52 protein-coding genes and 4 pseudogenes (1 of these 56 cut by a window edge) are annotated in these 56,068 nt (G+C 68.0%); 27 read left to right on the plus strand and 29 right to left on the minus strand.

Annotation, left to right across the window (positions count from 1 at the left end):
- Positions 1–494 precede the first annotated feature (494 nt).
- Positions 495–983, minus strand: coding sequence for a GNAT family N-acetyltransferase (locus ACFU6I_RS14135; RefSeq protein ID WP_384365300.1), 489 nt, complete (start codon positions 981–983; stop codon positions 495–497).
- Between the two features lie 377 nt (positions 984–1,360).
- Here ACFU6I_RS14135 and ACFU6I_RS14140 point away from each other — a divergent pair, with 377 nt between their 5' ends.
- A complete protein-coding gene (locus tag ACFU6I_RS14140) occupies positions 1,361–1,987 on the plus strand; it encodes an LAETG motif-containing sortase-dependent surface protein (protein WP_384365303.1) in 627 nt (208 codons plus the stop codon).
- A gap of 105 nt (positions 1,988–2,092) precedes the next feature.
- Here the strand turns inward: ACFU6I_RS14140 and ACFU6I_RS14145 are convergent, their stop codons facing one another.
- Positions 2,093–4,285, minus strand: a complete 2,193-nt coding sequence (locus ACFU6I_RS14145) for a SpoIIE family protein phosphatase (protein ID WP_384365306.1) — start codon at positions 4,283–4,285, stop codon at positions 2,093–2,095.
- 258 nt (positions 4,286–4,543) lie between these two features.
- Between ACFU6I_RS14145 and ACFU6I_RS14150 the strand changes: the two genes are divergently transcribed.
- A complete protein-coding gene (locus ACFU6I_RS14150) occupies positions 4,544–5,617 on the plus strand; it encodes an enoyl-CoA hydratase/isomerase family protein (RefSeq protein WP_384365309.1) in 1,074 nt (357 codons plus the stop codon).
- 198 nt (positions 5,618–5,815) lie between these two features.
- On the opposite strand, the gene ACFU6I_RS14155 is transcribed toward ACFU6I_RS14150, so the two are convergent.
- From ACFU6I_RS14155 to ACFU6I_RS14170, 4 genes are all read right to left on the minus strand, one after another.
- Entirely contained in the window at positions 5,816–6,220 is a 405-nt protein-coding gene (locus ACFU6I_RS14155) for a hypothetical protein (protein ID WP_384365312.1), read from the minus strand.
- Positions 6,221–6,843: 623 nt separating this feature from the next.
- On the minus strand, positions 6,844–7,071 hold the full coding sequence (locus ACFU6I_RS14160) for a hypothetical protein (RefSeq protein ID WP_384365315.1): 228 nt from the start codon (positions 7,069–7,071) through the stop codon (positions 6,844–6,846).
- 382 nt (positions 7,072–7,453) lie between these two features.
- Entirely contained in the window at positions 7,454–8,962 is a 1,509-nt protein-coding gene (locus ACFU6I_RS14165) for an MFS transporter (protein WP_384365318.1), read from the minus strand.
- A 91-nt stretch (positions 8,963–9,053) separates the two neighbouring features.
- On the minus strand, positions 9,054–9,539 hold the full coding sequence (locus tag ACFU6I_RS14170) for a MarR family winged helix-turn-helix transcriptional regulator (protein ID WP_384365321.1): 486 nt from the start codon (positions 9,537–9,539) through the stop codon (positions 9,054–9,056).
- A 132-nt stretch (positions 9,540–9,671) separates the two neighbouring features.
- On the opposite strand from ACFU6I_RS14170, the gene ACFU6I_RS14175 reads away from it, so the two are divergent.
- Positions 9,672–10,532: an ATP-grasp domain-containing protein gene (locus ACFU6I_RS14175; protein ID WP_384365324.1), complete on the plus strand. Its 861-nt coding sequence runs from the start codon at positions 9,672–9,674 to the stop codon at positions 10,530–10,532.
- Between the two features lie 419 nt (positions 10,533–10,951).
- On the opposite strand, the gene ACFU6I_RS14180 is transcribed toward ACFU6I_RS14175, so the two are convergent.
- The 4 genes and pseudogenes from ACFU6I_RS14180 to ACFU6I_RS14195 all read right to left on the minus strand — a co-directional run.
- Complete coding sequence (locus ACFU6I_RS14180; protein WP_384365327.1) at positions 10,952–12,340, minus strand: ricin-type beta-trefoil lectin domain protein; 1,389 nt, start codon at positions 12,338–12,340, stop codon at positions 10,952–10,954.
- Positions 12,337–13,617, minus strand: coding sequence for a ricin-type beta-trefoil lectin domain protein (locus ACFU6I_RS14185; protein WP_384365330.1), 1,281 nt, complete (start codon positions 13,615–13,617; stop codon positions 12,337–12,339). Before ACFU6I_RS14185 ends, ACFU6I_RS14180 begins: the two co-directional genes overlap by 4 nt.
- A 193-nt stretch (positions 13,618–13,810) precedes the next feature.
- Positions 13,811–14,272 carry a hypothetical protein gene (locus tag ACFU6I_RS14190; protein ID WP_384365333.1) on the minus strand — a complete coding sequence of 154 codons (462 nt, stop codon included), beginning with the start codon at positions 14,270–14,272 and terminating at the stop codon, positions 13,811–13,813.
- Between the two features lie 99 nt (positions 14,273–14,371).
- Positions 14,372–14,929 (minus strand): annotated as a pseudogene (locus tag ACFU6I_RS14195) (FAD-linked oxidase C-terminal domain-containing protein); the annotation flags it as partial.
- A gap of 227 nt (positions 14,930–15,156) precedes the next feature.
- On the opposite strand from ACFU6I_RS14195, the gene ACFU6I_RS14200 reads away from it, so the two are divergent.
- Entirely contained in the window at positions 15,157–16,521 is a 1,365-nt protein-coding gene (locus ACFU6I_RS14200) for a radical SAM protein (protein ID WP_384365336.1), read from the plus strand.
- Here ACFU6I_RS14200 and ACFU6I_RS14205 read toward each other — a convergent pair whose 3' ends face one another.
- Positions 16,522–16,806: a hypothetical protein gene (locus tag ACFU6I_RS14205; protein WP_384365339.1), complete on the minus strand. Its 285-nt coding sequence runs from the start codon at positions 16,804–16,806 to the stop codon at positions 16,522–16,524.
- Positions 16,807–16,917: 111 nt separating this feature from the next.
- Positions 16,918–17,613: an NADPH-dependent F420 reductase gene (locus ACFU6I_RS14210; RefSeq protein WP_384365527.1), complete on the minus strand. Its 696-nt coding sequence runs from the start codon at positions 17,611–17,613 to the stop codon at positions 16,918–16,920.
- A gap of 154 nt (positions 17,614–17,767) precedes the next feature.
- Between ACFU6I_RS14210 and ACFU6I_RS14215 the strand changes: the two genes are divergently transcribed.
- Both ACFU6I_RS14215 and adhP read left to right on the plus strand, forming a co-directional pair.
- Positions 17,768–18,319 carry a glycoside hydrolase family 25 protein gene (locus ACFU6I_RS14215; RefSeq protein ID WP_384365342.1) on the plus strand — a complete coding sequence of 184 codons (552 nt, stop codon included), beginning with the start codon at positions 17,768–17,770 and terminating at the stop codon, positions 18,317–18,319.
- A 181-nt stretch (positions 18,320–18,500) separates the two neighbouring features.
- Positions 18,501–19,514 (plus strand): alcohol dehydrogenase AdhP, encoded by a 1,014-nt coding sequence (gene adhP, locus ACFU6I_RS14220; RefSeq protein ID WP_384365344.1) that lies wholly within the window; start codon positions 18,501–18,503, stop codon positions 19,512–19,514.
- 64 nt (positions 19,515–19,578) lie between these two features.
- Here adhP and ACFU6I_RS14225 read toward each other — a convergent pair whose 3' ends face one another.
- Positions 19,579–19,986: a glyoxalase/bleomycin resistance/extradiol dioxygenase family protein gene (locus ACFU6I_RS14225; protein ID WP_384365347.1), complete on the minus strand. Its 408-nt coding sequence runs from the start codon at positions 19,984–19,986 to the stop codon at positions 19,579–19,581.
- A gap of 63 nt (positions 19,987–20,049) precedes the next feature.
- On the opposite strand from ACFU6I_RS14225, the gene ACFU6I_RS14230 reads away from it, so the two are divergent.
- The 7 genes from ACFU6I_RS14230 to ACFU6I_RS14260 all read left to right on the plus strand — a co-directional run bounded on the left by ACFU6I_RS14230 (position 20,050) and on the right by ACFU6I_RS14260 (position 27,046).
- The gene (locus ACFU6I_RS14230) at positions 20,050–20,454 is read left to right on the plus strand and encodes a MarR family winged helix-turn-helix transcriptional regulator (protein ID WP_384365350.1); all 405 of its coding nucleotides are present in this window, start codon (positions 20,050–20,052) and stop codon (positions 20,452–20,454) included.
- 101 nt (positions 20,455–20,555) lie between these two features.
- Positions 20,556–20,822 carry a hypothetical protein gene (locus ACFU6I_RS14235; RefSeq protein ID WP_384365353.1) on the plus strand — a complete coding sequence of 89 codons (267 nt, stop codon included), beginning with the start codon at positions 20,556–20,558 and terminating at the stop codon, positions 20,820–20,822.
- 486 nt (positions 20,823–21,308) lie between these two features.
- The gene (locus tag ACFU6I_RS14240) at positions 21,309–21,680 is read left to right on the plus strand and encodes a hypothetical protein (RefSeq protein WP_384365356.1); all 372 of its coding nucleotides are present in this window, start codon (positions 21,309–21,311) and stop codon (positions 21,678–21,680) included.
- Between the two features lie 10 nt (positions 21,681–21,690).
- Positions 21,691–22,176, plus strand: a complete 486-nt coding sequence (locus ACFU6I_RS14245; protein ID WP_384365359.1) for a hypothetical protein — start codon at positions 21,691–21,693, stop codon at positions 22,174–22,176.
- Between the two features lie 116 nt (positions 22,177–22,292).
- A complete protein-coding gene (locus tag ACFU6I_RS14250) occupies positions 22,293–23,462 on the plus strand; it encodes a S1 family peptidase (RefSeq protein ID WP_384365362.1) in 1,170 nt (389 codons plus the stop codon).
- Positions 23,463–24,102: 640 nt separating this feature from the next.
- A complete protein-coding gene (locus ACFU6I_RS14255; protein WP_384365365.1) occupies positions 24,103–25,887 on the plus strand; it encodes an MOSC domain-containing protein in 1,785 nt (594 codons plus the stop codon).
- Between the two features lie 193 nt (positions 25,888–26,080).
- The gene (locus ACFU6I_RS14260; RefSeq protein ID WP_384365368.1) at positions 26,081–27,046 is read left to right on the plus strand and encodes an NADP-dependent oxidoreductase; all 966 of its coding nucleotides are present in this window, start codon (positions 26,081–26,083) and stop codon (positions 27,044–27,046) included.
- A gap of 156 nt (positions 27,047–27,202) precedes the next feature.
- Here the strand turns inward: ACFU6I_RS14260 and ACFU6I_RS14265 are convergent, their stop codons facing one another.
- From ACFU6I_RS14265 to ACFU6I_RS14285, 5 genes are all read right to left on the minus strand, one after another.
- Positions 27,203–27,631: a VOC family protein gene (locus tag ACFU6I_RS14265; RefSeq protein WP_384365371.1), complete on the minus strand. Its 429-nt coding sequence runs from the start codon at positions 27,629–27,631 to the stop codon at positions 27,203–27,205.
- Between the two features lie 493 nt (positions 27,632–28,124).
- Positions 28,125–28,604: an SgcJ/EcaC family oxidoreductase gene (locus ACFU6I_RS14270; RefSeq protein ID WP_384365374.1), complete on the minus strand. Its 480-nt coding sequence runs from the start codon at positions 28,602–28,604 to the stop codon at positions 28,125–28,127.
- Between the two features lie 424 nt (positions 28,605–29,028).
- A complete protein-coding gene (locus tag ACFU6I_RS14275; RefSeq protein ID WP_384365377.1) occupies positions 29,029–29,217 on the minus strand; it encodes a ferredoxin in 189 nt (62 codons plus the stop codon).
- 31 nt (positions 29,218–29,248) lie between these two features.
- Complete coding sequence (locus tag ACFU6I_RS14280) at positions 29,249–30,445, minus strand: cytochrome P450 (protein ID WP_384365380.1); 1,197 nt, start codon at positions 30,443–30,445, stop codon at positions 29,249–29,251.
- Between the two features lie 222 nt (positions 30,446–30,667).
- Entirely contained in the window at positions 30,668–30,913 is a 246-nt protein-coding gene (locus tag ACFU6I_RS14285) for a hypothetical protein (protein ID WP_384365383.1), read from the minus strand.
- Between the two features lie 169 nt (positions 30,914–31,082).
- Between ACFU6I_RS14285 and ACFU6I_RS14290 the strand changes: the two genes are divergently transcribed.
- The 9 genes and pseudogenes from ACFU6I_RS14290 to ACFU6I_RS14330 all read left to right on the plus strand — a co-directional run bounded on the left by ACFU6I_RS14290 (position 31,083) and on the right by ACFU6I_RS14330 (position 37,421).
- Positions 31,083–31,328: a WhiB family transcriptional regulator gene (locus ACFU6I_RS14290; protein WP_384365386.1), complete on the plus strand. Its 246-nt coding sequence runs from the start codon at positions 31,083–31,085 to the stop codon at positions 31,326–31,328.
- Positions 31,329–31,353: 25 nt separating this feature from the next.
- The gene (locus ACFU6I_RS14295; RefSeq protein ID WP_384365389.1) at positions 31,354–31,686 is read left to right on the plus strand and encodes a YkvA family protein; all 333 of its coding nucleotides are present in this window, start codon (positions 31,354–31,356) and stop codon (positions 31,684–31,686) included.
- Between the two features lie 304 nt (positions 31,687–31,990).
- The gene (locus tag ACFU6I_RS14300) at positions 31,991–32,923 is read left to right on the plus strand and encodes a MerR family transcriptional regulator (RefSeq protein WP_384365392.1); all 933 of its coding nucleotides are present in this window, start codon (positions 31,991–31,993) and stop codon (positions 32,921–32,923) included.
- Between the two features lie 396 nt (positions 32,924–33,319).
- Positions 33,320–33,787, plus strand: coding sequence for a DUF1348 family protein (locus ACFU6I_RS14305; RefSeq protein WP_384365395.1), 468 nt, complete (start codon positions 33,320–33,322; stop codon positions 33,785–33,787).
- A gap of 587 nt (positions 33,788–34,374) precedes the next feature.
- The gene (locus ACFU6I_RS14310) at positions 34,375–34,602 is read left to right on the plus strand and encodes a hypothetical protein (protein WP_384365397.1); all 228 of its coding nucleotides are present in this window, start codon (positions 34,375–34,377) and stop codon (positions 34,600–34,602) included.
- The gene (locus ACFU6I_RS14315) at positions 34,592–34,849 is read left to right on the plus strand and encodes a hypothetical protein (RefSeq protein ID WP_384365400.1); all 258 of its coding nucleotides are present in this window, start codon (positions 34,592–34,594) and stop codon (positions 34,847–34,849) included. Before ACFU6I_RS14310 ends, ACFU6I_RS14315 begins: the two co-directional genes overlap by 11 nt.
- A gap of 536 nt (positions 34,850–35,385) precedes the next feature.
- Positions 35,386–36,300, plus strand: a complete 915-nt coding sequence (locus tag ACFU6I_RS14320) for an SDR family oxidoreductase (RefSeq protein WP_384365404.1) — start codon at positions 35,386–35,388, stop codon at positions 36,298–36,300.
- A pseudogene (locus tag ACFU6I_RS14325) lies at positions 36,301–36,607 on the plus strand (transposase family protein); the annotation flags it as partial.
- A gap of 553 nt (positions 36,608–37,160) precedes the next feature.
- Positions 37,161–37,421 carry a hypothetical protein gene (locus ACFU6I_RS14330; RefSeq protein ID WP_384365407.1) on the plus strand — a complete coding sequence of 87 codons (261 nt, stop codon included), beginning with the start codon at positions 37,161–37,163 and terminating at the stop codon, positions 37,419–37,421.
- Between the two features lie 214 nt (positions 37,422–37,635).
- Here ACFU6I_RS14330 and ACFU6I_RS14335 read toward each other — a convergent pair whose 3' ends face one another.
- Positions 37,636–38,178 carry a DoxX family protein gene (locus ACFU6I_RS14335; RefSeq protein WP_384365530.1) on the minus strand — a complete coding sequence of 181 codons (543 nt, stop codon included), beginning with the start codon at positions 38,176–38,178 and terminating at the stop codon, positions 37,636–37,638.
- 1,102 nt (positions 38,179–39,280) lie between these two features.
- Between ACFU6I_RS14335 and ACFU6I_RS14340 the strand changes: the two genes are divergently transcribed.
- The 4 genes from ACFU6I_RS14340 (at position 39,281) to ACFU6I_RS14355 (ending at position 42,516) form a co-directional block, all read left to right on the plus strand.
- Entirely contained in the window at positions 39,281–39,457 is a 177-nt protein-coding gene (locus ACFU6I_RS14340; RefSeq protein WP_384365410.1) for a hypothetical protein, read from the plus strand.
- A complete protein-coding gene (gene fabV, locus ACFU6I_RS14345; RefSeq protein ID WP_384365413.1) occupies positions 39,454–40,674 on the plus strand; it encodes an enoyl-[acyl-carrier-protein] reductase FabV in 1,221 nt (406 codons plus the stop codon). The genes ACFU6I_RS14340 and fabV overlap by 4 nt, the downstream gene beginning before the upstream one ends.
- 550 nt (positions 40,675–41,224) lie before the next feature.
- On the plus strand, positions 41,225–41,425 hold the full coding sequence (locus ACFU6I_RS14350; RefSeq protein WP_384365416.1) for a hypothetical protein: 201 nt from the start codon (positions 41,225–41,227) through the stop codon (positions 41,423–41,425).
- Between the two features lie 401 nt (positions 41,426–41,826).
- Positions 41,827–42,516: a peptidoglycan recognition protein gene (locus ACFU6I_RS14355; RefSeq protein WP_384365419.1), complete on the plus strand. Its 690-nt coding sequence runs from the start codon at positions 41,827–41,829 to the stop codon at positions 42,514–42,516.
- 767 nt (positions 42,517–43,283) lie between these two features.
- On the opposite strand, the gene ACFU6I_RS14360 is transcribed toward ACFU6I_RS14355, so the two are convergent.
- The 6 genes and pseudogenes from ACFU6I_RS14360 to ACFU6I_RS14385 form a co-directional block, all read right to left on the minus strand.
- Positions 43,284–44,210, minus strand: a complete 927-nt coding sequence (locus ACFU6I_RS14360) for an SRPBCC family protein (protein WP_384365422.1) — start codon at positions 44,208–44,210, stop codon at positions 43,284–43,286.
- Entirely contained in the window at positions 44,210–45,031 is an 822-nt protein-coding gene (locus ACFU6I_RS14365) for a histone protein (protein WP_384365425.1), read from the minus strand. Before ACFU6I_RS14365 ends, ACFU6I_RS14360 begins: the two co-directional genes overlap by 1 nt.
- Positions 45,028–45,294, minus strand: a complete 267-nt coding sequence (locus ACFU6I_RS14370) for a gas vesicle protein GvpG (protein ID WP_384365428.1) — start codon at positions 45,292–45,294, stop codon at positions 45,028–45,030. Before ACFU6I_RS14370 ends, ACFU6I_RS14365 begins: the two co-directional genes overlap by 4 nt.
- Position 45,295: 1 nt before the next feature.
- A complete protein-coding gene (locus tag ACFU6I_RS14375) occupies positions 45,296–45,895 on the minus strand; it encodes a GvpL/GvpF family gas vesicle protein (RefSeq protein WP_384365430.1) in 600 nt (199 codons plus the stop codon).
- A 193-nt stretch (positions 45,896–46,088) separates the two neighbouring features.
- Positions 46,089–46,355, minus strand: a pseudogene (gvpO, locus tag ACFU6I_RS14380) (gas vesicle protein GvpO); the annotation flags it as partial.
- A 510-nt stretch (positions 46,356–46,865) separates the two neighbouring features.
- Positions 46,866–47,066, minus strand: a complete 201-nt coding sequence (locus ACFU6I_RS14385) for a CsbD family protein (RefSeq protein ID WP_384365433.1) — start codon at positions 47,064–47,066, stop codon at positions 46,866–46,868.
- A gap of 912 nt (positions 47,067–47,978) precedes the next feature.
- Here ACFU6I_RS14385 and ACFU6I_RS14390 point away from each other — a divergent pair.
- Positions 47,979–48,410, plus strand: a pseudogene (locus ACFU6I_RS14390) (PP2C family protein-serine/threonine phosphatase); the annotation flags it as partial.
- 247 nt (positions 48,411–48,657) lie between these two features.
- On the opposite strand, the gene ACFU6I_RS14395 reads toward ACFU6I_RS14390, so the two are convergent.
- The 4 genes from ACFU6I_RS14395 to ACFU6I_RS14410 form a co-directional block, all read right to left on the minus strand.
- A complete protein-coding gene (locus ACFU6I_RS14395) occupies positions 48,658–50,091 on the minus strand; it encodes an ATP-binding protein (protein ID WP_384365436.1) in 1,434 nt (477 codons plus the stop codon).
- Positions 50,088–51,746 carry an FAD-dependent oxidoreductase gene (locus ACFU6I_RS14400; RefSeq protein ID WP_384365439.1) on the minus strand — a complete coding sequence of 553 codons (1,659 nt, stop codon included), beginning with the start codon at positions 51,744–51,746 and terminating at the stop codon, positions 50,088–50,090. Before ACFU6I_RS14400 ends, ACFU6I_RS14395 begins: the two co-directional genes overlap by 4 nt.
- 268 nt (positions 51,747–52,014) lie before the next feature.
- The gene (locus tag ACFU6I_RS14405) at positions 52,015–54,864 is read right to left on the minus strand and encodes a SpoIIE family protein phosphatase (RefSeq protein WP_384365442.1); all 2,850 of its coding nucleotides are present in this window, start codon (positions 54,862–54,864) and stop codon (positions 52,015–52,017) included.
- 468 nt (positions 54,865–55,332) lie between these two features.
- Positions 55,333–56,068: the final stretch of a SpoIIE family protein phosphatase gene (locus ACFU6I_RS14410; RefSeq protein ID WP_384365445.1), read on the minus strand. Its footprint extends 1,172 nt past the window's final position; 736 of the gene's 1,908 nt are visible here — the last part of the coding sequence; its start codon lies beyond the right edge, outside the window; it ends in the stop codon at positions 55,333–55,335.

The following is a 56,068-nucleotide window of genomic DNA, read 5'->3' on the forward strand; positions in this document are numbered from 1 at the left end:
GCCCTCCACAGCGCGATCACGCAGTGAGCTGGTCGCACTGGAGACGCCGCCACCAAGCACGCGCCCGACACTGTCACTACATGCGGCGCGGCCACACGTTCGCGGGACGGTCCGCCAAGACCGCCCCGCACCCAAACCCACCCCGCTACAATCCCCACACCCAAGCCGTTGACCAGCAGTAATGGAAAAGTACGGCTGGAGTACTAGTCGCACGGCGCCTACGCCGAGCCTCGGCCCGGAACGCGTCCTTGTGTCGAGAACCGAGGAGGCCACTGGTCGAGTCCGGGTGATGGTTGCTTGCACGGATTCACCTCGGCGAAGCGTGCTGAGGTGGCGCTTCGGTTCATCCGGCATGACGGCATCATCGCCCCCTGTGACCAGCAGGGGGTCGGAGGGGCACAGCCGGCCCAGGACATGCCGAACTCCTATCGGAACTCGGCCGAAGGCGGCAACGCCCCGGAATCGGCGGACACCTGGCCGGTCCCCGGCGCTTCTCACAGAGCGCGGTGCATGATGTGCAGCCCGACGTAGCCCTTCTTCGGGTGGCGGAAACCCTCCGGCAGCGTGCCCAGTACCTCGAAGCCGAGTGCCCGGTACAGGTTCACCGCGTGGACGTTGGTCTCCACAACCGCGTTGAACTGCATCGCCCGGTAGCCCGCCGCACGTGCCCACTGGATCGTGTATTCGCATAGCGCGCGCCCCACGCCCTGCCCTGAGTGCGCCGGAGCGACCATGTAGCTGGCGCTCGCGATGTGCGATCCGTTGCCCATGTGGTTGCGGTTCATCTTTGCCGTGCCCAGGACCGTACCCGAGTCGTCCACCGCGACGACGGTCCGGTCGGGGGATGGCAGGATCCACCAGTCACGGCCTTGGTCCCGACCGAGATCCGTCGGATAGGTGAACGTCTCACCTGCGGCGACGATGGTGTGGAAGAAGGGCCAGATGGCGGCCCAGTCCTCCAGGTTGGCTTCCCTGATCAACATGTGGTCAGGATGCCGGAACGGGAACGCGACCTCCAGCACTTTTCCCGCCCGGAACGTCGTCGGATTCCGCGGGTGACTCCAGCGGGCGGGGCTCGGGTGCAGGCGCTGGGGTGCGCGCAGGGATGGTCCGTATGCGGCGGGAGGCGCGCTTCAGGCGGCCGCGAGCCCTTCGATACGGTCCGATGGCGGACGCTTACGTCATGCCACTGTCCACATGCCGCACGTCGAACGAAATGCCCGTCATGTGCCAACCCGGGCCGATGCGGAGACAGTTGTGAACCTGCCCGGTCCATGGGGCGGCTGCGCGAACCTGTGAGGGGCGCAGTACTGTGCGCCCCACCGCCATCCAGGCGATGAAACATGTGGAGGAACAATCCATGACCATACCCAGGAGACCGTTGCGTGCCGCGGGGACATTCGCGGCCGCTGCGGTTGTCGGCCTGACCGGCGCGGTCCTTTCCGCCGGTCCGGCCGCAGCTCACACCCCCACCTGGGCCGTGACCTGTAATGAAGTGACGCTTGACCTGACCGCCTACAACAGCGACGTCGCCAACACGGTGACCGTCACGGTTGACGGCAAGGACCTCCTGCCCACCGAGACCTTCGGCAAGGAGTTCCACAAGAAGCTCGAACTGCCTGAGCACGACAAGGAACTGACAGTCCACCTGGTCGTGAAGGCCGGCGACGGCGACCGGTTCTCGAAGGACGACACCAAGCAGGCACCGGTGTGTGAGGACAACACCCCGACGCCCACGCCGACGGCATCCGAGTCGAAGCCGGCCGAGAAGCCCACGACGGAGGCGCCCGCGCCGAGCGCCACGCCGAGCCAGAGCTCGCCCGAGACCGCGCCCGCCGCGGCCTCGCCGAGCCCCGGCTCGCCCGACCTGGCCGAGACGGGTTCGTCGTCCGCCACGCCCGTCATCGGTGGTGCGGCTGTCGCCGTGCTGCTGGCCGGTGGCGGCATCATGTGGTCCGTGCGCAAGCGTCGCACCGCGCAGGGCTGACGTAGCCCAGTAGTCCACCGGTTCGAGCGCAGGACCGCGCGGGACCGTCGGACGAGGGGCGTGCAGCATCACGCAGTGCGTGACGGCACGCCCCTCACTGCACCCTCAACGTCGTTCCTCCGCCGGCTCGGACGGATTCGGGGTGTTCGCAGGCGATGCGGACCCATGGGTCTCCGTGGCAGCGACCGGGGGGCCGGAGCAGGGTGGTGTGGCAGGTCCGATCTCGCACCACACGGCCTTCCCCTCGCCGCGCGGCTCGATGCCCCAGCGGACGGCGATGGCGTCGAGGAGCAGCAGACCGCGTCCCGATGTCGCGGTCTCACCGGGAGTCCGGCGCCTCGGCCAGACACTGGAGCGGTCCTGTACCGAAAGCCGCACCCGGCGGACAGGCTCCGGAAGGACCTCCAGCGTGAGCACCGCCCCGCCCTCGGTGTGCAGAAGCACATTCACCAGCAGCTCACCGGTGACCAGTTCGGCATCGTCGGCGAGATCGGGCATGTTCCAGTCCTGCAGAGCCTGACGCACGATGGAGCGGGCATCGGAGAGCCCTTCGGGATCCGCCTGGTGGATGTACTGGTGCAAGCGGGGCGCTCGCGGCGAACCCGGGTCCGGACTGCGCCGGAGTACCAGCAGCGCCACATCGTCCCCCGCGCCCCAGCGCTCCCAGAGTCGGTCGGACAAATGGTCGGCCAGTGCCTGCGCACTCGCGGGCCCCGTGCTCACCTCGCGGATCAGCGCACGGATACCCGATTCGATATCGGCGCCCGGTTTTTCCACCAGCCCATCGGTGTACAGGACAAGGGTTTCGCCGGGCACCAGGTCGAGACGCGTCTCCGGGTACTCCTCGTTCTCGAAGTCGGTGGAGAGCCCCAGGGGCAGGCCGCCCCGTATCTGCGGAGTGCCGACCCGGCCGTCCATGTGCCGGATCAGTGGTCCGAAGTGCCCGGCGCGGACCGCGCGCACGGTGCTCGAGGGGAGGTCGACCTGGGCGTATGTACAGGTGGCGAAGCGATCCGTGTCCAGTTCGGCGAGAAAGCGTGAGGCCCGGGCCAGCACTGTCGCCGGCGGGTGCCCCTCGCCCGCGTACGCGCGCAGGGCGATGCGCAGCTGGCCCATGATGGCGGCCGCATGCGTGTCATGGCCTTCCACGTCGCCCACGACGATGCCGAAGCGGTTCTTGGGCAGGGCGATCACGTCGTACCAGTCGCCGCCGACCTGGCGCCCGCTCCGTGCTGCGTGGTAGCGCACCGCGATCTCGCCGCCCTCGATCTCCTGGATCCGCCTGGGAAGCATCGCCGACTGCAGTCCGGTGGCGAACTCCCGTTCCTCGTCGAAGAGGGTTGCCCGCTGCAGTGACTGGGCCACGATCGCCGAGAGTCCCAGACACAGATTGCGTTCGTCGGCGTTGAAGTCCGTCCGCTCGCAGTAGAAGAGCGCGAGACCGCCCAGTGATCGCGCCTGCGCGATCAGTGGAAGATAGGCGGCGGCGCGGAACTTCAGCTCGTCCGTGAACGGCTCCAGGGCCGGATACCGCCGTAGGAGGCCGGCGATCGAGGTCACGAACCGGGGCCGACCACTGAGGACCGTATCGGCCAGCGGGAACCGCGGATCGAGGTTCCCGGACCCGAACTTGATGATGCTCTCCGGCGCGATGCCGCTCGCCGCGATGACATTGAGGGAGGCGTTGTCCACCAGACCCAGGGCGACCCCGTCCGCGCCGAGCATGGCCAGGCTGCTCGGACCGGTGAGTGTGGCAGTCACGTCGTTCACGCTCACCGCGCGCGACATCGCACTTGTTGTACGTTCAACGATGCTCGTCTGTCGTTGGCGGCGTTTCTCCAGGTCCAGCACGAAGGCCGAATGGGTGACCTCCGCCGTCGCATCGCGCACGACCCCGATGACCCGGTGCGCCCGCCCGTCGTCCCTGCGCAGAATCCGTGCCTGGACATGTGTCCACTGGTGGGTGCCGTTCGCACGCGGAACCTGGAAATGGACGCTGTACGAACTGTGGCCACCCGCGATGGCCTCGTCGATCGCCAGTTCCAGCCGGTCCCGTTCCGCCGGTTCGAGCCGCGAAACCAGAATTCCCGGGTCAGGGGTGAACTCCTCCGGGTCCAGTCCGAAGACGAGCAGACCTGCCGCGTCGATGTCCAGTGACCGCGTATCCAGGTCCCACTCGAAGCTGCCCGTGCGATTCAGGGCGAGCCGCTCCTCCGTCCCGGTCTCGCCGCTGTACGGCCGGTCGATCTGCAGGCGGGGCGTATCGTCGGAGTCTGGGGCCCGGTCGTGGTCGGTCATTCCTGCTCCGGAGATCGTCCGGCGGGATCGGCGGACAGTACGGCCTGTATGTGCTTCTCGTACTGTGTCTTATTGTCGAACCCGTTCCCCAGTACTGCCACAGCGGATCCGGCGCTCCCATCGGCCCACCGAACACGTCCCAGCGGGTCCTCGGCACCCCTGCTGCCCCGGCCTGCGGACCGCCACCGCAGAATGAGCACCGGAAGATCGTCCGTGACCGGCGGACGGTACAACCCAGGGGCTGACCGGAGCGCACTGATGAACAACGAAGACCCCGTCCTGCTGCACACCGAGGGCCGCACCCGGCACATCACACTCAACCGCCCACGCGCCCTGAACGCGCTGACCCACACCATGGTGCTCCGCGTCGACGAAGCCCTCACCGCGGCCGAACAGGACGACTCGGTCACCGCGGTGCTGATCAGCGGGGCGGGGGAGCGCGGCCTCTGCGCAGGCGGTGACATCCGCGCGGTATACGAGGACGCCCGCGCGGGCGGCTCCGCATCGTTGGACTTCTGGCGCGACGAGTACCGGCTCAATGCCCGTATCGCCCGCTTCCCCAAGCCGTACATTGCGCTCATGGACGGCATCGTGATGGGCGGCGGGGTGGGCATCTCGGCCCACGGAAGTGTCCGTGTCGTCACGGAACGCTCCCGCGTCGCCATGCCGGAGACCGGGATCGGCTTCGTACCCGATGTGGGCGGGACTCGTCTCCTCGCCTCCGCGCCCGGAGAACTCGGCACCCACCTGGCGCTCACCGGGGACGCCGTCGGAGCGGCCGACGCCCTGCTGTGCGGGCTCGCGGACCATTTCGTGCCGTCGCGGCACCTCGCGGAACTGACCCGGGAGCTGGCCGGGGCCACCACGGCCGCCGGCGTCACGGAGGTGGCGCAGCAGTACGTCACCGAGGCGCCACTCGCCGAACTGGCCGCGCATCGCGACTGGATCGACGCCTGCTATGCGGCCGACTCGGTCGAGGAGATCGTCGACCGGCTCCAGAACTGCGGCGAACCCGCCGCGAAGGAGACCGCCCAGACGATTCTGGCCAAGTCGCCCACCGCACTCAAGGCGACCCTTGCCTCGGTGCGCAGCGCCCGGCTCCTCAACAGCTTGGAGGAGGTCCTCGACCAGGAGTTCCGCGTCTCCTGCGCCGCCTTCACCCGGCCCGATCTGGTGGAAGGTGTACGCGCCCAGATCATCGACAAGGACCGCAACCCGCGCTGGAGCCCGGCCCGGCTGGACCAGGTCACGGCTGATGACGTGGCAGCGTTCTTCGCACCCTTGGGCGGCCTCGAACTCGGACTCGCCCGCGAGGCGTCGGCCGCCGGCTGAGGCACGCGGCGAGCCAGGCGCGATTCCCGGACGCGGCGGCGCCCCGACACGAGCGCGCGAGCCGGCAGCGCCCCGGGGCGCTGCCGGCTCCCTTCGCTCCGGAACTCGTGGGCCCCACCCGCCCTACGGAACCCGCAAGCGGAGTCGTCCAGCAGCCGGTGGTCCTTGAGACGGTATAAAACGTTTCATCACAATTCATCACGAGAGAGGGAGCTCGGGCGGCCCCGCGCCCCGGCGAGTGGCCACCGCATCGAAGAGATCCCAGCCGTCGAGCTGCTCGGTCGAGGGGGTGTCCGGGTGCCACCCGCCGGACACCGCCTCGTCGAGCAGGGCCCTGACGGTTCCGGGCTTGTGCAGGTTCAACCAGCCGCCCTGTGCGGTGCCGACGGCTCCCGAAGGGAGAAAGCCGTCGGGGACCAGTCGACCGGTGCCCTCCTGGAACACGATCAGAAGCCGCCCGCGTGCGCGGTGGCGCCGGATCGTGAGGATCTCGCGGCAGTTGCGATATGTGCCCTCCTCGACATCGTGGTCATGGCCGACCGACCAGAGGAACGTCTCGTCGTTCACCACGAGACGCCGGGCGCTCCTGCTGCTTCGAACCATCGGCGGACCGCCGTCCTTGTCGTCGTGTCTGCGGTCAGAAGAACAGTCTGACCCTTTTCTCGATCAGCAGGCGCTCACGGTCCTGGGCCACGCGGCGCAGCGCCGCCCGCATCGTGAGGGCGCCCGTATCCGTTCAGTGCCACGAGAGGGCGCGCACCACGACCCGGGCATACGCGTCGTACGGGTCTCCGGGGCAGGACCTTCTCGGCGGCAGGCTCCCGTATCACGCCCCGGACGAGAGCCTCTTCGTGCTCCGTCGCCGGTTCCGGCTCTGCTGCGCGGGCGAGCTCGCAGAACGGGACCGATCCCTCCGGCAGCGGCTCGAAGTCCGGCTCCACCCCTTCGAACGTCGCCACCCAGGCGCCCGTCGTCGGGCGTGAATACACCTTTACGGTCCGAACCGGGCGGGCGAGTGCGAACCTCCGTGGAGCTGCAGTCATGGCAGCCACCGTAGGGGCGGCACCACCACCGTGTCACCGGCAATCCGCCGCGCTGCCCCAACCTGCCCGCGGGCACCGACCGAGGCGGCCGCCCGTTCCCTCCCCTGGGGAACGAACCGGCCGCCGCCACGGGCACCGCGGCCCGGGCCCCGACGCTGCACGGTCTGCAATGCTCCGTGCTGCTCAGCGACCGCTGGTGGACATGGTCGGCTGCAGGGTCCCCACGAGGTCGAAGAATCGGGCCTCATTGCCGCAGAGCCCTGCACGTTGCAGCGCGCCGTCGGCCTCCGCTATGGGCGAGGCGAGCAGGGGCAGGTACAACGGCGCCTCGTCCGGGTCCGCGAGGGCGGCCCGTGTGGCCTCCAGCAGCCGGACGTACGCCTGGGCCGCGGCGAGTTCGTCATTGCGCATCTCAGCATCTCCTGGTCAGAGGTGTCGGACCATCAAGCATGTCTCATGGGTCTGACAACGCTGTTCAGGAATCCGTGACGGGGATGTCCGGGGCCGTTCCGCAGAGACGCGACACGCGGGTCCGGGTTCGGATCACCGCGTGCCGGTCCGCCCCGATCTGTTCGAGGAATGCAGTCCCCTCAACGGAATCCTCGAACCCGGGTGTCATGACGAGTCCGCGACCGGCGCGCGCCCGAGTACCACCGTCACCTCCGAGATCCCCGCATCGCCCTCGGCGACGGCGAACGTGGAGCTGTCCGGCCGCTGGGCCTGCAGGGCGGCCTGCGGTGTGTTCCGCGGCCGGCGCACCGTGAGGCGATGGGCGGGAATGACGGTGGGACGTTCAGAGGTTTCGAGCGCTGCTCCGTGACGACGCGGGGTGGGAGTTCGGCCGCACCGGGCGCAGCACCGTGCAGGCGACGACGAACGCGGCGACGAGGAAGCCCGCGCCCACGGTGAAGGCCAGGTGGTAGCCGCCCGTCAGCGACGTGGCCCGGCTCGCTCCGTTCGTGAGCAGTGCCTCGGTGCGGGAGGCCGCCAGTGTGGACAGCAGGGCGACGCCCACCGCCATGCCGATCTGCTGGGTGGTGTTGAACAGCCCGGACGCGAGCCCGGCGTCGTCGGCCTTCGCATCGGACATGCCGAGCGTGGTCAGCGCGGGGAGGGCGAGGCCGAAACCGGCCCCGAGCAGCATCACCGGGAGCAGATCGGTGAGGTAGTGCGCGTGTACGGGCACGCGGGCGAGCAGTCCGAGGACCCCGATCAGCATGACGAGCCCGGTCAGCAGGACCCGGCGTTCACCGAAGCGCGCATTGAGGCGGGCCGAGACCCCCAGGGACACCGCGCCGATCGCCACGGCTGCCGGAAGCATGGCGAGTCCCGTCCGAGCGGATCCGTAACCGAGGACCTTCTGCAGGTACAAAGCGACCAGGATCTGGAACGAGAACAGCGCCGCGACCATGAGCAGTTGGACCAGATTGGCCCCCGCGACCGTACGCGACCGCAGGATGCGCAGGGGCATGAGAGGGGTTCCGGCAGTGGCCTGGCGAGCGACGAATGCGCCGAGCAGGACGGCGGCGAGGGCGCCCAGCCCCAGCGTGTGCGCCGAGGTCCAGCCGTACTCCTCGACCTGGACGACGGTGTAGATGCCGACCATCAGCCCTGCGGTGACCAGGAGCGCGCCGGTGACGTCCGCGCCGGCCCGGAGGCCGAGACCGCGGTCGGCGGGCAGGACGGGCATGGCGATGACGAGCGTCGCGAGGCCGATCGGCAGATTGATGAAGAAGATCCAGTGCCAGCTGAGCGCATCGGTGAGGACGCCGCCGAGCACCTGGCCGATCGACGCCCCTGCCGCACCGGTGAAGCTGAACACGGCTATCGCACGGGCGCGTTCGCGGGCCTCTGTGAAGAGCGTCACGAGGATGCCCAGGCCGACGGCGGACGTCATCGCGCTGCCGACGCCCTGCAGGAACCGGGAGGCGATCAGCATCGCGGGCGTGGTGGCCACGCCGGCGAGCAGAGAGGCGGCGGTGAACACCGCGGTGCCGACGAGGAACATGCGCTTGCGGCCGAGCAGATCGCCGAGCCTGCCTGCGAGAAGCAGCAGGCTGCCGAATGCGATCAGGTAGGCGTTGACGACCCAGCTCAATCCGGCAGGCGTGAACCCCAGGTCGTTCTGGATGGTCGGCATGGCCACGGTCACGATGGATCCGTCGAGGACGATCATCAGCATCCCCGTGGCGATCACCCCGAGTGCCAGCCGACGCGAGCGGGCTGAGGGATGGGGGACCGCGGAGGGTGCCGGACCATCAACAGGTGCGGAAGAAGCGGAAGGAGCAGAAGGAGCGGACATGCGGTCTCTCCTGTCGAATGAGGTGACAGGAGAGACGTTAGCAGATGGTTTTGTTGTAGATGATTTCTTTCGGGTCTACCTCTGTGACCCGTCACCCTCGCTGGCGTGCCCGCCGGACCGTCTGCGGACTCTCGGACGGAGTGGCCAGGTGCCTGTCGACCAGGTGTTCCAGTGCGCGCAGCAGCATGTCGCGTTCGTCCTGGGGGAGGGCGGTGAGCGCCCGCTCGTGCACACCGTCGACGATCTGCTGGCTCTGCTCGGCGACCTTGGCGCCCTTCTCGGTCACAGCGATGATCCGGGCGCGACGGTCCTTGCTGGAGGGGCGGCGCTCGGCGAGACCGGCCTGCTCCAGGGCGTCGACCGTCACGACCATCGTGGTCTTGTCCATGTCGCCGATCTCGGCGAGCTGGATCTGGGTCCGCTCCTCCTCCAGCGCGTGGACCAGGACGCAGTGCATGCGCGCCGTGAGTCCGATCTCGGCGAGTGCCGCCGACATCTGGGTCCGCAGGACGTGACTGGTGTGGTCCAGCAGGAAGGAGAGGTCCGGTTCGGTGCGGGTGGGTGACATGGCGGTCATGTCTGCCAGGGTAACCGCGATTCGGTCCGTGGCGGATTATCCGGAAGCCGGCCTATGCGGCATCGCCCGGGCGACGGCGAGCCGAGGAAAACCGGTACCCGACAACCGTCGGCGAGGGCACCATGGGACGCCATGACCATCGACCGTGTCGTACTCCTTGCGCCGCGCACCAGCGGGACCGGACGCCGCCTTGCCGAGACCGCTGCCGGCCGGGGACTGCGCGTACTGACCGCGGACGGCTGGGCGCTGCCGGCCGAGGCGCAGGGCGCCGAGCGGGCGCACCTGTACGGCGGGCCGCTGCTTGCCGACAGGGTGGCTGGTGAGCTGGACATCGTCCCGCTGGAGCCTCCGGCGGACTGGCTGGCCCGGCTGCCGACGGGACTGACCGGCCGCCGGGTCGAGGCGGTCACCCTGGAGGAGGCGCGGGAACTGCGCCGACCGGCCTTCGTCAAGCCGCCGACCGACAAGTTCTTTCCGGCCCGCATCTATCCCGACGGCTCCAGGCTGCCCGGCCCTGACGCGTTCGACGACGACCTGCCGGTGCTCGTGAGCGACATCGTCTGCTTCGCCCGTGAGTACCGCCTCTTCGTGCTGGACGGTGCCGTACACACCGGCAGCCGCTACTCCGTGGGCGCCACGCTCGATCCGGCGCCCCTGGTGGAGGACCGGTTCGACACCGAGGTCCGTGCGTTCGCCGCCGAGCTGCTCACGGAGGCCGCGGGCTCGCTGCCTTCGGCCGCGGTGGTGGACGTCGGGCTGCTCGACGGCGGTGGTTGGGCAGCGGTGGAGGCGAACCCGGCCTGGGCGAGCGGAGGTTACGCCTGCGATCCGGAACGGGTGCTCGACGTGGTGCTCCGTGCGGCCGGACCGGCCGCCGAAGCGGCCCCGCCGGACCTGCGCTTCGCCCGGTCCCTGCCGGAGGTCCCGGCAGGTCGGGGCAGCTCCGGGCGGACCGGCGCGCGGGCGAACGGCTCCCCGGTGGTGTGTGCGTAGGCCAACCGTACGTACACCTCGCTCATGGTGCGTGGACGGTGGCAGGGGCCGCCGCAGCAGCCTCCGTGAAAGCGGAGGTCCGCGTTCAGTAGGACGGAAAAGGTCCGCCAGGCCTCCGTGTCCGGACGCCGCGGCTCGGCGAACGCCGAGCCGACGTGGATCAGCGGCGGTGCGCAGCACGGGCAGATCCGGTCGTGGCCGCCCGGAAGGGGGTGCTTGTACGAGGGTGGGCAGGGCAGGCAGACGTACGAGGTCCTGGTGGGGGACATGCGGCGAGCGTGGGTGCGTCGTGGCCCGGCGGCGACGAAATCACCGGGGCGCGGAACCGCCCGCCGGTCCGGTGTGCACCACCAGGTCGACGAGCGGTCCCGCGCCGCCTTCACGGCGTTGCCGACGAGCAGCCGGCCGGGCGCGTCAGGTCATCCGGTGTACTGGGCGAACACCCGCGTGTAGTCCCACGCCTGCTGACTGACGCCGGAGCAGGTATCCGCTCCGCCGCCTGCGCACGGTCGGTCACGGTTGACCGACCAGAAGGTGAGCCGCGCCAGGTGATGCTGCTGGGCGTACGCGAGGACGGTGCGGAAGTCGTCGACGGTCACCGTCTCGTTGTCGTCGGTGATGCCGTTCATCGACGAGATGCCGATCGACCGGTAGGTCTGGTCGTCGCTGTATCCGTACGCGCTCTTCACCGCGTTCTTCAGGCCCTCGGCGGCCCGTGTGGTGAGGGTCCCCATGTTCTGTCCGGCGCCGCCGAAGTCGAAGGGCATGATCGTCCAGCTGTCGACGGTCAGCCCCGCGGCGGCGGCGCGGTTGATCAGGGAGGTGTCGGGCCCGTTCTGGCCGGTGCCGAAGGTGACGTACACCTTGATGCCCGGGTTGTTGGCCTTGATGGTCTTCAGCGCGTCGACCGTCCGCTGCTGGACAGTGGCGCTGCTGTATGCCTCCGCTTCGATGTCGATGTCGATGTCGATGGCTTTGAGACCGTACGCGTTGATGACCTTCTGATACGCGGCGGCGAGCTCACTCGCGCTGGAGCAGGAACTCTCCAGCTTGTTGCCGCTCCAACCACCGAAGGACGGGATGACGTCCCCACCCGCGCCCCGCACGGTGTTGATGGTCTGCTGGTCGACGCCGCCGGTCAGCGGCCGCCCGCCGTCCCACTGGGGGTTGCAGTAGCCGTTGCTGAGCACGAACGCCAGGGTGAACCACTTGACCCCGGTTGCGTTCATGACGGTGGTCGGGCTCGGCGGGCTGCCCCACCCGTTGTACAGATACGGCGCGACGGCCATCGTGCCGCCGGGGCCGGGATTGCCGCCCTCCGAGGGGGCGGTCCACTTCTGGTTGGTGGTTCCGGCGCAGGTCCAGATCTGGAGCCGGGTGCCGTTGGCGGATGAGTTGCCGGTGGCGTCCATGCACTTGTCGGCCTGGGTGTTCACGATGTCGCGGGCCGCGGATACGGACCAGCGCTGATTGCCTCCACCGGTGCAGTCCCAGAGTTGGAGCTGGGCGCCGTTGGCGGTGCTGTTGTCCTTGACGTCGAGGCACTTGCCGAGGGCGCGGATCGTCCCGTCCGAGCCGACGGTCCACTTCTGGGCGGCGGTTCCGTTGCAGTCGTAGAGCTGGACCGCTGTCCCGTTGGCGGCGGAGGCTCCTGCCACGTCCACGCACTTGCCACCCAGCCCGGTGATCGATCCGGTGCCGGTGGTCGCGGCACTGGCGGCGGGCAGGGTGACGAGCGAGGCTGCGGCGGCGAGGAGGAACGCTGCCGGCAGGGTGAGCAGGCCGAGGCGGCGGCGTGAGCGGCTCATGCGGCGTTCACCGTCCACTTCTGGTTGGCGGTTCCGGCGCAGGTCCAGATTTGGAGCCGGGTGCCGTTGGCGGATGAGTTGCCGGTGGCGTCCATGCACTTGTCGGCCTGGACGTTCACGATGTCCCGTGCACCGGACACCCCCCAGCGCTGATTGCCTCCACCGTTGCAGTCCCAGAGTTGGAGCTGGGCGCCGTTGGCGGTGCTGTTGTCCTTGACGTCGAGGCACTTGCCGAGGGCGCGGATCGTCCCGTCCGAGCCGACGGTCCACTTCTGGGCGGCGGTTCCGTTGCAGTCGTAGAGCTGGACCGCTGTCCCGTTGGCGGCGGAGGCTCCTGCGACGTCCACGCACTTGCCACCCAGCCCCGTGATGGTGCCGCTCGTGCCGCCGGATCCGCTGTCACTGGTGGTGACGCGCACGTAGTCGACGACGAGCTGTCGCGGGAAGGTGGTGCTGCCGTCGGGGTCGCCGGGCCAGTAGCCGCCGACCGCGAGGTTCATGATGATGAAGAACGGCTTGTTGAACACCCAGCTTTTCCCGCCGAGATCGGCAGGCGTGCGTCGCTGGTAGACATTGCCGTCCACGGACCAGGTGATCGAGTCGGGTGCCCAGTCCACCGCGAAGGTGTGGAAGGCGTCGGCGAATGCCTGGCCGCCGGGCAGGGCGTAGCCGGCCCCGATGCCGCCGGAGCCGGAGTACCCGGGGCCGTGGATGGTGCCGTGGACCGTGCCGGGTTCGAAGCCGACGTTCTCCATGATGTCGATCTCGCCGCTGTTGGGCCAGCCCACGCTGCCGATGTCGTCGCCGAGCATCCAGAACGCGGGCCACATGCCCTGACCACGCGGGATCTTCATCCTCGTCTCGATGTGTCCGTATGTCGAGGTGAACTTGCCGGCCGTGTTCAGCCGGGCCGAGGTGTACTCGCACCGGCCGTACCAGCACTGGTAGTTGCCCGGATTGTCCTTGCGGGCGGTGATGACGAGATTGCCCTGACCGTCGAGGGCGGCGTTGCTGTTGCCCGCCGTGTAGTACTGGCGCTCGTGGTTGTTGACGTTGTCGCCGGTCTCGGTCTGCCACTTGCTTCCGTCGACCGCCGATCCGGCCGGACCGTTGAAGTCGTCGGAGAACGTTGTTGCGGCGGCCGCGGCGGCGACGACGACGCGTGGTGCGGGTGCGGGCGCGGCGCCGGCGGGGGCAGTGGTCACCGCACCTGAGCAGCAGAGCAGGGCCACGACGTACAGCGCCATCCGGCGCCGTCTGGGGGTTCGCACAGTCATCACATCACTCTTCATGGGGGGCATGTACATGACAGGTTGCACGATGGACCGACGCCCGGGAGAAGGCTCGACACCGCTTCTTAATTCACTTCTTGATTTAAGTGATGGCATGAGAGGCCGTCAAGGAGTTGGTACAGACCTTGTGTTACGGGATTCTGTAACCCGCGCGTTCAGGTCTTGAACGTGTGACCTTTCAGGGCTCGACCTCCAGGAACCGTCGGCGTCGCGGCCCCCGGTACAGCAGCGCCGTCCAGCCCGACTGCCCCAGCGCGGCCGCGCACCGGGTCAGTTCCGCATCCTCCTCGTGCACAGCCCCGCTGCCGGGCGGACCGAGCCACTCCACCCGTACGGTGCCGGGCGTCCCGCCTTCCTGCACGCGGTACCCGGTAGCGACCCGCTGTCCGGACGCATCAACGGCCGATGCGGGCACACCGGCCGCCTCCAGCGCCAGCGCGACCGCCCGCACCGTCCGATGCAACTCCCACTGAGCCGGTACGGTCTCCGGGGCCGCGCGCCCGGTGTTGGTCAGTCGCCGGATCTGCAGCAGCCCCTCCCACGCCGTCCGCACCGACGCGGCACGCTTCTCAGCCGGCCCGGGGGCCAAAGGGCCGTCCCCGGTGGCCGGTTCGAAGCCGGTGTCGTCCTCGCTGCCCATCCGTGTCCCCTTCACCCGTCCCGCAGTCCTGCCAGTGTGCGTCGCCCCACTGACAAGGAGCCCCGGACCACCCGTCCGACCGGCGACGACACCCAGGAGCTACGCCGAAACGCCCGGCCCGGCGCCGAGAACCTTTCCGGGATTCAGGATCCCGTGCGGATCCAACGCCGCCTTCACCGCATGATGCATGCCGAGCACCGCGGGCCCCAGCTCCTTGCTCATGCCACGCATCTTCAGCAGTCCCACCCCGTGCTCGCCCGTGACGGTGCCGCCCAGGGCGATCGCGTCGTCGAGGATGTCCTCGAAGGCGGACTGGGCGCGCGCCCGCGCCGCTTCGTCCCCGGGCGGCGTGATGATCAGCGGATGCAGATTGCCGTCACCGGCATGCGCGATATTGGCCACCAGAATGTCGTGCCGGATCCCCGTCCGCTCGATCCGGGCCAGCATCTGCGGCACCGCGGCACGCGGCACGCAGACGTCCTCGGTGAGCACCGGACCGAGCCACTCCAGCGCCGGATACGCCAGCCGCCGCGCCTGGAACAGCGCATCCGCCTCCTGCCGGTCCGTGGAGACCGCGGCCCACGTGGCACCCGCCCGCTCGAAGCAGTCCCGTACGAGCTCGGCCTCGGCATCGCCCTCGGCACCCGGGGTGTCGATGCAATGGCCATCATCGCGCGGACGGCATCCGGCCTGCACGGGAGAGCCGGCGGCCTCCGCATCGGGGGCGCCGGGTCTCGATGGCCTTGACCCTCCACGCAATCCGTACACCGGAGGTTCCGACGCAGGGTCGGGACGGGAGTCGCGAACGGATTACGTCCGTGGTTCGTTGCACAGTGTGGCGTACCCGGAAGAACATTCGACGACCGGACCGAGGAGCCCTGTACATGTCCAGCCGTACCGACACCGGCCGCAGCGACCCCAGCCGCACCGCCACGAGCCGCACCCACCTGATCGAGCGGCTCATGGAACGGTTCCCGCACGTGCCGCGGGAGGCCGTCATCAAGGAGGACCTGCTCCGTGGCGGCGTGGCGTTCGACGAGTCCGCGCTCAGTGACAACGAGGACGGCGACGTCAAGCCGAAGTCGTACTTCATCTTCTCCTTCGACCACGGCACCCTGCCCGAGTTGGGAGCGGCCGCACTGCGACGCCCGCCGGAGGAGATCGTGCTCACCGGAGGCCCGTACGAGCTGCGCCGCACGGTTGTTTCGGTACGGGTGAACCCGGCATCGCCCTACCGTGTCGCGGCCGACGAGGACGGCGTCCTGGGGCTGTACCTGGACGGCAGGCGGATCTCGGACGTGGGCCTGCCGCCGATGCCGGACTACTACCGGCACACGCTCGCCAACGGCAAGTCGGTGATGGAGGTCGCGCCCACCATCCAGTGGGGCTACCTCGTCTATCTGACGGTCTTCCGCGTCTGCCAGTACTTCGGTGCCAAGGAGGAATGCCAGTACTGCGACATCAACCACAACTGGCGCCAGCACAAGGCGGCGGGACGCCCCTACACCGGGGTCAAGCCGGTCGAGGAGGTGCGGGAAGCACTCGCCATCATCGACCGCTACGACACCGCGAAGACCTCCACCGCCTACACCCTGACCGGCGGCGCCATCACCTCGCACATCGGCGGGCGCGATGAAGCCGACTTCTACGGGCAGTATGTCAAGGCGATCGAGGACGCCTTTCCCGGCCGCTGGATCGGCAAGGTCGTCGCGCAGGCACTGCCGAAAGCCGATGTCCAGCGATTCCACGACTACGGCGTCCGGATCTACCACCCCAACTACGAAGTGTGGGACCGCCGGCTGTTCGAGCTGTACTGCCCCGGCAAGGAGCGCTACGTGGGCCGCGACGAGTGGCACCGCCGGATCCTGGACTCCGCCGAGGTCTTCGGCGCCCGCAACGTCATTCCCAACTTCGTGGCGGGTGTGGAGATGGCCGAGCCGTTCGGTTTCACGACCGTCGACGAGGCCATCGACTCGACCACCGAGGGCCTGCGGTTCTTCATGTCGCACGGCATCACCCCGCGCTTCACCACCTGGTGCCCGGAGCCCACCACGCCGCTGGGAAAGACCAACCCGGACGGTGCGCCACTGGAGTACCACATCCGGCTGCTGGACGCGTACCGCTCGACGATGGAGGAGTACGGGCTCAGCTCGCCGCCCGGATACGGTCCGCCCGGACCCGGTCGCGCCGTGTTCTCCGTCAGCTCGTTCATGGACAGCCTCCCGGCCGCACCGGACGATGCACGGTAGTCACTCGTCGGACAACGCCCGTGCGTCGGCCGCGAGTTCTCGCACGACCTCGGCGAAGCCCCGCACCAGGGCGTTGTCCGCGCGGTCAGGTTTGGGCAGCCAGACAAAGGCGACATCGGTAAGCCCGTCGCGCAGCGCAGCGGCCTCCTGGCCCCAGTCGTCCGCTTCGGCGCCACCCGTACGCCCGGGTGACGTCGCGCGAACTCCGCCCTGGCCCGGGTGGTCAGCTCGCCCGCGCCGGGCTCGCCTCGAGACAGCGGTCCGGGAGAAGGGCAGTCGCAGCACGGGCTCCGACAACTGAGCGTCGGCCCCGGGACCGACGAGGGGGCGGGTCCGGGCGGAAGTCCGACCGCCACCCGCCCCCGTCGCCGATGGAGGCAGTGGCACGCCGATCCGTCAGGCGCGCCACTCCGCCGTACGCTCCGGGGAAGCCTCGGCCAGCGCCTTCGCGATGGTCTCGGCATCGCCCTGGTTGCCGTAGACGGGCGTGCCCGGCTGCTGGCGCCACGACTCGTCCAGACCGCCTGCGTCCACCGTGTCGAAGCCCAGCTCGTCGATGAGGTCGCGCACGGTCTGCTTGGCGGCCGGGTCGTCTCCGGCGACCGGCAGGGCCTGACGGCCGGGGCTGCCCTTCGGGAGCGGCTTGGAGAGGATGTCCTGCGCATACGTCCCGTTGAACGCCTTGATCACCGGGTGGCCGATCTGCTCCTCGGTCCACCTGCTCTCCGGCAGGCCGTCCTCGATGGCGGCGATACGACCGTCGCGCTGCTGCGGGTAGTAGTTGCCGGTGTCGATGACGACCACACCCTCCGACGCCCCGTCGAGGAACCCGGCGGGCAGGCCGGGAACGGCCTTGACCGGGACGGTGACGACGACGACGCGCGCGCCTCGTGCCGCGTCCGCCACGGTGACCGGGGTGGCTCCGGTCTCCTCGGCGAGCGCCGTGAGCGTCTGCGGGCCACGGGAATTGGCGACGGACACTTCGTGGCCGAGCGCGGTGAGACGCCGGGTCAGGTTGCCGCCGATGTTGCCTGCTCCGATGATGCCGATCTTCATGGATCCGACCTTCCGATGGTGCCTGCGAAGTGCAATGCGGTCTTGTCGCTTCACCAACTCGTCGATTCAGAGACCTATTCCGGGTGGCCGGAAGTACGTTCCCCCTGGGGAGGGGTGGATGGGAACCGGCGGCTGCGGGCACGTACAGAAGGAGAAACGGAACCACAGAGCCCACTTGAAGGCGGTGCCCATGCTGCATGGCGTCGATGTCAGCTCGTATCAGTCGTCCTTCGACACGGATGGACTGGACTTCGTCTTCATCAAGGCCACCGAGGGCCGTTCGTACGTCAATCCGCGCCTGTCCGCACAGGTCAAGCGAGCCAGGGACGCAGAATGCGTGGTCGGCTTCTATCACTTCCTGTGGCCGGGAAACCTCACCGCGCAGGCAGAGTACTTCGTGAGCAAGGCCCCGGAGAAGGCGGGCGATCTGCTTGCCGTGGACTGGGAAGTGACCGGTGACGGAACGTGGGCGAGCAATGCCGAGAAGGACCGCTTCATCCGCGAGGTCAAGCGTCTGAGGCCGCACCACCGGGTTCTGCTCTACTGCAACCGGCACTTCTGGCTGAACTACGACACCACGTCGTACACCGGCGACGGTCTGTGGATCGCCGACTACGTGACCGCCGGTCATCCCCGCATCAAGGCGACCTGGCGCATCCACCAGTACGCCGACCACCCGCACGACAAGGACGTGGCCGCGTTCGCCTCACGCACCGCCATGCGCACCTGGGCGCGACGATGACCGCTGCTTGCTGAATGGCAGGTCGCGCCCATGACGGGCTGCGATCCTCGGACAAGCGCATACCGGAGATTCGAAATACTCTGTTTCGAGGCTTTTGTCACTGCATGGGATGCATGGTCCGTATCCGGATCCGGCGCGGTGACGTCGGCCCGCCGCGCCCTTCCGAAGCGGAGGAGTGTCCATGAAAGCCGCTGTTGTCCGCAGCTTCGCCGAACCCCTCGTCATCGAGGAACGGCCGGTACCGACGCCGGCCGGGCACCAGGTTCTGGTGCGGATGGAGACGTCCGGGCTGTGCCACACCGACATTCATGCCGCGCAGGGCGACTGGCCGGTCAAGCCGAGTCCGCCGTTCGTGCCCGGACACGAGGGCATCGGCATCGTCCAGGCCGCCGGTGACCGCGTCACCCGCCTGAGGGTGGGGGACCGGGTGGCCATCCCGTGGCTCGGCGAGGCGTGCGGACATTGCGACCATTGTGTCTCGGGCTGGGAGACACTCTGCCTGCAGCAGCAGAACAGCGGCTATTCCGTCGACGGGAGCCACACCGAGTACGCGCTGGCGCACGGCAGCTATGCGGTGCCCGTTCCCGAAGGGATCGACCCGCTTGATGCGGCGCCCCTGACCTGCGCGGGCGTCACCACGTACAAGGCGGTCAAGCTGTCCGGCGTACGCCCGGGCACCCGCGCCCTCGTCTCCGGCATCGGCGGTCTCGGTCACCTCGCCCTGCAGTACGCGCGGATCTTCGGGGCGGAGACCATCGCCGTCGACGTCACCGACGAGAAGCTGGCCCTCGCCCGGGAACTGGGCGCCGACCATGTCATCGACGCCCGGGTCCAGAACGTTGCCGAGGAGGCGCAGCGGCTCGGGGGCGCGGACGCGGCCATCTCCCTCGCGGTGAGCAACGAATCGTTCGGTGCCGCCTACGGCGCGCTGCGCCGCGGCGGCACGCTCGTCCTCGTGGCGCTCCCGGCGCAAGGCACGTGGGAACTGCCCGTATTCGATACGGTGCTGAACGGTACGAAGGTCGTCGGCTCGATCGTCGGAACCCGCGAGGACCTTGCCGAGGTCTTCCGGCTGCACCTGCTGGGCCGCACCCACGTCGTCCGGGAGGTCCGCCGTCTGGTTGACATCAACTCCTCGATCGACGAGGTGCTGAACGGCAAGGTGGCGGGGCGCCTGGTCTTCGATCTGCGCTGACGGGAAGCCGTGGGAGGCCACCCGGTGATCCGGCTGCGCCCCGACGTCGATCAGCGACACCTGATCAGTACGACTGAAGCTCGATCAGATGCCCTTCGGGATCGCGCACATGGGCGGTGCGGAGGTTCGGTCCCCACTCCGGCCGGTCGCAGGAACGGGCGACCAGCGATGCGCCGTGTTCCAGGCACAGCGCCAGTCCGATGTCGACATCGGTGACCCGACAGACGAACATCGAGCTGTCCTGCGCCGGCGGTGCGTTGGCGGGCAGACCTGCCGTCCTGGCAACCGCAGCCATGGCCCCGCGGTCGAAGAGCACCAGCACACCCTGGCCGTCGACCTCCCAGTGGGCATACGGCCCGGACGCGCTGCCACTCGCCCGGACCGCCCCGATCAGCCCGGGCAGTACTGCGTCGTAGAAGAGGAAGCATTCGGTGAACCTGCTGACCAGCAGGCGGGGGTGCAGCGCGTCCATCGGCAGGCCCTCCCAGCGTGCAAATTACAGGTGCGGACCCATTATTCGGCTCCACCCCACGATATGAGTGATGAACGAGGCACCGCCCAGCCTTCTGGAACTCACGCCCTACCCGCGTCCAGGACGGGCAAGGCGGCGAGGAACCGGGTCGCGGAGCAGCTGGCCGGGCGTGGCCTGCGGCTGCGGCACACGGCTGTCCTTGCCGCGTTCGTCGCCTTCGGCCCGCATGCACAAAGGGAGTTGGCGTCCAGACTTGCGATCGACCGCAGTGACATGGCGAAGGTCGTGGACGATCTCGCGGTCGCAAGCCTGGTGGACCGCGCCCGCGACGCCGGCGATCGGCGCCGCGTCACCGTCACACCGACACCGGCTGGCCGTTCCGTGCTCGCAGAGATCCAGTCGGACACCCGGAACGTGCAGGAAGACCTTCTGGCGCGGCTGACCGAGGACGAACGCAAGCAGCTGTAAGACATGTTGAGACGCGTGCATGCACACATCAACCATGAAGCCGACGGACAACGGCCAAGTCGCTGACCGAATCCGGGGATCCGGTGCGGCAGACTTCTACGGTGACCACAGCAGCTCAACCGCCCCGCGACCGTGCGCTCGGGCGCGGCATCACCACCCTCATCCCGCAGGCTGCGAGCGTGACTCCGGCGGAGCAGGCGGCCGCGGTACTGGCAGGAATGCGGAGCGTTCCGGTGCGCATCGGGGTTCTCCAGGCAGCCATTGTGCTTCTGGAGGAGCGTGTGCGTACGACAGAGGACGACACGGAACGTCGGGCGGCCGCCACGACCGTGGCCATGCTCCGGAGTGCGATCGGCCAGGCGGGCTGAACGGCCACCGCGGCGCCGCCCGGTGCGGATCGGCTGCGCCCGCTCACTCCCGGCCAGGGGAGTCGAGGATCGTACGGACGTAGGCCACCTCGAGTCCGCGGCTGGAGGCACTGTCGTCGGCGGGACCAGCCCATCGGCAGGCCGAGGGTCGCGAGAGGTGACGGCAGTGTCCGTCAAGACCCCGGCCGTACGAAGTCTCATGCCAGGCAGAGGCGGAACGACCAAGCAGCCTCCGCGCCTGGATGCCGTGCGCGTCTACGATCGTGCGCCCAAGCGCCGAGCTGGCCAGCCACGGGGCTGCTGGAAGCCCCATCAGGCCGAATGCCGAGAGGAACGCACCGATGTTGGTCTCTCGTGACCACCCTGTTGCCGAAGTAACGATGGGGTCTCCGGGGTTCGGGTCGACCATGAAGGTCGGAGTCGTCCCGGACATGCTGAGTATCCGTTGATGCTCTGCCAGACGGTGAACCCGTATCCGTCGGGGCTGTGCGCGACCCCGTCAAGCGGCGGCGAATCATTGAAGGTCCGCGTCGTCCAACCCCGGTCGCTCCAGACGCGCATCACGATGTCGAGATACGCGCCGGAGGTATCGGGCGTGGTCCCGACCACCCAGTACCTGATTTCGAAAACGGCGGACCGACCGACGTCACCGCACTCGTCGCCATCAGCGTCGTCATCGTCGAAAGGACTGCCGAACAAGGTGACGCCGTCGTGCATCCTCGCCCTGGGGAGGTCCGGATGCCACAGCGCGAGGGACAGTTCGGCGGGCAGCGTCCGGAGCGTTTCGGTGAGATGCCGCAGCAACTGGGCACGGGCCGCAGCCTGCGTGACGATCGGCAACATGCTTTGACCTCCTGAAGGGGGAACCATGGGTCCCATACCCGGCGCGCAGGAAGAAATGGACCGCCTGGGCCGAGCCCTGCGGTCTCAAATGACGATGATGATCGACGACTTGACCCCCGGCAGCGATCTGAGCCTGCTGTTCCTCAACGAGCCTCGGGTCGTCGACTGGCATGAACCACCGCGCTACCGGTACGCGGCCGAGTTCTCCACCGGAAAGCGCCCCGCGCATGTCAGCGCCGCCGACATCGCGTCCCGCGCGGCCGCCCTGCTCTCATCGGCGGGCTGGCGGCAGAGCACGACGACATCGCAGGACAACCCTGGCCGGACACCCCGCATTGTGGTGACCGGCCGCCACGACAACGGCTGCACCATCGAGATTCCGTGTTTGCCGGCGGAGCGACAACCCGGGCAGCGTGCCGAGGGCGTGCCGAGGACCCGGGGGAGACCCCTGATGCTGCGATCCGGGCGCCGTAGCCGGCGGGCACGGGCTCATTTATTGGCATGGACCTGACCGAGACTCTGGGCTACAGTCCGTTGCGGCACACGCTGAGAGCGCTCTCAGATGAGGCCTCTCGGACGGCTGCTGTTCCTCCCCCACACATCGGAACAACAGAAGGGCCCACTCCCTTGAGACATACGACTGTGTTACGCACCGGTCTGTCCGCCCTGCTCCTTCTCGGTGCTTGGGCAACCGCCGGCCTGGCTCCGGCCTCCGCCGCGGATGCTCCCTCCTCCTCTTCCGCCCCTGCGTCCGTCTCCCGGGCACAGGCATCGACCGGCCTGCTCCTCGCGATGCAGAAGGACCTCGGTCTGACCGAGAGCCAGGCCAAGGCGCGTCTGGCCGCGGAGGGGGCGGCAACGGCCCTGCAGGGAAAGGCGCGACGGGCCGCGGGATCGTCGTACGGCGGCTCCTGGTTCGATCCGGCCACGAACAGGCTCACCGTGGCTGTCACCAGCGACAAGAAGGCCGACGTCGTGCGGTCGACAGGTGCGGCCGTACGGCTGGTGGCCCACAGCGCCCGGCAGCTCGACGCGGTCAAGGCGCGGCTCGACAGACTCTCCGCGCCCGACGGCGTCGCGAGCTGGCACGTCGATCCGCAGGCCGGCCGGGTCATCGTGAACGTCGTTGCCTCTGCGGAGGCTGACAACGATGTCCGTGAGTTCGTCGAGAGGGCTCGTGAGGCCGGACCCGTCCTCGTGCGGCGGACGGCCCAGGCGCCGAAGACCTTCTCCGCGGGAACAGTCGGCGGCGATCCGTATTACACGGGCAACGTGCGGTGTTCCATCGGCTTCTCCGTGTACGGAGGCTTCGTCACCGCGGGCCACTGCGGTCGGTCGGGGGCCGGGGTGAGCGGCTGGGACGGTTCGTACATCGGCAACTTCCAGGGATCCTCCTTCCCGGGCGACGACTACGCCTGGGTGAGCGTGGGCAACGGCTGGTGGACCGTCCCGGTGGTGCTCGGCTGGGGTACGGTCTCCGACCAACTGGTCCGGGGTTCGGCGGTGGCCCCCATCGGTGCCTCGATCTGCCGCTCCGGTTCCACATCCCACTGGCACTGCGGGAGTGTGCTGGCCACGAACGAGACCGTCAACTACAGCCAGGGCGCCGTCTATCAGATGACCAAGACGAGCGTGTGCGCGGAGCCGGGCGACTCGGGCGGCTCGTTCATCAGCGGGGACCAGGCGCAGGGCGTCACGTCCGGCGGCTGGGGCAACTGCAGCAGCGGCGGTGAAACCTGGCACCAGCCGATCAACGAGATCCTGAACAGGTACGGGCTGACGCTGCACACGGCCTGATCGTCCGGGACCACCCTGAGGGCCTGTCGTGCCCGGTGCATCGAAGCGCCGTCCGACGCGGCAGGCCCTTCATGGCGTCCTGGGCCACCGGCAGCCGGAATCTGCCCGCTCGGCAGGTCGCCTGCCGGCGAAATGCCGGTGGAACGAGGCTCTTCCGACCCCCGAGACGCTGAATGTGTTCTACGCCGACCGCCCGGATCCACTGGGCGAGGAGAGGTCCTGGCGAGGAGGGACGCTTCGCCGACCCTGCCTGCAGGACGATGGCGGTGACAGCGCCCGGTTGGGTCAGGGACACCCGTCCGGTTAGTGGGTCTTCACGGTGTGCGAGCCGGCTCGTTCTGCCGAGAAGCAAGGGTTGGCGGCGTCGATTGCGTGATCCTGCGGGGAAGCAGTGCCCACGACGGGATGGTTTTGAGACGCCGGTCCTGGAGGTCTTGGCGAATCCGGACCCGGGCGACCGCTGCACAGCCTCCCCTGCAGGACCACCCCCCTTCCTTGGCCCGAGCATGGGCAGCACGGACCTGTATCGAAGGGAGCTCCGTGCAGGGCACTGCGTCCCGTGTCCTGCACGTGCCATCGACAGCCGGCGTATTAGCGTGGCAGCGGTGGGGGCGGTCCGCTCGACCAGGGAGATGCACCGATGGCCACGCTCGTCGCGGTGAATGTCGGGATGCCCCGGGATGTTCCCTGGAAGGGCCGAGTGACGCATACGGGTGTCTGGAAGCAGCCGGTGACGGGCCCGCGGATGGTCAGGAAACTGAACATCGACGGAGACGGCCAGGGCGACCTCGCCGGTCACGGCGGGCCGTACCGAGCAGTGCTGGTGTACCAGGTGGACTCCTATCGGCACTGGCAGGAGCACCTGCATCGCAACGATTTCACTCATGGTCAGTTCGGTGAGAACTTCACCGTGGACGGCCTGCCCGACGACGAGGTGTGCATCGGCGACCTGTACCGCATCGGAGATGCGTTGTTCGAAGTCACACAGCCCCGCGTGACCTGCTACCGCGTGGGTCTTCGCATGGACGAGCCGCAGATGCCCGCCCTGCTGGTCGCTCATGGACGCCCCGGCTTCTACCTGAAGGTGCTGGCTGAGGGGGTCGTCCAGGCCGGGGACGAGATCGTCAAAGTCTCCACGGGGCCGGAGGCGATGACCGTCGCGGAGATCGACGCCGTGCTCTACAGACCCGGGCGTTCGCGCTCCCAGGTGGAGCGGGCGCTCCGCATTCCCGCGCTCAGCCCCGGCTGGAAGACGTCCATGCAGTCGCTCCTGGACGACTACGACTCGAAAGGCTGGACAACAGGCAGTACGGGAGGCAATTCGGGCCTGACGGCCGCCGCGAGCAGCCCGCCGCCGGCCTGGCCGGGCTTCCGTCCCCTTGCGGTCACGCACATCGCCCCCGAGAGCAGGAGCATCTTTTCCCTCACTCTCGCCGCCACCGACGGCAGTCGGCTTCCACCGGCGCTGCCCGGCCAGTTCGTCACAGTGAGGATGCGTCCCGACCCGCAGGGCGCGCCGGTTGTTCGAAGCTACTCCCTGTCCGGGCGCCCGGGGGACGCTCAGTACCGGATCAGCGTCAAGCAGGAACCCCATGGTGTGGGCAGCAGCTACCTGCATCGACACGTCACGGTCGGCGACGTCCTCGATGTGGCTGCCCCGCGAGGCACGTTCACCCTCGACAAGGATGAGGCAGCCATCGTGCTGCTCTCCGCCGGTGTCGGTGCCACCCCGGTGCTCGCCATGCTCCATGAGCTGGCCGACAACCGTGATCCCCGCGCGGTGTGGTGGGTGCACGGAGCTCGGGACGGCGCAGAGCATCCTTTCGCCGACGAGGCGCGCACCCTGCTGTCACGCCTGCCGTCCGGCCGATGGCATGTCTCCTACAGCCGCCCGCGCGACGACGACCGTCTCGGCGACGACTACACCGCCACCGGCCGCCTCACCGCCCAGCTTCTCGAGGACCTGGGAATCCCGGGGGACGCCAACGCCTATATCTGCGGTCCGGTGGCGTTCATGGACGACATGACACAAGCACTGGTGGACTGCGGCCTGGCCCCTGGGCGGATCCACACCGAGACCTTCGGATCCGTGACCGCGATGACACCCGGAGTGGTTCCGAGCGATGCGCCGGCTCCCCATCTGCCCGCCCACCCGCCCGGACCGGGCACTGGCCCAACCGTCACTTTCGCCCGCAGCAGCCTGACCGTCCCCTGGGACCCCGGCTACGGCACCCTCCTGGAACTCGCCGAGGCATGCGACGTCCCGGTGCGGTGGTCGTGCCGCACCGGCGTCTGTCACACCTGCGAGACGGCAGTCGTTTCCGGCGGCGTCGACTACTCTCCCGACCCCCTCGACCTGCCGGCCGAGGGCAATGCGCTCATCTGCTGTTCACAACCACCCGCGGATCTCATCCTCGATCTGTGACCTCCTTTGCTGCCGCCGCGGTTGCTTCATCGTTCAAGAACGCGGCAGGCGTGGTCGTCCTTCTCCTGGCCGTGCGGGACGGCATCGGCGAAGGGCGTCCGGTGGGCACCCGATGAGGAGCGAGCCGCCGTCCAAGGAGTGACGGGCCGGTGTGACCGACTGAGGTCGGTCCGATCATGGGAGTGATCTCTTTATGACCAGTACGATGCACGCCGTCCGGGCCCACCGACGGGGCGGCCCGGAACAATTCGTCTACGAGTCGGCCCCATGCCCCGAACCGGCCGGCGGTGAAGTGCTCGTCGCGGTGTACGCCGCCTCCATCACCGCCGGCGAACTCGAATGGGACGCGAGCTGGACCGACAGCCTTGACGGGACGGGGCGTGACCGAACGCCGACCATTCCCTCGCACGAGGTCTCCGGCGTTGTGGCCGAAGTCGGCGCCGGGGTGACCGAGCTCGCTGTCGGCGACGAGGTCTACGGGCTGATCCCGTTCACCCGGGACGGGGCGGCAGCCGAGTACGTTGCTGTTCCCGCGAGCATGCTCGCCGCGAAGCCGTCCCAGTTGGATCACGACCGCACGGCGGCTGTACCGCTCGCGGCCCTCACCGCATGGCAGGCGTTGGTCGACCATGCCGAGCTGCAACCGGGACAGCACGTCCTGGTTCACGGCGGCGCCGGCGGTGTGGGAACCTTCGCCGTGCAGATCGCCACGGCACTGGGCGGGCGTGTGACGGCCACCGCTTCCGCGCGTGACATGGACTTCGTCACCGCGCTCGGCGCGCAGGGGGTCATCGACTACCGGGCCGAACGGTTCGAGGACCTGGTGCGGGACGCCGACGTGGTGCTCGACCTGGTGGGCGGAGAGGCACAGGACCGCTCCTGGGCGACGCTGCGGCCCGGCGGAACCCTCATCAGCATCGTGCAGCCCCCGGACCCTGAGAAGGCCGCCGCCCACGACGTTCGCGCCCTGTTCTTCATCGTCGAACCCGACCGGGCCGGTCTGGTGGCCATCGCCGAACTGATCGACAGGGGCCGACTGAAGCCGGTGCTGGACCGCGTGGTGCCACTCACCGAGACCCGCGCGGCCTACGAGGCACTTGCGACCGAGCACCCCCGCGGCAAGGTCGTCCTCCATGTGGACGGCAACCGGAACACCTGAGTTCTGTCGTCGAACCGCTGTCGGCCGCACGGCGTCCGGCGCGCACGCCGGCTGTGATGCCGGCAAGTCCTCGAAGCGGATCCCCGAGGACTTGCGGGCGCCATGCGATCGCACGCACCGGATGCCGCGTGGCCCCCCTTCGAGCGACGACGTCCCTTAGGGGCGGAGGTAGGGCCGGGTCATGATCTCCATGTTGTGGCCGTCCGGGTCGCCGAAGTACGCGCCGCGACCACCGAACAGACGGTTGATCCGGCCGGGTTCGGTGTGGCTCGGATCGGCGAAGTAGGTAACACCAACTGCTTCCAGACGGGCGATCATGTTGTTGAACTGTTCGTCGGGCACGAGGAACGCGTAGTGCTGCGACTGGATCGGTTCGTCACGCTTCTCGTAGTAGTCGAGCGTCACCCCGTTGCCGAGGTCGACGGGGAGGAACGGCCCGAATGGAGCGCCGACCTTCAGCCCCAGTATCGCGGCGATGAACTCGGCCGACAGCTGCCGGTCTGTGGCGTAGACGGCGGTGTGGTTCAAGTGGACGGCGGTCGCCGTCAGTTCGGATTCGTACGAGTAGTCCTGATGGTTCGGCATGTGTGAGGTGTGTCTCCGGGTCTTGGGATCCGCTGGGACGGGCGCCACATACGGGCGCCAGGCAGGAAGACACGGAAAAGGGGCGGGGCTCTTGCCCGCCTCGCCCTCACGCCGAGGCCGGGAACCTCACTCGTGCATGGCTCATGGCCGACCCGGTAGTCACGTGACCGACTTTAGTGATCACCACGGGCCCAGGCAATACCGTTCCTGGGCTGTGCGCCGGCCACCGGTGCGACAACGCTGGAAGGCCTGAGCATGAGCACGGCGGCCGTGGTTGGCACTGTTCAGGAGTGCCGTACTTGCCGCCCAGCTCAGGGGCTGCACCCATCTGTATCGGCGTGCTCGCCCCCCGTCTCCGTACCCGGCGCGCGGTCGAGGACTCCCTGGACTCGGTCCGGCGGGACCCCTTCGTCGCGTCATGCGTGACATCCGGCTTCACCCCGGACGATCGGCCGCAGGGCGCCTATCGGAACGAGCCGGGGGCTGAGGGTGATTACCCGGGTTCGGAAGCCTCACGGAGTACCTGCCCCAGTTCGCTGCTGTGCTGCTCCACGAGTTCCGGACGGTTGTGATGGGCCGCAGGGGTGTTCTGGAACAGTGCCACTTGCCACGTCTCAGCGCCGTATACGGCAACAAGCGTCTGCACCACGTTCAGATCCGGCTTCAACTCGGTCTGACCCGGCGGCACCATGCCCGCGATGGCGCGCAGCAGCGCCGCGTCGCTGCCCAGCCGTCGCACCTCCCGGATCTTCCACACGTACGCCGCCGTCGGATGGTCGGCGAAGATCGGTGCGAGATGACCCGCCACCTCCGAGCCCCGCACTTGACTTCCGTCGAATCCGATCATTGCGGCCTCAGGAGCGAACAGCGCCGCATATCCCTGAGCATCACGGCGGTTCCAGGCACGGAGCAGTGTTTCGTAGAGGTCCCGCACGGCACATGCGACGGAATCCTCGGCTGGTGTCTCGTCCATGGAACCGATCCTGCCACGGTCCTCGCTTCTGCCCGGTCGACAAAGCGCGTTGCGCCCTTACGGACCGGGAGCGGCCGCCATCTCGCACGCCCGATGCGTCTGCCGTGCAGAGGTGCGCACCCTGCGTCTGCGGCGAGCAGGGCTGGTGAGGACCTTCGGGAAGGTTTCCGTCCCGTGGGCCGACGCCGCCCTGCGGCAGAGGCCGGGGCCGATCGGCAGTCAGGGACGACGTGACCCGCTCAGCGCGTGGGGCTATGGGGTTATGGGTTGTCCCGTCATCCCTGGCGGGCGCACGACGACGGCTACGACACCTCGCCGCATCGTCGGAACGGCCGAATACGCCCAGCCCGTGGACGCTCCGCCTCCTTGCGATGCACCGCATCTGACACCGCGCGCTGTTTCGCCAGGGATGACGGGAGAGTCCTCAGGTGATCGTGATCGCTTGTACGGGGCAGGCGCGGGCTGCCTCCCCGACCAAGGGACCGACGGCGCCGTCCTCGTGGTCAGGGAGTAGTTTGCTGAAGCCGTCGTCGTCCTGGGTGAAGACCGTCGGCGCGGCAAGCACGCACTGTCCGGCGCCGATGCACACATCCGTGTCGATACTGATCCGCATCACAACAGGGTCCTTTCCGTTCGGATTTCGATCACCACGCCACGGGCAGTTCAACCATGCCTTGGATGGTGTCACCCGGTTTGAACGGGATATCGTCGGCGGGTACCGCCAGCCGCAGTCCCGGAAGGCGGTCGAAGAGCGTACGCAGCGCGATCTCCATCTCGGCCCGAGCCAGGTTCTGACCGAGGCATTGATGGATACCGAAGCCGAAGGCGACGTGGTTGTGCGAATTCCGTCCGAGGTCCAGTTCGTCCGGCGAGGGATATGCAACCTCGTCCCGATTGATCACGGACGTGGACAGAATGACGCCGTCCCCGGTCCGGATTGTCACCCCGCCCACCTCGATGTCCTGTGTAGCCACCCGTGACATTCCGTCGGCGATGGAGAGGAAGCGGAGCAGTTCCTCGACGGCGGCAGGCATCAAGTCCGTCGAGGCGCGCAGCCGGGCCAACTGGTCGGGATGCTGCAGCAGAGTGAAGGTACCGAGCGAGATCATGTTCGCGGTCGTCTCGTGACCGGCGACGAGCAGGATCTCGGCCATTCGGACGAGTTCGTCGTGGTTGACGGCCCCGGTGTCGAGCTGCTGGGCGATGAGCTCGTCGAGCAACCCTTCGCCGGGGTCGGACCGTTTGCGTTGGATCAGGGCTCGGAAGTACTCGTCGAGTGCGTCCCGCGCGGCCTCGATATCGCCGGCTGCCGGGCCGCGCAGCAACCTGCGCGACTGCGACTCGAAGAACTCGTGGTCGGCGTAGGGCACCCCGAGCAGCGTACAAATGACCATGGACGGAACGGGCAGCGCAAAGGCACTGACCAGATCGACCGGCGGGCCCTGCTCGATGATCGCGTCCAGCAGACCGTCCACGGTCTCCTGGATCCGCGGCCGCAGGGCCGCTGTGCGCTTGACCGTAAAGCTCGGAATCAGCATCCGTCGTTGGACGTTGTGTTCGGGGTCGTCGAGACCGATCAGTTCGACGCGTCGCGAGGCGGTCGCTGCCACCCGCTCGGTGAACACGGGAAACGCAGGGTTCTCCCGGTCGGCCGACAGCCGCGGGTCGACCAGCAACGCACGCGCCTCCGCATGCCCGGTCACGAGCCACACGGTGCGGCCATCGAAGAGCCGGGCGGGCGACACTGCCTGTGGCCCCCGGTGCGCAGGCCGGTACCCCGTCGGCGGGTGATAGGGGCAGGTTCGGTCCTGCGGAAAGGAAATGGTCTCAATATCTGCCATGGCGAACCTCGCAAACGGGGTGGGGGATTCCGGCCGGCCTCTCCCCACTGGATTCCTCAAGCACCCAGATGGTCTAGTCAGTGTTCGGCCAACTCGCCGTGGGCCGTCGATTCCGGCTGCGGCCTTGGCCGGGCGTTGTGAGCCACCGAGGTGATGCGCCCGGGTTTCCGTACGTATTCGGGCACGCGTCCCATACGGAGTGCGTGCCTGTGACCCCATGAATCAGGACTGCACCGAGAACGGGGCGATGAGTTCGGCCATGTTCTGCATGTGCGGTTCTGACTCACGTACGTCATACACGCTGACGAAACCGATTTCGGTTGCCACGCCGACGTTCACGAGAAGGGAGGGTGTCCGGCCATCCGCTGAATGGAAGGGCGGCGCTTGCGCACCCCTGGCACGGCCGCCGGACACAATGTTCCTGAGTTCGCCCGTCTCTCGTCCCTCGACGTGCTCGGCCTCCGGCAAGTCCGGCTTCCTGTCGCTTTGCTCGGCATACGGCTCTGCGCGTGGACGCGGGTGCGGCTTGGGGGAAAATCCGCCGCGTGTACACCTCGCGATGGGGTTTCAGGGATCCGATGCAGGTCACCCGTAGGGCACGAACCATTCGGACAACCGGCCACGGGAAGTGAGACACATGGAGAACTGGCGTATGCACGCGGCCTGCCGTGACGAGGATCCCGACCTGTTCTTCCCCATCGGGAGCACAGGTCCGGCGCTGGTGCAGACCGAGGAGGCGAAAGAGGTGTGCCGGGGATGTCCTGTGCGGGAGCAGTGTCTGGAGTGGGCCATGGAGAACGGTCAGGACTCCGGCGTATGGGGCGGGCTGGGTGAGGCCGAACGGCGTGCGAAGAAGCGACGCACGCGCAGGCGTGCTCAATAATCCGGATGAGGACGGATTATGCACCATGGACACCAAGGCCTGGATTCTCGTCGGCGTGGTCGCCGCACTACTTACGATGGGGGCTGCCGGTGTACTCCTGGTCAGGCTGTTCCGCGCAAGGAAGCTGCTGATGGACGCGGGTGTCCCGCTGCGCAGCAAGGCGTTGGTGTGGGCCGCGGTGATCTATACCGTGTGTCCTGTCGACCTGATCCCCGACCCCGTCTATCTGGACGACATCGCGTTCCTGTTGCTGGCCCTGCGGTCTCTCCCCGCTCCCGGCCCAGGGCGGCTCGGGCGTCGCGTTCCTTGTGAAGGGCGGCCGGGCCCCCGCGTTCGGCGAGAGCGCAGACATAGTTGATCGGGATTGAAGCGGGTGACGTACGGTAGTTGCCTTTCCGTCCTCGCCCATACGACGCACCCTTGCACAGTCCGCTGAGGTGCGACAGATCGTGGCCCGGCGATGCGCCGAGCAGGACCCCGGATGGACCGTAGGCCCCTTTCGGCAGGGCGTACTTCCGCAGCCGAGCACGCTGCTTGCGTACGCAGACGGCAGGCCTCGACGCGTCCGGGCAAGCCGGCCGGGCTCGCGTGGGGGGCGTGGTTTGCTACCGGCGCCGGACTGGGCTTGAGTCTCCAGTAGGGGGAGACGCGAAGGTGGGGGCATGGACGGCGACACGCTCTACTCGATCGGTGACCTGGCCCGGCGCACCGGTCTCACGGTCAAGACCATTCGGTTCTACTCCGACCGTGGGATCGTGTCGCCGATCGACCGCACCCCGGCGGGCTACCGCCTCTATGACATCGACGCCGTCGCACGCCTGGACTTCGTACGAACCCTGCGTGACCTGGGACTGGACCTGTCCACGATCCGGAAGGTAGTGGATCGGGAGCTGTCGCTCCCGCAGGTTGCGGCTGCGCACGCCGAGGCCCTGGCAGTGCAGATCAGGGCCCTGCGCCTGCGCCGTGCGGTATTGACGGCAGTGGCCAGACGCGGGTCCACCCTTGAGGAGATGGAACTCATGCACAAGCTGGCCAGACTCTCCGAGGACGAACGCCGTTGCCTGATCGGCGATTTCCTCGACGCTGTCTTCGTCGATCTGCACGACAGACCCGAGTGCGCAGCCGCCATTCGCTCCATGACACCGGAACTGCCCGACAATCCCGAAGCGGAGCAGGTCCAGGCGTGGGTGGAACTGGCGGAGCTGTCTCAGGATCCGGACTTCCGTGCCGGCATGCGGGGGATGGCCGAGGACCACATGGCAGAGCGTACGAAGGACGGGACTACGCGACTGGCCCGCGACGTTGCGGCGGTGGTCCGTGACCAGGTTGCCCCCGCGCTTGCTGACGGCACCCACCCGGCCTCGCCCCAGGCGGATCCGGTCATCGCGGCGATCACGGCGCATTACGCGTACGTCATTGCCGGACTCGACGACGTCGAGGTCCGGCATCGGCTGCTGACCTGGCTGGAGACCATGAACGATCCGCGTCGGGACAGGTACTTCCGGCTGGTTGCAGTGATCAATGGCTGGACCGCCCCGCACAGCCTGGCGCCGGCATTCGACTGGACGATTCAGGCCCTGCGCGCCCGGCTGTAGTCATGGCGAACGGCTCGTGAAACGGCATGGCCACTCGAAACACACCGCTTCCGCCTTGCCGGGGCATGCCCGATCCGGGTCCCTACCGGCCTTGTCGCCGTGGACGATGCCAGGCGCACACGCGCTGACGTCCGTGGCAGGCATGGGCCATGCGGTGGGGCCGGGACGACTGGCAGGCATGTACAGGCGGCCCTAAGGGCTGTCCCGTAATCCCTGGCGGGCGCACGACGACAGCTACGGCACCTCGCTGCATTGTCGGAACGCCCCAATACGCCCAGTATGAGGACGCCCCTCCGCCTGCGATGCACCGCATCCGACGCCGCGCGCTGTTCCGCCAGAGATTAGGGGACAGCCCTTAGCGTCGACGTCAGAGTGCCCAGCCCCGAAGGAGTAGTCATGACCACGCGCCCGCCCCTTCCCCCGTTCACACGGGAGACCGCAATCGAAAAGGTCCGTCAGGGAGAAGACGGCTGGAACACGCGTGACCCGGAGAAGGTCGCCCTGGCCTACACAGTGGACTCACGATGGCGCAACCGGGCGGAGTTCGTGACAGGACGCGACGAGATCGTCGCGTTCCTGAAGCGCAAGTGGACCCGCGAACTCGACTACCGGCTGATCAAGGAGCTGTGGGCCTTCGACGGCAACCGGATCGCGGTGCGGTTCGCGTACGAGTCGCACGACGACTCCGGCAATTGGTACCGGTCGTACGGCAACGAGAACTGGGAGTTCGACGAGAACGGGTTGATGGCCGTACGGCACGCCTGCATCAATGACCTGCCGATCAAGGAAGCGGACCGTAAGTACCACTGGCCGTCGGGTCGCCGCCCGGACGACCACCCCGGTCTCAGTGACCTCGGATTCTGATCCCGGAACCACGGACGAGCCCGGGCCGCCGCGGTGACCTGATGTGTACGGGCCTGGAGCGGGGGAGCGAGGCCGGAGGCGCGACGCGGCACAGCTTGCAGGGCCTCCAGGGGGCCGTGTCACCGAAGTTGTGCGACGGCCCCGGACGAGCCCACGCTTGCCGGGGACCTGCCGAGGACGCCGCACCACAGCCGAGAAGAGTAACGAACGCTGCTGCCGCGGTGGGGTGTTGCCTCCCCTTGTTCGGACGTATGGGTTCCTTCGATGCCCACGGATCAGCTGGTAGGGCGGCGGCAGCCTGATCGTCACCCGCTGAGCGGTGACGGTTGTCTGACCACCCCGCTCTGGCGCTCGCAGGCGCCAGAGCGGGGAATGGGCGAAGCCGCCCGGCCGGGCCGACCAGAGCTGCGGCGTACCGGCCTCGTGGAGCCTCACGTGTACGCCGGGGTGTATGAACCTCCATGAATCATGGAGTTGCTGAAATGGTTGTGGCGACCATGTGACGGAATGCGGTGGACAGGGCATCAGCGTTCCTCAGACCCCGCTACCGTTGTGCCACGAGTCAGTTCAGCCCTCTGGAGCCCTCGATGAGCGAACAGCCGGCCACCGCCGCGCGCCAGCCGCTGGAGCCCCCGGCCGCTGACGCCATACGTTCCTACGCCGCGGCCGAGCGGGCCAAGACGGACACTCTCGCCTCGGTCCTGGAGGACATCGCCACCAACGGTTACCCGGCCCCGGAGACGGGCGTGCTGTGGGAGACCGCCCGCGACGCGCACCTCGCCGCCCTCGCCGACAAGCAGGCCCGTGTCGCCTGAACACGGACATCGGCGCTCCCGTGTCGTCACGGTGGAGCCCGCACTCACGCAGCTCAGCAAGCTGACCGCGGGCGAGACCCATCGTCTGGACCGCGCGATCGTGGCCGTCTCCGTCAACCCCGAGCTCGGCACCCTGATCCCGGGAAGTCTTCTGCGAGATTACGTCGACGAGATCGACGGGGTCCGGGTCATTTTCTTTGTCACCGCCCTGCAGACGATCACAGTGGTGGCGTACATCGAGGCATAGCCGAGAGCCTCTCCTGCGTTCCGCAGTTCCGCAGCGACACCTGGCTTCTTCTCGACCGGGCAGCGCGGTGTCTGCGTGCCTTCACGCGGTGCCCACGGTGCCGGGGACGGTACCAACTGTGCCGACCGGGCCGCGCCGACCGCCGCTCGTTGATGTCGTGTACCGCGCGTGGCGGGGGCGGCGTGGCGCACGCGAGATCACCTCTACCTCCCCGCCTGTCCGGTGCCAAGGGCTGTCCCATAATCCCTGGCACGCACGCTCGCTGCGTGGTCGGGCCCGCCCGAGTGCGTCCGGTACGAGGGCGACCCTCCGCCTTGCGATCGCACGCACTGGACGCCGCCGGGCCCACCCTTCGGGCGGACGGCGGGACTTCCGACACACGCCCTAGCGATCCCTGCGTCTCGATCCGCGCGATGCTGCAGCCGCGCTTGGGAAAACACGACAGAAGGTGTCCAGTTTCTGCGCAACCATCGTGTCGGCGTCGGCGCTGACACGGGCGTTGACGCAGCGCGGCACGTGGACACGGAAGGACACGCATGTCAGCAACATTGGATGGAAAGGTCGCTCTCGTCGCAGGGGCGACGCGGGGAGCCGGCAGGGCGATCGCGGTGGAACTCGGCGCTGCCGGGGCAACCGTCTACGTAACCGGCCGTAGCACACGGGTGCAGCGCTCGGAGTACAACCGCCCCGAGACCATCGAGGACACCGCCGATCTCGTGACCGAGGCGGGAGGACACGGCATCGCGGTCCCGACCGACCACTTGGTTTCCGCCCAGGTCCGAAGCCTGGTCGATCGCATTGCATCCGAACAAGGTCGACTGGACATCCTGGTCAACGACATCTGGGGCGGCGAACGCCTCTTCGAATGGGACGCCCCCGTGTGGGAGCACGATCTCGACAAGGGACTTCGGCTGCTCCGGCTCGCGGTGGAGACCCATGCAATCACCAGCCACCACGCTCTTCCCCTCCTCCTGCGGAATAGCGGCGGACTGGTGGTCGAGATGACCGACGGCACCGCCGAGTACAACCGGGACACTTACCGGGTCTCGTTCTTCTACGATCTCGCCAAGGCGGCGGTGCTTCGCATGGCTTTCGCGCTGGGCCACGAACTCGGGCCACGTGGCGGCACAGCGGTGGCACTGACGCCCGGGTGGATGCGTTCGGAGATCATGCTCGACCACTTCGGCGTGACCGAGGAATCGTGGCATGAGGCGCTGGAGTGTGAGCCGCACTTCTGCATCTCGGAGACCCCGTTCTACGTGGGGCGAGCCGTCGCTGCCCTGGCCGCCGATCCCGGGGTGAGCCGTTGGAACGGGCAGTCGTTGTCGGGCGGTCAGCTCGCCCAGGTTTACGGCTTCACCGACGTTGACGGCAGTCGACCAAATGCCTGGCGGTACATGGTCGAGGTTCAGGACGCGGGCAAGCCCGCCGACGCCACTGGATACCGCTGAGTCGCCGCCGATCGGCCGTACCTTCCCGGGAAACACCGCAAACACGGGATGAACGTTCAGGTCGACGCCGATCCATTCGGTCGTCTGCTGTGGGCCTCGCCGGCGTTGCCCGGCTCGGTCCATGACATCCGCGTAGCCGTACTCATGACATCGCCGGCGCCCTGGCCCGAGCCGACATCCCGTGCTGGGTCGGCAGGGGGATACTGGAGTGCAGGCGGCACGGTCCGGCGTTCCCTCCCGCGGGCGTTGGGGCAGCCTGTCAGCCGGACAGCAGGCCCACAACAGCCGCCGCAGAAGACGCCACGCTGACACCGAGGGCCAACGGCAGCAATAGCGTCAGCCAACTCGTAATCTGCTGCTCCAGCCGTTGCCGGGTTTCCTCAGGAGCATTCCGCAGAATGATCAATGGAGTGATGGGGTCCCGCTCGGTGTCAGGTTCATCAGGTCGCGGGGTACTGGAATGGCGCGGGGCGAAGAGGTGACAAGGCAGCGACGACCTGTGGGACGTGATCGAGTCGCTCCTGCCGGGAGCCGAGCACCGTACGCGCCACCCAGATCGCACAAGCCTGAACGATCGGCGGATTTGCGGGAGATTCCGTCCGTGCCGCACAGGGCGATTGCCTGGGAGTATCTGCCACAGGAGGGGGGCGCCCGCTCGGGGATAACCTGCTGATGACGTCCACCTTCACCGAAGAGCAGCTGGGGATCTGCCCCGAGTGCTACGCCACCCGCACCGGATGGCACCGTTCTCGGGGTTCACCCCGTCCCTCGGCCTCACCGCGCGATCCCCCCGTGCGCGGCTGTCCTCACCGACCCGAGCGGCCGCACCGTCGTCGTCACTGTCCACCAGGAGTAGCCCCATGACCACCGAGCAGGAAGCCCGCGACGCCATCCACCACGCCTTCGGCGAGACGGCACACGTCGACATCGAGACCTTCCCGGCTGGGAACCTCTCCATCACCATCACCAGGGGAAAGCACGCCGCAACCATCGACGGGCATCCTGAAAGCGGCTGGGGCTGGACCGTCGACCCGGGCGAGGACGACGGCTTCAGCGGTCACGAGAACGTTGCGACCACCCTCGACGAGGCGCTGGTCAATGTGCGTGCCGCACTGATCTGACCTGACAGGACCCGAAGGCCAACTGGCCCCGCCTCAAAGAAACGGCCGGGCTAAGGGCTGTCCCGTAATCCCTGGCGGGCGCACGACGACAGCTACGGCACCTCGCTGCGTTGTCGGAACGCCCGAATACGCCCAGTATGAGGACGGTCCTCCGCCTTGCGATGCACCGCATCTGACGCCGCGCGCTGATCCACCAGGGACTACGGGACAGCCCTTAGAGGCTCAGTACGATCGCGGCGCCGATGCCTCCGAGACACAGAGCGAAACCTGCTTCGCGCCAGCCGCCCTTTCCCCAGCGGAAGGGGTGGTCCAGGGCGAGCCGACCGGGGCCGGTGGCGGCAATGCCAAGTGCAACGACAGCGATGCACACGTTGTATTCCACGCCGCCTTGGTAATCCCACAAACCGTGTGATGCGGTAACGGTCACCATGGCATTGATCATCACACCGATCAGGGCAGCTGCTGCCAGTGGCGTGAACAGTCCCAGAGCCAGGCCGAGGCCTCCCAGGAACTCGGAGCCACCGCCGATGACGGCGTAGACGTTTCCAGGGTGATATCCCAGTGCGGCGAACCCCTTGCCCGTGGCGGTGAGGCCGTCGCCACCGAACAGGCCGAAGAGCTTTTGGGAGCCGTGCCCTGCCATCAGCAGGCCGAACGTGATCCTGATAAGCAGCAGACCGCAGTCACCGGCGGACACTGCCGGCCGCGCCGCAACGTGGGCCGCAGGTTCGGGCGAGGCGCGCAGCCGCTCAGCGATGTAGTTCACCGGGAACTCTCCTCTGCCCCGATAACCCCGGGGCGGTGCCGACGGACCACCACGGAAGCAGCAGGGCGGGTTGTCCAGTCACCATGACGCCTTCGAGGCATGCCATGCGTCGAGGACGGCGACGCTGCCGGGACACAGCCAGAACTGGAAGGAAGACAGCGGAATCACCGCCGCGTTAGCGCGTCATTCCGGTCGGGCCGCCGGTCGTTCTCGATATGAGTATTGACATCGGCTCTTCTTCCATGATGACCCCTTTCCCCCTTCCGTGACGACCGCGCGTCGGGAGGGAGGAGGAACGCATTACCTGCGGCGTGCTGTACCGCCGGCCTGGCCGGTGCCCCTGTGCCGGACGCAAGGAGTGCCGCCGTTCCGGCAGGCTCTGCATGACGGGCGCTGCCCACAGAACGCGCACCGTGGAATCTTCAACGGCCTGCGCGGTCCTCCTGCGCGACGCCCATCGACAGTCCTGACCCGCATACGCCTGCAGGGCCGTTTGGACTCATGGAGTGACACGCGTCGATCAATTAATCGAACATCTGATCTAATGTGGTGATGGAGTCCATCACTTTCCCCCACGAACTGGTGCAAGCTCAGCGCGACTGGAACTCCACGTACCAAGCGCTCGCCGCGCCCTGCCTGCGCGACCGCACTGTGCTGCGCCGTCGCCTGCTGCACCTGTCCGCCCGGATCCAGTGGCATCCCTTCTGGGCATCCGGTCCCGGCCGGAGCACCGCAGCCCGGGTGGAACTCCGCCGCCAGGCCCGTACGGGCAGTCGAACAGTGGCGCGAGCGGGACTTCCGACACATGCCCCAGGCCAATCCAGATCCTGGCCGTAGTCCGGGCATCGTGCGGCTCGGACGGCGCCCCTCGATCCCGCCGCACACATGTGAACAAGGCGAAGTCGGCTCCCGCTCGGCTCGTGCCGACTTGCGGTGCGCGAGCGCGGTCGTGGTGAGCACGAGGAACGTGCGGCAGTCGGGTGGAGCCACCGTTTCCTCCGTTTCCTCCGTGAAGCCAGCGCGACTAACGCTGCGCTTGCCGTCCTGAGGTGCGTCGAACGTCGAACGCAGGCATCCATCGGGGCAGACTTGTGTGGCCGGCCTCGCCCTGCTCGAAATGGTGGAAACTCTCCAAGGTCGCCTCGTCATTACTGTTCCTGACGAGGTGACCGCCCGGGTCCGCATGGTCCGAGACTTGCAGGACGCGGTGAGCACTCCGGTGGCCGCCGCGCCCCTGGACATGTCGACCGGCAAGGACAACCACTCATGACCGAACGTATCGTCAGTTCCCGCTCCCGGGGATTCCTGTTCCTCGACTCACACCCTGCCGGCTGCACCCGGCTCGTCCAGGACATGTGGCAGGCCGTCCCCGATCCGGCGCAGCAGGGTCGTCCGGACGCGGACGAGGCGCCCGTCGCGCTCGTGATCGGCTCGTCCGCCGGGTACGGGCTGGCCGCCACCATCGCAGGACTCGCCAGGGCCGGTATCCGGGGCGTCGGCGTGTCCTTCGAAAAGGCGCCCGGCCGCCGAACCGGAACGGCCGGCTGGTACCGGACTGCCGCAACGGCCGAGCTGGCCGCGAAGCACGGGCGGGACTTCGTGTTCCTCAACGGCGACGCCTTCTCCGACACCCTGAAGGACCAGGTCGCCGACCTCCTCGACGAGCGGTTCGGCGGGAAGCTCGACTACCTCGTCTACTCCGTCGCAGCCCCCCGCCGCACGGACCCCGACACCGGCGTCACGTTCGCGTCCGTGCTCAAGCCGATTGGTGAGGCGTACCGAACCAAGACCCTCGTCTTCGACGGCGACGGGGCACCCGAGGTCACGACAGTCGAGACCGGGCCGGCCGAGGGCGACGACATCGAGCAGACCGTCGCTGTCATGGGCGGCACGGACTGGGCCCGCTGGATCGACCACCTCGCCGGGCGCGATCTGTTGGCACAAGGGTTCGCCACTGTCGCCCTGTCCTACATCGGGTCGCCGCTGACCGCGTCGATCTACCGGCAGGGCACCATCGGCGCGGCCAAGGCCCACCTGGAACAGACCGCCCGGGACCTGAACGACCGGCTCGTCAAGGAAGTCGACGGCCGAGCCCTGACCTCGGTCAACGGGGCCGCCGTCACACAGTCCAGCACGGCGATTCCCGGCATCGCGCTCTATGTCGGGCTGCTGCGCGGCGTCCTCGGAGACGCCATGGTCCCGCCGATTGCCCAGCTCACCCAGCTCTGGGACCAGCTCACCGGCACCGCTCCCCTCGACGTCGACGACGAGGACCGCATTCGCCTCGACACCTGGGAGCTGACCCCCGCCGTCCAGGAGGCCGTCGCCGAACGCTGGAAGACCGCCACCACCGAGAACATCCCGGCCCTCGCCGCCCTCGACTGGTTCGCCGTCCAGGTGCAGCAGCTCTACGGCTTCGCCGTTCCCGGCATCGACTACGCCACGCCCGTCGAGACCGACGTTCCTTGGCCCCAGCGCACCATCTGACACCCAGGAGGAACGCCATGCATCCGCGGTGGTGAGTCGTTTGCAGCAGGAGTGGGGGAGCGGCCCACGGAGGTCGAAGGGGGCCGGCTCACCACCCGTGCAGGGCGACCGGGCGCTGGTCGGGACGCAGAAATGAGCGCTCGCCAAGTCACCTGCGTACGATCGCGGTTGGGCGTTTCGGCTGTCCCGCCGGCGCCGGAGAGCTGCCCCTGCTCCTGCCAGGTGCCGATACCGGGCGGCCGAGGAGATCACCCTGGTTGCGTCATCATCCTGCGCCAGGATGCTGATGCCGGAGAGATACGGGACAGCCCTTGGCGTCGCTTTCCACGGGTCCTGCGAAACTGCCCCCCGGCGAGTACTACGCAACCTTGCCCAAGCACATTGCCGGAGTCGGAGCAATCATCCGCGACGCAGCAGACCGCCCGGCGCGAGGTCGAGGAAGAGCTGGGCATCGACCTCGCGCCGGGCCGTACTGCTGGTCGTCGTCTGGGTACCGAAGCAGGCCGATGGTCGCCCGCCGCTGGTCAACCACCTCTTCGACAGCGGTCTGATGTCCCAGGACGAGGCCGAGAACCGATTCCGCCTGGACCGGGACGAGCTCGCAGAATGGCGGCTGGCAACCCCCGCCGAGTGGGACACCCTGCTCGCCCCGCACATGGCCCACCGCCTGCGCGCCTGCTCCCGCGCCCTGGCCGAGGGCAGCACCGTCTACCTGAAGCACGGCTCCGACCCCACCCGAGCCGAGAACTGACGCCGTCGCCTTGTCCCTCCCCGCACCTCACCCAGATGTGGGAAGGGCTCATCCTTGGCCCGTTGGGGCGAGCCGGTAGGTGCGTCGACATGCTCGCCTGACTGCACTAACCCGGCGCGCGCAGCGAACCTCCTATGGCAAAGCTATTGGCCATACGCGCTCCCGCCGTCCCCTCGGCGAAAGACTGAAGAAGGTTTTTTCCTGTGCGTTTGTACCGGGTAGCTCTGTGGGTCACGATTCCTATGGCCGTGCCTCTCATGGCGGCACCGGCCGGGGTGACGACGGCCGGGGCCGTCGGAAGGACGATGCCGGGAGGCCCTCTTTCGCTCTGGCGGGCCGAAGCAGTCCCGGAGCCGGTCATCAAATCCGGGCGGCCGTTCCCAGCGCTCGGAGCGACGGCAGTGGCATTTCCCCATTTCGCGCCTCGGCCCACCATCGTGTCGCGGACCCAATGGCGGGCCGATGAGACCCAGCGCGACCCCCATGCCCACTACGCGCAAGGGGTGGCGGCGGTCTTCATCCATCACACCGACACCCCCAACGACTACGCCTGCGCGGACGTCCCGCGTACCCTGCGCAATCTGTACACGGGCCAGACCCGTGACCGGCGGTGGGGAGACCTCGGCTACAACTTCCTCGTCGACAAATGCGGCACCATCTACGAAGGTCGTGCCGGCGGTGCCGACCGGCCCGTCATCGGCTCCCACACCATCGGATTCAACCAGGGCACTGCGGGGATCGCGGCGATTGGCACCTTCGGAAGAGGGACGCCAGTGCCCGCAGCCATGGAACATGCGATCGCGGCCCTCGCCGCCTGGAAACTCAGCTTGCGCGGCATCGACCCCACCAGCAAGGTGCGTCTCACGTCCACGAATGACAAGAGCCGCTACGCGAAGGGTACTTCGGCCGAATTCGACGCCATTTCCGGCCACCGCGACGGCTATGCCACCGACTGCCCGGGTGAGGCGCTTTTCGCCCGACTCCCTGCGATCCGTGCCATGGCTGCCGGCCTCCAGGGCAGATCCCCACGAGTATCTTCTGGCGCCGAGGTCCCCGCGGCCTTGCAGAGCCTCCACCGCGGCAGCCAGTGACCGTTGATCGGGACGCGGTAGACATGAAGTGTGCAGACCGCAGGCTTCGTAGGCGCTTTGACGGCCTTGTGGATCTGTGATGCACACATGCGCGGCATTCACGGACTTGTCGAAGGTGACTGCGACGTCCGCCTTGGTCGGCGACCTCTCCCTTTGATGAGGATGAGGTCGGCCTTGCGCACATTGGGCCTCTTCCAGCCTCGTGCTGAGGTGGAGAGTTGCAAGGCCGGGACGGGCCCGAATACGCCCAGTATGAGGACGCTCCTCCGCCTTGCGATGTACTGCATCTGACACCGCGCGCTGTTCCGTCAGGGATGACGGGTCAGCCCTTAGGCGGTGTTCATGACTTGTCGACGCCCCTTGCTCGTGACCCCGGCGCTGTGCAGTCGGCGTCGCAAGGGCGGCGGTGCACGTCCGCAGAATGCGGTCCACCTGCTCCGCTACTTCCAAGGCTGCGTCAAAGCGCTGCCCCCAGGCGCTTTGTCGCCCTCGCGCCCAGCTCAAGTAGGCCCTGCCGCTGCCTGCCGGAGGCGCTGAACCAGGGGACCGACCCGACGAGTCCATGGATCCGTCTTCCGGCACTGCCGCGGCGAACAGGCGCATACGGAGGATGAGGATTTCGATGTCCAGCAGATCGATCTTGATATCGCCCGCGATCACACGCCTTGGTCGAGTACACGCTCAAGGACGTCGGCAAGGTTCGTCGTGCCCCCAGCAGATGCCGATGGCACGTTCTGTCATGTGTCCAGGAGTGTCACCAGGGCTCCTCAACGAGCGACGTCCTCATATTCGTCCTCGTACTCGTCATACTCGTCCTCCTGGCTGCCCTCCTCGTCGCCCCTCTCCTCGTCCGCCTCCTCGTCCTCCTCGTACTCGTTCTCGGTGTCGTCGTCCTCCAGTCCTTCTTCGTGGCTACGGACGACCTCGCCGTCGCGGATCTCTCCGCGCCAGCCCTCGACCTCTGCGTCGCCTGCCAGCGTGACATGACGGCCGAAGTGCTTCAGGTCGAGGCGCAACCGCCTGCCCTGAGCACGCCACAGATTTCCGGTCTTCTCGAAGAGGCCCGAGGGGTAGTACTCGACCACCAGCACGATGCGCGTGAGGTTCGGTGCCAGTTCGTGGAAACTGACGGCGCCTCGCGTACTGCCCTTCGATCCGTCGGACGTCCACACGATCCGGTCGTCGGGCACCTGCTCCTGGACCGTCGCATGCCAACTGCGCGCCGAAGGCCCTACCTTCACCTTCCAGTCGGACGCGGTTTCATCGGACTGAGAGACGCTCCGGACGCCCTTGGTGAAGCTGCTGAAGTCCTCGATCTGGGTCCAGTGGTCGTAGACCGTACGCACGGGCAGTCCGACGTCGAGCGTTTCGACGATGTTCGTGACCTTGGTGTGGCCACCGCCGCCACCACCAGTGAAGGCTTCCTTGACCTTCCCGATGACCTTGTCCTTGACGCTCTTCGCCTTCGCCGAGACGAGAGCCTTGACCGGCGATTCTCCAGCAAGGATGCGGGAAAGCCCACCGCCCTCGACAGTGTCGGAGAGCTGGTCGGTCAGATCGGCGACCTTGTCGCCGGCCTTGCCGATCCATTCCTGTGCCTGGGCACTCAGGTAAGAGGCGAGTTCGTCCTTGAGCTGGTCGAGTCCCGAGCCGCGTTCTTCCTGGTCCTGCCTCTGGTGTGCAGCCACAGCCATCACCGCCCCTGCCTGGAACGCGAGGGCGTCCTGCTGGAAGTGGATCGTTTGGACGCCGTCTTCTTGGCCGCCGCCTTCTTCGCTGGAGCCCGCTTGGCCGGGGCTGTCTTCTTGGCCGCTGCCTTCCTCGCCGGGGCCGTCTTCTTGGCCGCTGCTTTCTTGGCCGGCGACTTCTTCGCGGGGGCGGTCGTCTTTGCTGAAGCTGTCTTCTTGGCCGGGGCTGCTTTCTTGGCCGCTGTTTTCTTGGCCGGCCGATGCTTCGGAGCGCGAGTCTTCTCCGCAGGCGCGGAGGGGCGTGACGTGCGCTTTCGGCCTTCACCGCGCCGACGCGCGGGCCTCGAGGGTTCCGGCTCCTCCTGCTCGGCCTCTTCTTCCTCTTCTTCAGGTTCCTCTTCTTGCTCTTCTTCTTCGCCCTCCAGCTCCTCCTCGTATGGTTCTTCTTCCTCTTCCTCGTAAGGTTCCTCTTCGTCCTGGTACCGCTCGTCCTCGTCGTACTCGTCTTCCCCCTGTGCGGTGAGTGACAGAGTGCGGTCATGCAGCGCATCGGCCAGCGACGCGAGTCTGCGGTCAGCCGCGGCCGCCACGGCCTCGCGACCCGCGCTCATGAATTCGCCCCTGACCTGGTCGGTCAGCTCGGCGAACTGGGGGTTCTCGTTCAGTTTCTGCAACCCTTGGGCGAGCATGTCCTTGGGTGTCAGACCGAACTGGCGCCCAGCCAGATAGGAGCCGACTGCGAAGGCCAGCTTGGCCTTACGCGTCCTCCCGAGGACGTATCCGCCTGCGATTGCCGCTGCCAGAGCGATCTTTGTACTTTCTTTCATGATCTTCTTCCTTCAAGTTGCAGAGGCGTGGCGGAAGGCGAGCGTCTCTCGAGAAGATCAAGCAGTCGCTCCTCCTCCCTGTCGAACTGCTCCTCGTCGATTTCGCCGCTGTCGAACGCTCGGTTCAGCGCGCGGAGCTGCGCCCGGATGACCGCCGGGTCATGCAGTACTTTGTCCGCCGCATCGACGAACCGTTCGGAGATCCAGACGACATCCCGAACCGGCGCCGGCGGAAGGAGCGCCGCCGCAGACAGAATCCCCATGTCAAGCACCTGCTGGCGCGGCATCGGAGGGAACGAAGCTGTAGCAGGGAAGAGGAACGGTCAGCCGGAGGGTCTCCCTGCCCGGCTGAACGGCAGCGAGTTGGCGGGCGCGACGCCGGAGCCCGGACGCAACCGCCTCGCAAAAGCGCACGCCTGCCTCGAATCCAAGGCGCCTGTGGACCTCCTCGCGAAGTCGGGGCACTTGTGTGTCCTCACGGACAAGATCCGCGAGCGAGTCCTCCGGCGGCATGGCCTCGAGGTTCATCTCGACCCGATCGTCGATCCTCTCCAGAGCAGCCAGGTACTCGTCCCGCCGGGCCACAGCTCCGGCCAGGACGGTGTTGTCGTCCGGCGAGACCACTCCGAAGCGCATGGGAAGTACGGGACCATGGAGGGAGAGGTCCTCCAGAAGGGCCCGATGGGCCATCAAGTCACGCCGCGGGGCACGCAGATGTGCGGGTGCCACACCGACCACCGCCGTGAGGCCGGGCTGAGTCAGCAGCCTGACCGCGGCCGCGCTGCCTCCGAGTCCGAGGCCGGCGGCGGGCGGAGGGTGCCCTGCTTTGGTGAAGGCGTACACGTACACGCCTGTGGAGTCCATCGGTCACTCTTCCTCAGCTGGGCTACGGCTTCGGGCCCGGGGCCTTTCGCCGGCGCGACGCGGGGCACGGCGGCGACGGGGCCGCGACTCTTCCGCCTCCTCTTCGGCCTCGTCGCCGATGCCCAAGGGCTCCCTGACCTTTCCGCCGATGGGCTTCGCAGCCCTCTTCGCTCCGGACTTCCCCAGGCTCTTGACCATTCCGTTCGAGCTCCACCTCGTACGTGGCAAGCAGGCTGGTCGTGTCGGGGATTCGGGCCACCTCCAGGACGTCCGCGCTGACTCGCCGACCGCCGTCGTCGGATCCGGACACGGCGGAGACTCCCTCGGCATGGTGGTCGATCAGCCTGGCCAGGCTCCGGCGCGCGTGCTGAGCAGCGTCCTCCGCGCCCCGGAGCCTGTCGGCTCCTGAGGATGCGGGTCGTGAGCTGGGGCGGGGGCGCCGTACGGGTTCCTCTGGCATGCCATGAGTCTGTGCACGACTGGTGGAAGGTGCGCGCGGGAGGTGACCGAACGGGTGGCGAGTGGCGCGTCAGTGTCAAGTGATGGGTGGGCCCAACCGCGTCAGCGGCTTCTGCAGGGCACGTGTGTCATTGGCTGCGGCGCCATCTCGGCTCCGCTGCCGCCTTCTGCTGAGTGGCCGAGGCTGAGTGATCGAACGAGGACTTTGGAGTTGATCGCGATGGTCGAGCGACCGGAGGCTGCAACGAGGTGGGGTGCCTTCACTCGCCTCACAGTGGCGAGGAGCTGCGTGAAAGGGGCATGTACGCGGTCCGTGTGCGTTACGTCTGCCCGCGACGTGTCCAGGAAAATGTACTCAAGGCAGGAACGCAACGTCAGAAGAGTCGGATCCGGCGAACCGCGTTGGGGGCGGAAAGGGCTGGTATGTGTCGCCACGTCAGGACCGTGTCGGAGCGTCCTGACCTTCGAAGATCGAATCCCCCGCCGCAGGACGGGGGCTCGCTTTCTCAGGTCACTCGTCGTCGGTGATGAGCGGGTCTTTCAGGCCGGACTTCCCAGGAATGTTCTTCCGGGTGTCATCCAATGCTTCCTTGGCCCGACCCTTGGCTTGCTCGGCTTTTCCTTCGGCTACCTTGGCGTGGTCGCCGGTCATCTTGCCCATTGCTTCCTTGGCTTTGCCCTTGATCTTGTCCTTGCTGCTACCGCTGGTCATTGCGTGCTCCTTGCGTGGATGTGCCTTTGCTCTGTCAAGCTAGGTCACGGCTGGGCGAGTCGCACGGCGGTGGGGGACCGGCGTCCGCGGTTACGCACGAGTGCCCAGCGCTTTTCATAACGGCTCCTGGCCCGGACTCGACCGTCCATGGATGCAGCAATGGCTCCAGCCCGAAAGCTGAGGCATTTCGAAGCTCTCGGCTGCGGCCAGGTCGCCGCACCCCGTCGTGTCGCTGTATCTCGAGCCGATCCGACCCTGGCGACCACTCACGGTGACGACGAACGCCGCTCAAGATGAGACCACGGAACGCGCGGCGCGGGCCGGGGGCTGCCTCACTCGGCGAGACGGAGGGCAGTGATGCGCAGCCCTGCTGCCGTCCGTTTCCGTGTGCCGTAGCGCCTGATGCAGGGGCTGCCCGGTAACCCCTGGTGGGTCAGCGCGCGGCGTCGATCCGTGCATTGCAAGGCGGAGGGGCGTCCTCGTACGGGGCGTGTTCGGGCGTTCGACAACCCGGCGAGGTGCCGTACCTGTCGTCGTGCGCCTGCCGGGGATTACGGGACCTCAGTCCGGGGGCCACCGGTGCGCGGGGCTGCCTTGCCACTCCACCCACCGAGGATCGTCAAGCACTTCTTCCGGGTCGGACAGGCCGGCGCCCTCAAGGAACGCGACCAGATCGCGATCGGAGTGTGCCAGCCCGAGGACCTCGTCCCTACCGGTTCGATGCACACTTACTATCCGCCCGCCCGTGGGGGACGGCGTATGCACGGTGATCAACGCCGCGGTCATGCAACCAGAATGCCGCTGTTCTCCCCGCACCGCAGGTCGACATGGTCCAGGCGCCGCGATGCTCCTTGATCAAGTCGATCAAGAGGCGCTGCAGGCGAGTGCTGATCCGGGCTTCTCGGCCGTTGGGTTCTGGGCCTGTACGCACGCTCCGTCGAAGGTGCGCTGACCACCACTGCGGCCCAAGTCGTCGTCGACCCCCACAGCCGCCGCATCGCCTACAGCAGTGCCGGCCATCTCCCGCCGGTCCTGGTGCACCACGACGGCACCATCGAGCTGCTCGACCAAGCCACCGACCCACCGTTGGGAGCCCGCCCCAAACATCTCCCTGGCCCCCAGGCCGAGCTGCCCTACACTCCCGGCGATACCCTCGTGCTCTACACCGACGGCCTCGTCGAACGCCGTGGCGAGGACATCGACGCCGGCCTGCACCGCCTCACCGACGCACTCGGCCGCTATGCCCGCCTCGGCCCCGAACGCGTCGCTGACGCAGTGCTCGCCCGCCTCGGCGTCAGCGCCGGCGCCCGCGACGACATTGCCTTGATGGTCCTCCGCCTCTGAGCAGAACGATCGCGAGTGCTATTCGAAGTCAACATGCAACCACTCGCATGGGGCGGTACGAGCTCCTGCAGGGAGGCCGTCGTCGTGACCGGGTTTCGAGGGGACGACAGCAGGGCCGATCGCCCTCTGAGCCCTGCGTCTTCCGGGCTTTGCCGGTGCGTAACTACAGGTCGGGTCCGTGGGCCTCGCACACATCGATGAATCGCAGATACCCGGCCGAAAGCGGGCAGGGTGCCCAGCGCCACCCTCAGGGCCCCTCGACCTGCGGTTCGATCGGCAGACATACCTGAAAGCGAGTGTCGCCCGGCTGCGAGGAGACTCGGATGTCCCCATGATGTTTGTTGACCACGATGCGGTAGGAGATGTCCAGCCCCAGTCCAGTGCCTTCACCGACCGGTTTGGTGGTGAAGAACGGTTCGAAGATCCGAGGTCTGATGTCCGACGGAATCCCTGCGCCGGTGTCGGCCACCTCCACGAGCAGGTGGGCATCCTCCCGCCACGTCCGAATCGTCAGTGTGCCCCCTGCGGGCATGGCGTCCACGGCGTTGATGACCAGATTGGTCCATACCTGGTTGAGCTCGGCTCCGAAGGCCGAAATCGGCGGCAGTTCATGGTCGTAGTCCTTGACCACCACAACATTGGACGGGATCTTCGCTCGCAGCATGGTCAGCGTGGCATCGAGCAACGTGTGGACATCCACGGTCTGTTGTGGTGCCCGGTCCAGCTGCGCGTACTGCTTTGCCGCACCGACCAGGCCCGAGATGCGGGTCACGGCGTCATCGATCTCGCCCATCAGAAGTTCCGCATCGATGGTGTACGCCAGCCACCTCACCGTGGAGCCCAGATTGTCCTCGCCGATGGTGTCGGCCACCGAGGTCAGCCACGGCACGCCGATGTCCGCGGCGACCAGAGTCGGTGCCAGATCCCACGCCTCCGTGACCCCGTGCTCCTCGAGCCAGTCGCCGACGGCGTCCTCCGCGTCCGCCGCAGCCAGCGCGGGCAGACCGGAAGCCGCAGCTGCTTGTTGAACCGCATCGTCCTGCAGCTCCACGAGACGATGCAGCTCGGTTCCGTCCAGCCGGCCGTCAGCGATCATGGCGAGCTTGTGGCGCATACCGGCCACTCGCTCCCGCAGAGCCGCGGTGGCCCGTACAGCTGCCGCCGCCGGATTGTTCAGCTCATGCGTGAGGCCTGCCGACAGTGACGCCAGGGCCAACAGCCGCTCGCGCTCATTGACGATGGCATTGGCCGCTCGCGTACCGAAGAACAAGCCCTCCAGCAGGTGGAGTGCCATCGGGAACCATGTGCGGATCGCATACGCGAAATCGTCGGCGGGCAACACGAAGAACTCGGTGTCGGTGACAGCCCGCAGGGTGTGGGGGTACCGCTGCTCGATGCGGTCCCCGATGTACGAGCGAGTCGCCCCGCTGTACACACCGCGCTGATCGGTGCGAGTGACCTCCACATCGTCGCCGTGGAGTACCCGGCTGAGCGCGATCACCCCGCCGAGCAGCACGAAGAAACACGTGGCCGACTCGCCCTCCTTGTACACGACGCTTCCGGCAGGCCGTTGTTCTATGCGGCCGCGTTCCGCCAGCCAGCCGAGCTGCTCGTCGCTGAGCTCCTCGAACAGGAACAGAGTCCGCAACTGCTCAGGTGACAAGTGTGCTGAGGTGGTCACTGCGCCTCCAGATAGCGGTGCACCAGCGCGACGGCCATGGCTCCCTCGCCGACGGCCGATGCGACACGTTTGACCGAGGAGGAACGCACATCTCCCGCAGCGAAGACACCGGGGACGCTCGACTCCAAGTGGTACGGATCTCTCGGCAACCGCCACCCGGGCGGACGCTTTCCTTCGGTCACCAGGTCGGGTCCGGTCACCACGAATCCGCGCGCATCGCGGGTGACCACCCCCGACAACCACTCCGTATGCGGCTCGGCCCCGATGAAGACGAACAGCCACGACGCGTCAATGGTGCGCACGGCACCGGACCGGCTCTCGCGGAGGGTCAGCTGCTGCAGGTGCCCTTCGCCCGCACCGCCGAGCACCTCGGTCCACGGGTGGATCTCGATGTTGGCGATGCCGTTGATCTGGTCGACCAGATAGCTGGACATCGAACGGGTCAGATCACCCTGGCGGATGAGGACGTGAACACGCCGTGCGTAGCGTGAGAAATACACCGCCGCCTGACCTGCGGAGTTGGCACCGCCGACGATGTATACATCCTCCCCGGAGCAGCTGGGCGCCTCGGTGACGGCAGACCCGTAGAAGACGCCCGCCCCCGTGAATTCCTGCAGGCCGGTGGCGGCCAGGCGCCGATAGGACACCCCGGTGGCCAGGACCACGGTGTGCGCGGCAATGGCGCTCTCCGGGCCCAGATGCAGCACCCGGCCCGATCCCGCCACCTCCAGTGCGACAGCACGCTGCGCGCTGAGAATCTCCGCCCCGAACTTCAGCGCCTGGCGGCGCGCTCGCTCGGTCAGCTGGGAACCGGAGACGCCGTCGGGAAAGCCGAGGTAGTTCTCGATACGGCTGCTCTGGCCGGCCTGCCCGCCGGTCGCCTGCTGTTCGACCAGGACCGTACGCAGTCCCTCCGAGGCCCCGTAGACGGCAGCTCCCAGACCGGCAGGCCCCCCACCTACCACTACCAGGTCGTAGAAATCCGAGGCCGGAACGGTGCTGAGTCCGACGTGCGCGGCGAGCTCTCGCTCGGTGGGAGAAACCAGAGGTTTTCCGTCCGGGGTGATGACCAGCGGTACGTCGGCCGCGGACAGCCCTGCGGCTGCCAGTAGGCGCTCCCCCTCCGGCTCGTCGGACAGCAGCCAGCGATAGGGCACGAGGTTACGGGTGAGGAAGTCGCGGACGGCGAAGGAGGGTGCGGACCAACGGTGCCCGACCACGCGGGTCTCCGTGTCTCCCGGATCCGGTGTGGCGTGCCAGAGGTCCAGCAGAGTGTCGATCACTGGATAGAGGTGCTGTTCCGGCGGGCTCCAGGGCTTGAGGAGGTAGTGGTCGAGGTCCACGACGTTGATGGCGTCGATGGCCGCTTCCGTGTCCGAGTAGGCGGTCAGCAGCACACGACGGGCGAGCGGAAAGAGATCCATGGCTTCCTCGAGGAACTCGATACCGTTCATCTGAGGCATGCGGTAGTCGGCGAGCATGAGCGCGAGCTGATCGCCACGGAGCTTGAGTTCACGCAGTGCTTCGAGGGCATCGTGGCCGGAGAGCGCGCGCACGATGCGGTAGCGATCGCCGTACTGTCGCCGGATGTCGCGGGCGACCGCCCGGGAGACTGCCGGGTCGTCGTCGACAGTCAGGATCGTCGGGTTCGCCATGGCTCCATCATTCCCGCAAAGACCGGGAAATGACGGCCGTCCGTCGGTGTGGTGTCAGTGGCATCCGTGGGCCGCGGAGGGCCGTCGCTGCGTCTGGCAGGCCGGGAGCGGCGGCAGCGGTTCGCGCTGGGACCGTTCGGCGGTGCTGGTGTCGCAGTGGCAGGGGCTGCGGTGGCAGCGGGGACGCGTGGGTGACCACGGGGTTGCCCGCTATGTGTTCGAGGAGTCCGTACAGGCCGAGGATGCGCCGCCCTGACTTCCAGGCGTGTCAGGATTCCGACAGGAGCGGATCCGGGATGTCGGATCCGTGCATCGGTTGTGCGGTCCAGATGCACTTGCCGGTCGCGGTGTAGCGAGTGCCCCACTGCTGGGAGAGCGCGGCGACAAGCTGCAGTCCCCGGCCGCCTTCGTCCGTCTCGGACGCGTGGCGGATCCTGGGCATGGTCAGACTGCCGTCGGAGACCTCGCAGACCAGCTCGGCGCCGCGCAGCAGCCGCAGGTGCAGTGGTCCCCTTCCGTGGCGTACGACGTTTCCGACCAGCTCGCTGGCGAGCAGCTCCGTGGTCATCGCCATGTCGTCCAAACCCCACGTGGACAGCTGCTCCCGGACGTGCCTGCGGGCCAGGCCCGCTGCCCGGGGGTCCTCCGGGAGTGGCCAGGAGGCCATCCGGTCGGAGCTGAGCGCGTGCACACGGGCGACCAGGAGGGCTGCGTCGTCGCTGGTGTGCTGTCCGGCGGGGAGCAAGCCGGCGATGAGGGTTTCGCAGAGCCGGTCCAGGTCTTCGCTGTCGCTGGTGCGCAGGAGGTTCGCCAGCTCGGTCATGCCCTGATCGATCTCGCGCTCGGGCGCTTCGACCAGGCCGTTGGTGTACAGCACGAGGAGGCTTCCCGGGGGCATCGTCAGCTCCACGGTCTCGAACGGGGGCTCTGCCGAGCCCAGGGGCGGATCCGGGGTTGGACGAGGGAAATGCACGGTGCCGTCGGGGTGGAGCACTGCCGGTGGTGGGTGGCCGGCGCGGGTGAGGGAGCACGTTCCGGTGGTGGAGTCGTACAGGGCATACAAACAAGTGGCGTACGAGTTCTTCCCGAGGCCGCTGACGATGTCGTTGAGGTGGCTCATGATCTCGTCGGGTGGCAGTTCGAAACCGGCCAGGGTGTGGACGGCCGTGCGCAGCCGTCCCATCGTGACGGCCTCGGAGAGGCCGTGGCCCACCACGTCGCCGACGACGAGCGCGACCCGTCCGGCGGGGAGCGGGATGACGTCGTACCAGTCGCCGCCGACGTCCATGCCCTGCCCGGCGGGCAGGTAGCGGGCGGCGGTGGTGCACGCCGGCAGGTCGGGCAGCCTCTGGGGGAGCAGGGCGCGCTGCAGCTCCTGGGACCGGGTGTGCTCGGCGTCGTACAGCCGCGCGCGTTCCAGGGCCTGCGCGACGAGGGCACTGATGGCTGTGAGCAAGGTGCGCTCTTCGTCTGCCAGGCGGCGCGGCCGGTCGAACGCGATCACGCAGATACCGAAGGTGTGCCCGGAGGCGGTCAGGGGCAGGAACGCCCAGGCCTGCTTGTCGATGTCGTGCGGGGTGTGGGCCAAACCGGGATATCGCGCCGCGAATTCCCGGGCCGAGGAGACGAACAGCGGCCCCTGAGTGGAGATCGCGTCCCAGACGGGGTCTGTGGCGACGCGCGAACGGCCGTCGACGCGTTCGAGAAAGGCGCGGGGGTAGCCGACGGCTCCTACGTTGTGGACCCGGTCGCCCTCGATGGCCTGCACGAGCAGCCCGGTGGCGCGGAACGGCGGCAGCACCCGCTGGGCCACCGCGTCGACCACGTCCCGTGAGGTGGTCGCCTTGGCGAGTGCCGCGGTCAGCTCCGTGATCCGAGAGGCACGCTCGGTGGCGGCCGTCTCGGCGGCGGCCCTCTCGCTCTCGTGCCGGCGGGTCTCGGTGACGTCGGTGAAGTACAGGGTGACCCCGTCGGGCACCGGGACGAGTCGCAGGTGGTAACAGCGTCCTGTCTCCGGCATCTGCACGTCGAAGCCCGTGGGCGTGGCCGTGGCGGCGGCCTGACGGCACCGCGCCTCCATGTCGGCGACCTGCTGTACGGCCGGCAATGTCCACAGCACGCGACCGAACAGCTCCTCGTCGGAGGAGCCCAGCATGCCCTCCGCCTCGAGGTTGACGAAGGTGATCCGCCAGTCGTCGTCCGCCGAAAGGAAGCCGTCGCTCATATGGCGCAGGGCGTGGCTGAGCGAGTCACGGGCGGACCGGGACTCGTTGCTGTCCCATGCCGTCCCGATCATTCGGTAGGGCTCGCCCATGTCATCGAGCACCACCCTTGCGCGCGCCTGGGTCCAGCCGTAACTGCCGTCGGGGCGGCGCACTCGATATTCGGCTTGGAATACTCCGCGGTTGCGAATGGCCCTCTCGACGGCGGCGAGCGTCCACGGCAGGTCGTCGGGGTGGACCACCTTCATCCAGCTCTCGACCTGGGGCGTGAAGTCGGCGGGCTCGGCGCCGTAGACGGCCATGGCCGCAGCGTCCCAGGACAGTTCGCCGGTGCGGATGTTCCACTCCCAGGTGCCTACCTGGACGGCCCTGAGCGCCTGCCGCAGGAAGGTGCCGCTCGGCTCCCCCCGGGCCGGGCGCGTCGGTGGCGGGGCCTGGATCATCCGCTCCTTCGCCCAGGTGGCCACCGCTGTGAGGAAATCCCACTGTTTCCTCGTGGGCTCTCCTGACGCACCTGCCACGACGGTGAGCGCGCCGACGATGCGCTCCCTGCCGAACACCGGTACGGCTGCCAGGCCCGTCCCGGGCCAGCCATCGGTCGACGTGGGCGGGGCGACGCCCGAGGGGCCATGGAGCGTCCACACGCCGGTACCCTGGCGCACCGCGTGGGCCGGAGCCGCAGTGTCCTCCTGGTCGAGGATCTCCCACGGCCGGACGAGGCCCGGAGGCAGTCCGGCCACTGACACCAGACGTAGTGCCGACATCGGACCACGCAGGTGCACCGTCCCGCCCAGGCCGTCCAGCTCGGCGACGGCGTGCTGAAGGGCGAGCCGCAGCACCTCGCCCTCGGTGACGCCCCTTTCCACACTGTTAAGCAGGTCCAACCGGGCATTCATGGACTAACTGTATATTTCAGTCACCAGATAGGCCTGAAACCGAGGCCGTCCGTGCCCGGCGCCGTCTCGCTCGACCGCTCCACGGGCCTTGCCGGCCCGGAACGCCCGAGGGCCGCGCGCCACGGCGGTGAACCGCTCTACCATGCGCTGGGCTTCGTCTGCCCCTGCTCCATGTCCTGCTGCTCGTCGGCGCGGGATACAGCACGGTTCAGCCCGGCGGGGAGGCGACCTGGAGCGACCGCGGCAGGTCCGGGCGCTGCGCCTCCGTCCTGCTGGAGGCTGTTGCTGCGGCCGGTCGACACTCCGCGCGGGCAGCCGGGGCGGAGTGTCATCGGCCCGTCGGACGCACCCAACGCCGCTCGGACAGGGATGGGACAACCCCCGATCCTGGCCTGCCCGTTGAAGCGCAGCGCCTTCCGGACAGGCGTCTGCCCGCAAAGCGCCACGGGAGTGGTCCCGCGTTCGGTCCTACGTCCCGTTCCGCACCTGTTCAGCTCCTGGCGCATGCACCGGCGCGGCCCCTAGCACCAGCACCGCGAGGTCGTCCTCGACCGGCCCCGTGTCGAAGTCGTGCACCGCCTGCCGCACACGTTCCGCGACGGCCGTGGCGCCCAGCCCCACGCACTGGCGCAGCACCTCGGAAAGTCCGTCGTCATCATCCAACTGCCGGTTCCCGCTGCGGCGTTCGGTCACGCCATCGGTCACGCACAGCAGCGTCTCACCCGGTGCGAGGTCGAAGGAGTTGGCATGGAACGTCGCCCCCTCGTCGATTCCGAGCAGCATCTGCGGGACCGACATCGCCGCCACCGAGCCGTCGGCGGACAGTCGCAGGGGAAGAGGGTGCCCGGCGCAGGCGATCTTGCAATGCGCGCCGCCCGCCACGGGGTCGGGCTCCAGCTCCCCGTAGAGCAGGCTCAGGAACTGGGGACGGGCCTGCTCGCCGCCGAGCGCTGCGGCCTCGGCGCTCTCCTCCGCCATCGCGCAGTTCAGCCTGTCGAGCACCGACTCGACGCCGTGGCCCTCGCGTGCCAGCATCCGTACCAGGTGCCGTGCCAGGCCGGTGACGGACATCGCCTCCGGGTCGTGGCCGCACACGTCGCCGAGCAGGAAGCCCCAGCGGTGGCCTCCCAGCGGGAACAGGTCGTAGAAATCGCCGCCGACGGTCTGGCCGTGACCGCGCGGCTCGTAGACGATCGCCGTGTCC

Source organism: Streptomyces sp. NPDC057486 (assembly GCF_042802415.1).
Classification (GTDB): domain Bacteria; phylum Actinomycetota; class Actinomycetes; order Streptomycetales; family Streptomycetaceae; genus Streptomyces; species Streptomyces yanii.

Excerpts from the sequence above, each read along its gene's own strand:
- ACFU6I_RS14150 (WP_384365309.1), top strand. The coding sequence starts at position 4,544 with ATGAACAACGAAGACCCCGTCCTGCTGCACACCGAGGGCCGCACCCGG.
- ACFU6I_RS14360 (WP_384365422.1), bottom strand. The coding sequence starts at position 44,210 with ATGGCTGTGGCTGCACACCAGAGGCAGGACCAGGAAGAACGCGGCTCG.
- ACFU6I_RS14275 (WP_384365377.1), bottom strand. The coding sequence starts at position 29,217 with ATGCGGATCAGTATCGACACGGATGTGTGCATCGGCGCCGGACAGTGC.
- ACFU6I_RS14245 (WP_384365359.1), top strand. The coding sequence starts at position 21,691 with ATGGGTCCCATACCCGGCGCGCAGGAAGAAATGGACCGCCTGGGCCGA.
- adhP (WP_384365344.1), top strand. The coding sequence starts at position 18,501 with ATGAAAGCCGCTGTTGTCCGCAGCTTCGCCGAACCCCTCGTCATCGAG.
- ACFU6I_RS14135 (WP_384365300.1), bottom strand. The coding sequence starts at position 983 with ATGTTGATCAGGGAAGCCAACCTGGAGGACTGGGCCGCCATCTGGCCC.
- ACFU6I_RS14185 (WP_384365330.1), bottom strand. The coding sequence starts at position 13,617 with ATGACTGTGCGAACCCCCAGACGGCGCCGGATGGCGCTGTACGTCGTG.
- ACFU6I_RS14320 (WP_384365404.1), top strand. The coding sequence starts at position 35,386 with ATGTCAGCAACATTGGATGGAAAGGTCGCTCTCGTCGCAGGGGCGACG.
- fabV (WP_384365413.1), top strand. The coding sequence starts at position 39,454 with ATGACCGAACGTATCGTCAGTTCCCGCTCCCGGGGATTCCTGTTCCTC.
- ACFU6I_RS14265 (WP_384365371.1), bottom strand. The coding sequence starts at position 27,631 with ATGCCGAACCATCAGGACTACTCGTACGAATCCGAACTGACGGCGACC.
- ACFU6I_RS14405 (WP_384365442.1), bottom strand. The coding sequence starts at position 54,864 with ATGAATGCCCGGTTGGACCTGCTTAACAGTGTGGAAAGGGGCGTCACC.
- ACFU6I_RS14290 (WP_384365386.1), top strand. The coding sequence starts at position 31,083 with ATGGAGAACTGGCGTATGCACGCGGCCTGCCGTGACGAGGATCCCGAC.
- ACFU6I_RS14300 (WP_384365392.1), top strand. The coding sequence starts at position 31,991 with ATGGACGGCGACACGCTCTACTCGATCGGTGACCTGGCCCGGCGCACC.
- ACFU6I_RS14215 (WP_384365342.1), top strand. The coding sequence starts at position 17,768 with ATGCTGCATGGCGTCGATGTCAGCTCGTATCAGTCGTCCTTCGACACG.
- ACFU6I_RS14305 (WP_384365395.1), top strand. The coding sequence starts at position 33,320 with ATGACCACGCGCCCGCCCCTTCCCCCGTTCACACGGGAGACCGCAATC.
- ACFU6I_RS14225 (WP_384365347.1), bottom strand. The coding sequence starts at position 19,986 with ATGGACGCGCTGCACCCCCGCCTGCTGGTCAGCAGGTTCACCGAATGC.
- ACFU6I_RS14180 (WP_384365327.1), bottom strand. The coding sequence starts at position 12,340 with ATGAGCCGCTCACGCCGCCGCCTCGGCCTGCTCACCCTGCCGGCAGCG.
- ACFU6I_RS14350 (WP_384365416.1), top strand. The coding sequence starts at position 41,225 with ATGTCCCAGGACGAGGCCGAGAACCGATTCCGCCTGGACCGGGACGAG.
- ACFU6I_RS14400 (WP_384365439.1), bottom strand. The coding sequence starts at position 51,746 with ATGGCGAACCCGACGATCCTGACTGTCGACGACGACCCGGCAGTCTCC.
- ACFU6I_RS14165 (WP_384365318.1), bottom strand. The coding sequence starts at position 8,962 with ATGTCCGCTCCTTCTGCTCCTTCCGCTTCTTCCGCACCTGTTGATGGT.
- ACFU6I_RS14140 (WP_384365303.1), top strand. The coding sequence starts at position 1,361 with ATGACCATACCCAGGAGACCGTTGCGTGCCGCGGGGACATTCGCGGCC.
- ACFU6I_RS14145 (WP_384365306.1), bottom strand. The coding sequence starts at position 4,285 with ATGACCGACCACGACCGGGCCCCAGACTCCGACGATACGCCCCGCCTG.
- ACFU6I_RS14175 (WP_384365324.1), top strand. The coding sequence starts at position 9,672 with ATGACCATCGACCGTGTCGTACTCCTTGCGCCGCGCACCAGCGGGACC.
- ACFU6I_RS14170 (WP_384365321.1), bottom strand. The coding sequence starts at position 9,539 with ATGACCGCCATGTCACCCACCCGCACCGAACCGGACCTCTCCTTCCTG.
- ACFU6I_RS14255 (WP_384365365.1), top strand. The coding sequence starts at position 24,103 with ATGGCCACGCTCGTCGCGGTGAATGTCGGGATGCCCCGGGATGTTCCC.
- ACFU6I_RS14330 (WP_384365407.1), top strand. The coding sequence starts at position 37,161 with ATGACCACCGAGCAGGAAGCCCGCGACGCCATCCACCACGCCTTCGGC.
- ACFU6I_RS14190 (WP_384365333.1), bottom strand. The coding sequence starts at position 14,272 with ATGGGCAGCGAGGACGACACCGGCTTCGAACCGGCCACCGGGGACGGC.
- ACFU6I_RS14200 (WP_384365336.1), top strand. The coding sequence starts at position 15,157 with ATGTCCAGCCGTACCGACACCGGCCGCAGCGACCCCAGCCGCACCGCC.
- ACFU6I_RS14365 (WP_384365425.1), bottom strand. The coding sequence starts at position 45,031 with ATGAAAGAAAGTACAAAGATCGCTCTGGCAGCGGCAATCGCAGGCGGA.
- ACFU6I_RS14280 (WP_384365380.1), bottom strand. The coding sequence starts at position 30,445 with ATGGCAGATATTGAGACCATTTCCTTTCCGCAGGACCGAACCTGCCCC.
- ACFU6I_RS14370 (WP_384365428.1), bottom strand. The coding sequence starts at position 45,294 with ATGGGGATTCTGTCTGCGGCGGCGCTCCTTCCGCCGGCGCCGGTTCGG.
- ACFU6I_RS14155 (WP_384365312.1), bottom strand. The coding sequence starts at position 6,220 with ATGGTTCGAAGCAGCAGGAGCGCCCGGCGTCTCGTGGTGAACGACGAG.
- ACFU6I_RS14160 (WP_384365315.1), bottom strand. The coding sequence starts at position 7,071 with ATGCGCAATGACGAACTCGCCGCGGCCCAGGCGTACGTCCGGCTGCTG.
- ACFU6I_RS14310 (WP_384365397.1), top strand. The coding sequence starts at position 34,375 with ATGAGCGAACAGCCGGCCACCGCCGCGCGCCAGCCGCTGGAGCCCCCG.
- ACFU6I_RS14270 (WP_384365374.1), bottom strand. The coding sequence starts at position 28,604 with ATGGACGAGACACCAGCCGAGGATTCCGTCGCATGTGCCGTGCGGGAC.
- ACFU6I_RS14230 (WP_384365350.1), top strand. The coding sequence starts at position 20,050 with ATGAGTGATGAACGAGGCACCGCCCAGCCTTCTGGAACTCACGCCCTA.
- ACFU6I_RS14385 (WP_384365433.1), bottom strand. The coding sequence starts at position 47,066 with ATGACCAGCGGTAGCAGCAAGGACAAGATCAAGGGCAAAGCCAAGGAA.
- ACFU6I_RS14295 (WP_384365389.1), top strand. The coding sequence starts at position 31,354 with ATGGACACCAAGGCCTGGATTCTCGTCGGCGTGGTCGCCGCACTACTT.
- ACFU6I_RS14260 (WP_384365368.1), top strand. The coding sequence starts at position 26,081 with ATGACCAGTACGATGCACGCCGTCCGGGCCCACCGACGGGGCGGCCCG.
- ACFU6I_RS14375 (WP_384365430.1), bottom strand. The coding sequence starts at position 45,895 with ATGGACTCCACAGGCGTGTACGTGTACGCCTTCACCAAAGCAGGGCAC.